This is a genomic window from Bradyrhizobium sp. MI1.4, from assembly GCF_055811315.1.
In genome coordinates, this window is record NZ_JBVVPP010000002.1 from 360,415 (window position 1) to 418,085 (window position 57,671).

The following is a 57,671-nucleotide window of genomic DNA, read 5'->3' on the forward strand; positions in this document are numbered from 1 at the left end:
CGGCAAGCTCAAGGGCCTGATCGATTCCTACGGCGAGGATTTCGTCATCCTCGACGTCGGCGGGGTCGGTTATCAGGTGCATTGCTCGACGCGCACGCTGCAGCATCTGCCCTCGCCGGGCGAGGCCGCCGTGCTGTCGATCGAGACCTATGTTCGCGAGGATCAGATCAAGCTGTTCGGCTTCCGCAGCGATCAGGAGCGCGAATGGTTTCGCCTGCTTCAGACCGTGCAGGGCGTCGGCGCCAAGGTCGCGCTCGCCGTGCTCGGCACGCTTGGGCCGTCCGACCTCGCCAACGCGATCGCGTTGCGCGACAAGGCTGCGGTGGCGCGCACGCCGGGTGTCGGCCCCAAAGTCGCAGAGCGCATCGTCACCGAGTTGAAGGACAAGGCGCCGGCCTTTGCCAATGTCGATCCGGCGGTCGTGCACCTCGCCGGCGCCGTCGACGACCAGCGCGCGCCACGGCCCGTGGCGGACGCGATCTCCGCGCTGGTCAATCTCGGCTACGGCCAGCCGCAAGCTGCCGCGGCCATTGCATCTGCATCGCGCAGCGCGGGTGAGAATGCGGAGACCGCGCAGCTCATTCGCCTTGGCCTGAAGGAGCTCGCGAAGTGAGCGATCCTAAGGCCAACCGCATGGTCACGCCCGAGCGCCGCAGCGACGATGTCGGCGACACTGCGCTGCGTCCGCAATCGCTGTCCGACTTCGTCGGCCAGCAGCAGGCGCGCAAGAATCTGTCCATCTTCATCGAGGCGGCGCGCAAGCGCGGCGAGGCGCTGGATCACGTGCTGTTCGTCGGTCCCCCCGGCCTCGGCAAGACCACGCTGGCGCAGATCGTGGCCAAGGAACTCGGCGTTGGCTTTCGCGCGACATCAGGCCCGGTGATCGCCAAGGCCGGCGATCTCGCCGCGCTGCTCACCAATCTCGAAGAGCGCGATGTGCTGTTCATCGACGAGATCCATCGCCTGAGCCCGGCGGTGGAAGAAGTGCTCTATCCCGCGATGGAGGATTTCCAGCTCGACCTCATCATCGGCGAGGGTCCGGCGGCGCGCTCGGTGAAGATCGAGCTGTCGAAATTCACCCTCGTCGGCGCCACTACCCGCGCCGGCCTGCTCACCAATCCCTTGCGCGACCGCTTCGGCATTCCGGTCCGGTTGAATTTCTACACCATCGAGGAGCTGGAAAGCATTGTCACCCGTGGTGCCCGCGTGCTCAACGTCGGCATGAGCGCGGATGGCGCCAACGAGATCGCGCGACGCGCGCGTGGCACGCCGCGTATCGCCGGCCGGCTGCTGCGCCGCGTGCGCGATTTTGCTTCGGCGGCCGATGCCGACAGGATCGATCGCAAGATTGCCGACCACGCGCTGAGCGCGCTCGAGGTCGATGCCGCCGGCCTCGACGCGATGGACCGCCGTTACCTCACGACCATCGCGCAGAACTATGGCGGCGGCCCGGTCGGCGTCGAGACGATGGCCGCCGCTCTGTCGGAGCCGCGCGATGCGATCGAAGACATCATCGAGCCCTATCTGATCCAGTGCGGCTATCTGCAGCGCACTCCGCGCGGCCGCCTGCTCACCTCGCACGCCTTTCGCCATCTCGGCATCAGCGAGCCATCGCGCGATACGGCGGCACAGTTCGGCCTGTTCGGCACCGACGAGAGCGACGACTGATCTGCGCAAGTACGGACGGTCGGGCCGTCATGAATTTCCGGTGATTTCGTGCAGAGGGTCTGCACAAAAGCACCCCATTTCCGCTTCAATAGGGTCGCATCAACAAGCTGCATCACGATCAGGCTGCCATGATCACGCGCCGTCACCTCATCCGTTCCATCGGCGGACTGTCCGCCCTCGGCGCATCGACCGCGGCCTATGGCGTCGGCGTCGAGCCGGTGCTGCGGCTTCGCGTCACCCGCTATCATCCAACCCCGCGGCAATGGCCGGCGGATTTCCCGCTGAAGATCGCCGTGATCGCCGACATCCATGCCTGCGATCCCTGGATGTCGCTGGAGCGGATCGAAGCCATCGTCGATCGCACCAATGCGCTGAATGCGGATATCATCGTGCTGCTCGGCGACTATGTTGCCGGTCTGCACCAGGTCACGCGCATCATTCCGGCGAGCGAATGGGCCAAGGTGCTGGCCGGCCTGAAAGCGCCGCTCGGCGTCCATGCCGTCATGGGCAACCATGACTATTGGGCGGACAGGATCGTCCAGCAGGCTGGACACGGGCCGACGGTCGCGCATCGCGCGCTGGAGACGGCCGGCATTCCCGTCTACGAGAACGACGTCGTGCGGCTCGCCAAGGATGGCCGTGCATTCTGGCTCGCCGGCCTTGGCGATCAACTCGCCTTTCTGCCGGCGCGACGCTTCCGGAGCACGGGACGCTTCGGCGCCGACGATCTCGACGCGACGCTTGCCAAGGTCACCGACGACGCGCCGATCATCCTGCTCGCGCATGAGCCCAATATCGCGCCGCGCGTGCCCGCCCGCATCGCGCTGCAACTGTCCGGCCACACTCATGGCGGCCAGGTCCGCCTGCTCGGTTGGTCGCCGGCGGTTCCGCCACAGCACGGCCTCCGGCTCGCCTATGGCCATGTCCGGCTCAAATGCGACGTCATCATCTCCGGCGGCCTCGGTTGCAGCATCATGCCGCTCCGCGTCGGCGTGCCGCCGGAGATCGTCGAGGTGACGCTGGGGCGTGGGCCGGCGGTGGTCTAGCCGCGCTTGCGCAGCCGGCCGTTTTTGCGCAAAACGGGCTGGTTACCGAAAAGCGAAGAGGCTCGCGACGTGACAGCTCATCTCGACGGCGAGATCCGCGACGGCCGCCACCATATGCAGGTCCGCGTCTATTACGAGGACACGGATTTCCCTGACTTGCCATTGTCGTAGTATGCAAACGTGCTGATCTCTCGCTCCTTGCTGCGGTTTTCGGGAAAAAGGTTCTTTCCGCAAAGCGCGGAGCTGTTCAGGTAGGGCGTATATTCGTAGGGCATCCGCTTGCGAACCGGATGCACTACTATGCATTCAATCAAGTTGCGGAAGGCAATGCGAGTTTCGATCGCCTTCGGATTGGTTTTGAGCGCGGTGATAAGCCTTCTAACCTCCGAGGAGTATCGGTCACTGAATTTCGGGCGATCGAAGCCAACTATATTTTCGCCGCCACCGCCCAGCAGCCGCAAGCGCTCTTCAACGCTTTCCCGCTCCAGGTCGCACTCATCGATCCGCTTGAGCAATTCGTCCGGCTTGCGGCGGCTATTTGCGATGGCATAAGAGAGGCGTTCGATCTCGGTAGTCAATACGCGGCGTCGACGCTCTAGCTTATTGTGTTCGCTACCATTGTTCCGATCGTTTTTGCGCTCCTCCTTCCAAGTACGCATCGCCTCTTCAATGGCTTTCGGCGAAAGCAATTTCACCTGGATTTTTTCGGAGGCATCCTCGAGCAGAACGTCCATATCAAAGCTACGGGTGTGCTCGCAGGTGCCCCGCTGATGCGCGCTCGCGCATGCCGCGCGCGGCGCACCGTTACGCGAGGATTGAGCGATTCGCATATGGCCATTGCAGACGCCACACCGGAGCACACCGGCAAGCGGGTGCTCATTGTTGCGCGGACTCACGGCGCGACGCCGCGGCTGGCCAGTCGGTCCGAACATAGACACCGCGCGCACCCTACGAACCTTCTGCGCTAGATCCCAGAGCCCTTGCGGAACGATCCGCAGCTCTGGCTTTTTGACGATAATGTGGCGTTCTGCCGGATTGCGGCGCTTCTGTTTCTTCTGCGTCTCTGGGTTAAGAATTGTCGAGCGAACGTTCCAATGTATCTCGCCGATGTATAGTTCGTTGCCGATAATGCCGCGACCATGCCGACCGCCTGTGATGCACTGATGGTTCCAGGTGGTGCGACCCGCCTTGTTCTTGTGACGAGTTGCCCCTGGTGAGGGCACGCCTTCGCGGGTGAGGTCAGCGGCGATAGTTCGGGTCGAGCGGCCCGCTGCATATTCTTTGAAGATGCGGAGCACAATCTTTGCTTCGTTCTCATCGATTACGCGCTCGCCGGGCGCGCCCGGCCTTGGCCGATAACCATAGGCGTATGAGCCCGGAATTCTTCCGTTCGCAACAGCGTTGTCATGGCCGCGCCGAACCTTTTCGGCGAGCTGCGGCTTGTAAATCGTGTTGTACAGGCTTGCGATGCTAATGTCAGTGGCGGTCGCGTAGACTCCTTTCTGATCCATCAGCTCAACGCCGTTGAACTCGAAAACCTGCTTGAGACGCTGGATGGTTGCGGGATCGCGCGACAAGCGGTCGAAATGCTCAACGACGACTACGTCAAACTGCCGGCTTCGCACACCGTTGAGCAAGCGCTGATAGCCGTCCCGCGCACCTTCGGTAAGACCAGATTTTGCGGCATCCACAAACTCGCCGACGACATCGAGGTTGTTGCGCAATGCGACCTTGCGGCAGAGTAACAGCTGACCGTCAATCGAGCTCGCCTTTTGCATGTCGCTCGAATAGCGCGCGTATATTACGGCCGTTTTCTTCGATGACGGTGTCGTCATGCCGGTCCTCTATCGGCTGCCCCGAGCCATGATTTTCATCCCGTGCGATCTGACGTCCGATGGCGCGCGCCAACTCAAACCAGATTTCCTCATTGTCCGGATTATCCCAGCTCTGAGGATGGGAGGGGGCAAGCGGTCGAATGGTCGCTCGTTGTCTTCGGAAAGATCGAATGCGGGTAGGCATTTGCAAACTCGCGAGCGGAAGCTAGCGTAAATTTCCGCGCTGCGCTACGGCCAAGCCGCAGCGATTACTCGCAACGCGTCCTCATGCTGGCTTCGGCAGCGTCGAATGAAAATGAAATTCGTCAAGTGCCGCAGCGTGCGTGAGGGCATTCCTGGCGATGAGGCGCGTAGTCCAGAGCAGAAATGCTAAGCAAAGCGGAGTAAAAATACTGTCGGCGGCGTAAGTTTGTTATCGGGTGCGGGTGCGGGTGCGGGTGCCCGGTGCGTAGGAGCCGTCCTCGGTTCCCCACAGATTGTAGTGGCTGCCGCAGAGCCCCGGCGAACTGTAACGTTCAGCCCAGACGCGGTGGTCCGACCCCAAGGACCCTTCGATGATTGGGTCTTTTCTTATTCCGCTTGTTCGATCGCTCTTGCGTCGAGGCTCCAAGAGCCAGCAATCGCGTCTTCGTGAGCTCCGCAGTAGGGCGCGAAAAGCACTGTCAGAAATACTCGTGTTCCTCAGCATGCTGTAACTGGCGCTCGGGCAACCGGTTCGCCGGCAAGAGGGCCGGGCCGGTCAGCTGGCGGCCGGAAGGCTGACGCTCGAATCATCGCTCAAAGGCGCGATGGTTTCTAGCGTCATGTAACGGGCGCGCTGGACGGCCCATTGTCGTTCTGTTCGAGCAGGACCGCTCCAATGAGGCGAACCATGGCCTCCTCGTTGGGGAACATGCCGACCATATGTCCAAACCGGTTCACAGCCTTGCTGCACCACATCGAGAAAGACGCTCTGCTTCGGGCGTTTCGACGACAAAAGCCCGCAGGCCGGCGCGGAGGTCGATGCGATAAGGGAGGCAAAGTACGAAGAGGGGCTCACGGACCTATCCGCGATCTCTGCGCACGGGTCCACACTGTCCCTACCGGCTACAGCCGGTGCGGCGCGTCTACATCCCCAAGCCGACGGGGGTAGGCGGCCTCTCGGTGTGCCGGCCGCTAGAGGACAAGATCGTCCAAAGCGCGGTGGCCGAGGTGTTGAGCGCCGCCTATGAGCCCGAATTCCTCGGGTTCTCCTACGGCCTCCGGCCGGGGCGGGATCCTCAGATGGAGCTTGATGCCCTGGATCCGGCTATCATGACATATCCAGTGTCTTCGATTCGGTCGACCACGAGTGGCTGCTGCGGATGGTGGCGCACAGGATTGCCGATCCTCGTATCCTGCAGCTCATCGAGATGCGGCTGCGAGCTAGCGTTCGTGAGAGCGGCGAGAAGCAGGACACACGCCGCAAAGGGCAGGATCAGTCCGCTCCTTTCCAACATCTTCCTGCATTACCTCCTCGATCGCTGGGTCGACCACTGGAGCGGTCGCCATGCACGCGGTCGCGTTGTGACCGTGCGCTTTGCGCACGACTTCGTCATCGGCTTCGAGAGCAAGGCAGATGCCCAGGAAATGCTCTTGGCCCTCAAGGCGCGACTGGCCGGCGCTCCATGCGGACAAAACCCGGTTGATCGAGTTGGGCGCGGTTCGCGGCCGTCCCGCGTCAGCCGCGCAGCGAGCGGTGGCCGAGACCTTCGCCTTCCTGGGGTTCACTTACTTTGCGGGCGGACCCAAGATGGCCGGTTCATCGTGAAGCACAAGACCGAAGGGAAACGCCTGTGCTCTCGAGCAACATCACAAGTCTCGCGCGGCTCATGCGGGCGTCGCTCGTCGACAAACGTTGGTATAGGTTATGCAACCCGTTCTATATCCCCGGCTTACCTCTGTAGAGTTGAGCTGCCCGTCGGCTTGTCTGTAGTTTCAGCGTCGAAGCTGGATCGTCCGAAGGGTGGGGCGGCGCGAAATCCTAAGCTGAGTTGATAAGTGTGCTGCAAGGCATTGCTGCCATTGAGGCGTGGGACGAGGTTAAATGGAAATACGTCAGCCCACTTCCGCGTTGGAGGTCCATCAGCACATTGTGTGCTCCCTCCAGAAGCAGGACCCAGTGATCTTGGACATCGGCTGCTACGACGGAGCTGACTCTTTACATTGTCTGCGGCTTTGCCCAGAGGCTCAGCTCTACTGGTTCGAGCCGGATCCCCCGGGGCGGTTGCTAGCTTAAGAGAAACATGGGGCTCTACCCTGAGAAGGTCCCCTAGCCACAGTCGCCGCGTTGATGACTGTTGCTGTAGCCTGGCTTACTGGCGAATTTCCGTCAGTCTCTTGAATGCGAGCATCGCGATGGCATTTACCGAGCTCTTCATCAAACGTCCGATATTGTCTATCGTCGTCAGTCTCCTGATCCTGCTGACCGGCATTGGTGCGGCCACCGTTTTGCCAATCCGGCAGTATCCTAAGCTGACCAACACGGTCGTCAATATCACAACCTCTTATCCTGGCGCCTCCGCCGACATGATCCAGGGGTTCATCACCACGCCCCTTGAGCAAGCGCTCGCTTCGGCCGAAGGCGTTGATTACATTACGTCCTCCTCGGTGCTCGGTGCCTCGACGATCCAGGTCTATATCAAGCTCAATTTCGAGCCCAACGAGGCGCTCACTGAAGTGCTCTCCAAGGTCAACTCGGTCAAATATTTAATCCCTAAGGAATCGAACGATCCGGTCGTCACCAAATCTGCCGGTCAGACCACAGCTGTCATGTATATCGCCTTCTCCAGCGAAGAACTGACGGCCAGCGCGATCTCCGACTATCTCTCGCGCGTGGTGCAACCGATTATGTCAACTGTAGACGGCGTCGCAGCGGCAGACATCCTCGGCGGCCAGAGTTTTGCGATGCGGTTATGGCTCGATCCCGCGAGAATGGCGGGCCACGGCGTGTCGCCAGCTGATGTTTCGGCTGCAATCGCGGCCAACAACTTCCAGGCTGCGGCCGGCCAGACTAAGGGCTATTTCACTCTCGCCGACGTCACGGTCAACACTGATCTGCGGAGTGTTGATGACTTCAAGCGCATGATCGTCAAAGCCAACGACGGCGGCTTTGTGCGCATGGAGGACATCGCGACAGTCGAGCTTGCGGCGCAGAGCACAAACGCCAGCGTCGCGATGAACGGCGAACACGCGATCTTCGTCGCCGTGCAGGCGAGCCCAGAAGGTAATCCACTGAACATAGCGCGAGGCGTTCGGGCACTGCTTCCAGAAATGAAGCGCAGCCTGCCGCCATCGCTGAAGATGGAAGTGGCCTACGACTCCACCAAGTTCATCCAATCATCGATAGACGAGGTGGAGAAGACGCTCCTTGAGGCGGTCGCGATCGTGGTGTTGGTGATCTTCCTGTTCCTGGCCTCCCTGCGGTCTGTCATCATTCCGGTCGTCACCATTCCGCTGTCCATTATTGGCGTCTGCAGTATGATGCTGGCGCTGGGGTTCTCATTCAATCTGCTGACCCTCCTTGCGATGGTGCTTGCGATCGGTCTTGTGGTTGATGACGCAATTATCGTGGTGGAGAACGTTCATCGCCATATGGAAGAAGGTGCGTCGCCCGCGCAGGCCGCTACGAATGGCGCGGGCGAGATCGTCGGCCCCGTCCTCTCCATGACGATTACGTTGGCCGCCGTGTACGCGCCCATCGGCTTTCTCGGCGGCCTCACCGGCGCGCTGTTCCGCGAATTCGCGTTTACACTGGCGGGTTCGGTGATCGTGTCGGGCGTGATCGCGTTGACGCTGTCGCCCATGATGTGCGCGGTCTTCCTGAAGAGCGCTGAAGAGGGGCGGTTTGCAAAGTTTGTGAATCGTGTGTTCAGCGCCATGACGCGCTGGTACGGCCGCAAGCTCGACCGCTCGCTCGACTATCGCCCGATTACCGGGCTGTTTGCGCTGACCATGCTGGGCCTCGTCGCCTTTCTGTATATGCACACTTCCAAGGAACTCGCACCCGAGGAGGATCAGGGCATCGTATTCGCACTGACAAAAGCGCCGAAATACGCCAATATTGATTACCTGGATTATTACGGCGCCAAGCTCGACAAGGCACTCCAGAAGTTTCCCGAGACGGATTTTCGCTTCGTGCTCAACGGCATCAGCGGTCCGCAGGGCGGCATGGCCGGGATGTTGCTTAAGCCCTGGGCCGAGCGCAAGCGCTCATCGATCGCGCTGAAATCGCTGGTCCAGGCCGAGCTGTCCAAACTGGAAGGCATCAACGCATTTGCCTTTAGCTTGCCGCCGCTTCCGGGCGGTTCGGGCGGCTTACCAGTGCAGATGGTGATCAAGTCGACGCTCGGTTTCCAGTACATCTACGAGCAGATGTCGGAGCTGAAGGATGCCGCGCGCAAGAGCGGTCTGTTCATGGTCAGCGACTCTGACCTTGTGTTCAACCAGCCGGGGGTGCGAATCAAGGTCGATCGATCCAAGGCGAGCGACCTTGGCATCACCATGCAGAACGTCGGTAGCGCGCTCGCGACCCTCCTTGGCGGAAACTACGTCAATCGCTTCAACCTGCAGGGCCGCTCCTACGAAGTGATCCCGCAGGTGCCGCGCGAGAAACGCCTGACGCCGGAATCACTTGGGAGCTATTATGTCAAGACAGCGGCGGGCTCGATGCTGCCGCTATCGACCGTGGTCTCCATCGAGACTGCGACCAATCCGAACGCACTCACCCACTACAACCAGCTCAACTCCGCGACCTTCCAAGCCGTACCGATGCCCGGCGTCACGATCGGTCAGGCTGTGGACTTCCTCGACGTCGAGGCAATGAAACTGCCCGCAGAGTTCAGCCACGACTTCCTCGGGGACGCCCGTCAATATGTGCAGGAGGGTAACAAACTAGTCATCACCTTTGCGTTTGCACTCATCGTCATTTTCTTGGTGCTCGCGGCGCAGTTCGAAAGTCTGCGCGATCCCCTCATCATCATGTTCAGCGTTCCCATGGCAATCGCCGGCGCCTTAATCCCGCTATTCTTTGGCTTGGCGACGATGAACATCTACACCCAAATCGGACTGTTGACATTGGCTGGGCTGATATCCAAGCACGGTATTCTGATGGTCCAGTTCGCCAATCAGCTGCAGCTCAAGGAGAGACTCGATTCCCGCTCGGCCATCGAGATGGCGGCGCGCGTCCGCCTCCGCCCAATCTTGATGACCACCGCGGCGATGGTCACGGGCCTCTTACCTTTGTTGACCGCAACGGGTGCTGGCGCCGCGAGCCGCTTCTCGATCGGGCTCGTGGTCGTCGCGGGCATGTCCATCGGCACGCTGTTCACGCTTTTCGTGCTGCCGGCGCTCTATGTCGCGATCGCGTCGGATCACCGCGCCGACGCGAGTTCCGATCACGTCCAGAACGCCGCCGAGCTCGCCTTCATCGGAGCATCCGATGCCCACCTGGCCAAGCGATGATCCTAACGATCAACTCGGGTTGCTCGATCGCGCCGCTAGCGTAGCGGCGCTGCTCGCCGACCGCGGTAACTTGATCGCACTGGGTGCCTGCAGTTCATGGCGGCGGACAGGAAGGATGATCCGCGGCTGCTGCGCTTCGTCTCGATCTACTGCTTGCCCGAGGTGAAGGACTACATCGCGACCAAATACCGCCGCTTCATTGTGCAGATGTGGTGAGCGACGGATGCCTGGGAGGGTTTCACGGTCCCTTGCGCGTCCGGAGCTTCAAGCCGGTGGTGCGAAGCTTGGGGGGGGTCATGTGTTCGGCGAAGAGCGCGTCGCAGATCCGTTTCTGCTCCGACAGGCGGATGCTGTTGTTACCTGACCGAGCAGGCCACCGCCACGTGATTTGCCGGACATCACGGCAGCATAACTCGCAAGATTGACGTCGCCCGGGACAGGGACAGAATCCATGTTCCCCGAATGGGTGGCGTACCCATTTTTCAATTGGTTCTTGGTGGAGAATTATTCACTTCCTGACCGCGCTGCAATTGCTGTCTGAAAAGAGACCGCTGATTTGCTGCAGGCTTAGATAGTTGCCAAGAAATTCAATCCCCGCCAATTTTGGGCGCGAAACGAGCCGGCCAAGACGCGATAGTCCGGCGATTACTCGAGCGCGGCCGCCATTTCGGCTAAGGTTTGGGGATTGGAGGTTCCCGGGATGAACCCGTGGTCGGTGCGGGCCTGACTGCACTCTATCGGATGCGGCGGGGCGAGGCATCGGTTCCTGTGGACAGCTGTTCGCCCGGTTTACGTCCGCAGCTATTGGTTGGGTGGAAATAACCAGTCGGCCAAGGGATGCATCCCTGACCAGTCAGCGCGGACGCTCGAGTCCGGCACCTCGCCAGCTTCAATTGAGGCTTCGCCCGTCGAAGTTCGAACGGGGGATATTGACGGCGATGTCTATGGCACGCTCGCGCACATGCGGGCTTGCGCGATCTTGCATCCACCCGTGCTCCTCGCATTGGCGGCTAGCGCCGACCTGCTGCAGCACCAAGTCGCCGAGCCGCAGCGTCCGGGATGGCGGGTCGTCTCGCCGGTACAATCAGCATCGAATTCGCTCCTGAGGACGAATCCCTCAGATCGTTCCGCGGTTAGCACAACGCGGGATTCCGAATCGTTTGGCCGGAAGCTTTTCGAATGCGGTCACGTGATGGGTGTCCTCATAGCCAAACCGGGCGCTCCGGTCGGATCCAAGGGCTCCTCTGTGAGCGAGAAATCTGGCCGCGGGCGTGGCGGATGAAGAGCCGAATCGCAGATCGAGCAAGTCCGCTTCTGAGCCGAAGAACGACAGGCGCGCCGCATCGACACAGTCCCAAATCAGCGCTGAATTCAGCGATCGGGCCCGTCATATTCCGCCCAACTATCCGTCGTCTCGTACACCCTCACGCTCGAGAGTTGGGCGAGGCGCGGTTTCGCGTGCTCCCAGATCCAGATGGCGATATTTTCCGCCGTCGGATTTTCCAGTCCCGGGACGTCGTTGAGGCAATGGTGATCGAGCTTCTTTATAAGAAGGCCAAACGCTTCCTCCATGTTGAAGAAATCCATTACGAATCCGGTGTGCGGATCGACTGCCCCTTTCAGCACGACCTCGACGCGATAGGAATGACCATGCGCCCGATGACAGCGATGTGTCTGCGGGACGTTTGGAAGTCGGTGCGCTGCCTCGAACTTAAATGCTTGGGATATCTTCATGTGATGCCGAGTGTTTGTGGGACGGCACGCTGAGCCGCCATTTCGGCTGAGCCAGGCAGTACGAGATAGCCCGCCGCTCGACGGCGTCAGGGCGGTCTTTCGATCGAAGCAGAAATTGTCCAAGCCACGTTCATCGAACCGGTCTGGCAGGCTGCCGGTTGCGGCCACACGAATTTTCAGTTCGTGTCCGCGAGTGACGGCCAGCGCGGCGCGATTTACTGACGCAAATCCAGTCACCACGCTGGCCGGGGCCGGCAGCCTGCCGTTCGTCTCGATCGCGCTGAGGAACCCGATATCTTGTAAAGATTGCAGGACATCATCGAACCACCACAGTGGTTCTGAGCACGTTCATTGCTTGTGCCATGCAGATGATGGAGCGTCTACTACAAGATCCGGTAGATGCCAAAACCAACTTGAGGCTCTAGGGTCTGGCCGCGTTTCCCCGCCGATCATCATCCCGAGAAGTGAACGCAACCGGCACGATGCTCAACCAAAGGGCGGAACGGCACAATATGACTAGCAGAACCTGGGGGCTACCCTCAAACACCTCAGTCAGTATTCGCTACAACTGATGGGAGGCGTATGCCCAGGCAAAAATCAGCTTTGAAAACGTCAACCTATCCAGGCGATCACGGCGTGCCAGAGCAGATCCAGAGAGGATTGCGCTGAGTACGCCATCGTCGAACTTGGAAAAGTTCACTCGTCCGTGAATGGACCGAATACAGAATTCGCCCTCGACAGCAAGCGCAATGTGATGCCGAAGAAAAAACAGCACGTCGATCTATCGGACCAGAATCTCTTGAGTCTTATCCTGCGGCTCGCCATTCCGTCTGTTGTTGGATTATCGATCCATGCGCTGCAGCAGGTCGTCAATGCGATCTTTGTTGGCGCCCTAGGCGCGCAGGCGATCGCAGCTGTTAGCATGACCTTGCCGATCGTGGTCCTGCTCGCCGCAGCCGGACAGGGGATCGGTGTTGGAGCAGCGTCGTTCATATCTCGTCATCTGGGCGCTCGTGAGTACCTAGAAGCGAGTCGAGGCGCAAGCACGGCACTCGCGCTCGCCGCTCCGATCGGTATCATAGTCACCCTCACTCTGCTTCCAAATCTGCCAGGGATATTTGCAACGCTCGGAGCAACCCCAACCATCATGCCCGTGGCGCTCGACTACGCGGGAACGGTTTTGTTGGGGTACACCCCGATGCTACTAAATACCGTCAGCGGGTTCATTGTAAGAGCCGAAGGCTATACACGATTTAGCATGTGGGTGATGATGACCGCGTTTATCCTGAACGCTGTGCTTGATCCCGTCTTCATATTTTCACTTGACCTTGGCGTGCGAGGCGCAGCCCTCGCAACGCTGGTGTCTCAGATCTCTGCTGTCGGACTGTATATCGTGTATTTTACGAAGCTTGGCGGGACGGTTCTCGTCAGGATATCTCACATATCATTGCGAGCAGATCGCATCAGACAGCTCGCGTTGGTAGGCGCGCCGGCGACAATGACGAGTATCTTATCTGCTCTTGCCGTTATGCTCTTGTACGGAGCTGCTGCGCCGTTCGGCGACGATTCCATCGCCGCGGTTGGAATAGCTGTGCGTATCTTGATGGTCGGCGCACTGCCTATCACCGGGTTCTGTATTGGCGCTCAAGCTATCCTGGGTTTCGGTTGGGGCGCACGCGACTATGCTCATATATTGAGAGCTGCGAAGTTCATGCTCTTCGTGACGATCGCATTCTCGGTGCTGTATTCTGCGGCCGTTGTGATTTTTGCGAGGCCTTTGGTGAGCCTATTTAGCGATAACGAGTACGTCACCGAAATTGCCGTCTCGACCTGCATCGTGTTCCATCTCTTCTTTGGACTGTTTGGGGTGCAGAGTTTCGTGACGGCAATGCTTCAGTCATTTGGGAGAGCGCGCCTCAGTGCAATTGTGTCCTTGGCCAGGCAGGGGTATCTCTTCATACCGGCCGTACTGTTATTCCCGCTGGTAGCGGGTTTTAACGGACTGTTAGCCAGTCAAGCGCTCGCAGAGCTTGGCGCCGGAATAATCGCTCTCATCGTCATGTTCAACCAGTTCGGCGAGCTCAGACGAGCGCTCCGGCACGGTCCTCAAGAGCGATCGGGATAGCGGGTTGAGCTGAGAACGGATATGATCGAGGCACAGAGCATTGGGCGCTAGCCTCCTGGGAGGCTCGCCCTTAAAGCGTGATGGGACTAGCTTCGATAGCCTGAGTTTTTGAGGTAGTTGGCGCATTCTTCGGGTGTAAATGCATAAAGGAGTTCGCTGATGGCGGCGCAGACCGCATCGACAGTTCGTGCGGCTGCCTTGCGGAGCAGATGCTTGAGTTTGGCAAAGACTTGTTCGATGGGGTTCAGGTCGGGTGAGTATTTTGGCAGGAAGAAGAGCTTTGCTCCGGCGAAGCGGATGAGCTGGCGTACGGCTTTGCTTTTGTGGCTGCCGAGATTGTCCGGGACGACGATGTCGCCGGGCCGAAGGGTCGGCAGGAGAACCTTCTCCACATAGATCCGGAAGCTCACGCCATGATTGGTCCCTCGATGAACCATGGCGCATCGATCCGGTCATGGCGCAGGGCCGCCAGAAAGGTAATGGTTTTCCAACCCATCTGGCCCCGAGCAACGCTGCCGGTCTCATCGACCCGTTTCATCCAGCCGATCGCCGTGCTGATCGCCACTCCAAACTGCTTGGCGGCCCGATTGCGCGCCCTACCGGCCAAATTAAGGGCGTCAGCTCTTACGGCATTGATATCGGCCAAAGGCTGGAAGTCGAAACGGCCCAAGGCAGCGGCAATGTGGTCGGCCGTGAAGCGGGGGTGATCTCAATCGAGAACTGACTGTCACACCAGTAACATGCGGCGTTTCCGAATTGGTGAATGGAAATGCGAACCCCTTTGCGCTTTGCCACTCTATGGCAAGCAGCTAAATGCAATGACGCCAATACAAAAGGTGATGCTAACTTTTGCTACAAACCAGGTAAACACTGGCACGGTCATCGACAAGGCCTATAGCCAGAGCATCTTGATTGACCTTACCTTATACTCAAACCGAATGTCGCATACGACATAAACAACGGCTGGGAGTGGGGAAACTTCAGCTGGGCCCCAGTCGAGACGACGGATGAGATTCTGACGCGCGCAGCTGCCTCTCGGCATCGGATGGATTTCGCGTGCCTCAGTGCCGTCTTGAATACGGCAGCGAACGAACGAAAAAATGTTGGGCCCGTGTTCGAACCTGCGGGACTCGATCACGCCTCGTGAATGTATCATCAGGTGAATCAGGCCGTAACCAGCTATCGGAGAACTTGCACATCTTGATCGGGCTACCGGCCGAACAGGATGTGAAGATTGGCGGAGGCCAGGACGGCCCCACGCGAATGGTTAGAATACGTTATCGACAATTTCTTACGTGTTTGCTGATTTTGCCGATCACTGCCCCTGGCACTTCGGCCAGGCGCGTCCGTATAAGCACGACTTGAAGAGAGGCCGGAGCACTGACCCATGAACAAGCGGCCTCTCGATCGCGGCGCATCGTCTCATCCGCCGCATCGGGTTGAGACAGGGCGATGGCGAGTTGGCTGTGGTATGACCTTCGTAGGTTGATCCTCCGGTGTTGTGCATCGACTCGCGGCATGCTCGTGAGCCCTTCCCGTACAAGGGCAGGTGCAGAATCGCGCTCATGCGCCATTCTCGCGATAACGGGTGCTCTCGTGCAGCATCTGCAAAACCGCGCTACGGTTCAGAAGTCCGCGGTCGATCGCGATTTCGACGAAGGGCCGCATTTGCTCAGCGGCTGCAAGGACAAGTGTCGATACCTGTTCATAACCCAGGCGCGGTACGAACACGGTCGCAAGAGCCGAAGATTGCATCAAGTTGCTGAGCGACCGTTCCCGATTTGCCCGGATCCCCGAGATGCAGTGGTCGGCAAATATTCTGGCCGATCGCGTCAAAAGCTCGATCGAATCGAACAGGCGCGAGGCGATGACTGGCTCGAAGTGATTGATTTCGAGTTGGCCGCTCAACGCAGAGAGAGATACTGCGGCGTCGTTGCCGACGATAGCGAACGCAACTTGCTGGATCATCATCGGCAGAACTGGATTGAGTTTACCTGGCATGATCGAAGAACCGGGCTGGAGAGCGGGCAACCGCAACTCGCCAAGCCCCGTATTTGGCCCAGAGGAAAGGATGATCAGGTCAGAGGCAATTTTCGCCAATACCTCTGCTGCGATGCGGATTTCCGACGACACGCGTGCGAAGGCGTCGGCGTTCTGCATGGCATCGAACATGTCGTCGCCTGGGCGTACCGCGGCGCCCAAGATCGCCGCAAGATGTCCATAGACGGCACGGCGATAGCCCGGCACTGCTCCGAGCCCGGTGCCAATCGCAGTGCCTCCGAGGGGAAGCACCATCAATTCCTGGCGCGCCACGGACAGCTTCAAGGAGAGCCGCTTGATCGCTGATGCGTAACCGCCGAACGCCTGACCGAGCGTCATCGGCTGGGCGGCCTGCATGCATGTGCGGCCGACGCGCAATACGTCAGCGAATACAATGGCCCGCTCCGAAAGAGCGGCCGCCACCTGTTCCAGCGCACCCACCAGATCGCCGGACTTTTCGTGCGCCGCCAACTTGAGCGCCGAGGGCAGCACATCGTTCGTCGACTGGCAAAGGTTCACGTGATCATTTGGGTGGATCACGTCGTACCGGCCGGGCTTTTCACCGACAATTTGCAGGGCCCGGTTCGCCAGAACCTCATTCATGTTCATGTTGATCGATGTGCCGCCGGAGCCTTCGAGCAAATCGATGATAAACTGCCGATCGTGTTTACCAGCAATGACCTCGTCCGCAGCCGCGATTAGTGCTCCTGCTACTTTGGCGTCGAGGGCTCCGAGCTCACGGTTCGCCGCCGCGGCAGCGCGCTTGATGCGCGCTAGTGCCCGAAGAAGTGCCGGCTGATCACCGAGCTTCTGGAGTGAGATGTCGAAATTCTCGCTCCCACGCAGGGAGGCCAAGCCGTACAGGGCGCGCAGCGGCAGCTCGCGCGTTCCTAGACTGTCTATTTCGGTGCGAGTCGCTGACATCTCTGATCCCGGGTTCGGACGCTACGCAAACAACTCTCTCCGAAGACGGGCGAGAGTTAAAGCTGAGATCGGAGATGTTATGGAGGCTAATAAGTATGATTAATTAGGGATATACTGTTCGTCGAGCGTCCGGGTGGAGCCGCCCGCAACGCACCGGCAGGCGGCGTCCTCGTGAGCGAGCGGATCCAACACGATGCTGCCGACGGAACGAGCCATCCAGGGAATTTGAGCAGCGATCTGGGGCAAGGTCCAGTTCCGCAGGAGCACACGAATATCATCCGCTATTCGCGCAGCCAACGTGTCTAATCCGCCTTGCTTAGTCACCAACGCGATCGTGCGCGAGAGGCCGGTCGCCGGCAATGGCATGACTTCGAGCGCCGGTCGATGGACGGCAGCCTGCAATATGCACAGGGGTGTTGTAATCGCCACGCCCATGCCATTGGCGACCATCGAGAGCAGCGAGTCCGACGTGTCGAACGACATCGTCTGCGGATGCTCTATCCTTAGACGCCGGAGATGACGTTCAATTTGCGTTCCCATGTGCGAACGCGCAGTGTAGCGGATAAGTCGGTGCTCGAGGAGTAGGTCGTCCAGTGGACGATCGCGAAGAGTATCCGCCCAGGCAATCGGTGCTACCAGGAGGAATGGCTCGCGCAATAGGGGTAATGGGGTAACTTCGTCAACGCCCTCCATTGGATCCGATGTGACAGCTGCATCGATCTCGTTGCGCATCAATGCCTCGGCGTGCGCGGGTACCAGCCCCGAATACGCGCTCACGCGAAGCGCGATTGAACCCGCCATGAGGCTGCGGACCAACAGTGGTCCAACTGTGGACGCGAACGTGTCGATCATCCCGAGCCGAAGGTCCTCGCGTTCGGGACGCGCTGCGGCGGCCCGCATTTCCTCGACAGCTCGTCCGACGCGCAGGGTTATCTCGCGCATGTGGGTGAGCAGAGCTTGCCCCGCCTCCGTGGGCCCAAGAGGACGACGATCGCGACGGACGAGGGACGCGCCAATATGCGCCTCCGCGCGCTTCATCGCTTGTGAAACGGCCGATTGAGTGATGCCAAGTCTGAGGCCGGCCGCGCTCATGCTGCCCTCTTCGATGACGACAGCCGCGACTTCCAGTACACGCAAATCAGGCAAGCTAAACATAGGAAGCTTACGCTAATGGATTTTTATCGGGTGTGCCACTAGTCCGATTTTGCAGTTGCGGCGAGTCAATCTGCTCGACAGGTTGGCGCACCGGAAACTCACGCTGACCGCGGAAACAGCCGCTCCAAAGCCGCAGCGGTGGAACTGTTCGATGAGACTTCATTTACCCACATTTCCAACCGCTCCAATTTCGGCGCAGAGTTCGATCCGGTGTGTCTGGAGAGTCCGCGCCAGATGACAACATTTCCGAGCGCATTGTGGCAGGTCGCTTCACTCGTTTCGGGATGGCCGTCGCATTGGATCATCGGCCGTTGGTCGGACGTGTCTAGCGCGTAAACTTGATCTAGAGGCCGCGCCGATCTTGCGTCTCGTCTTAAGGCACCATCATGCGCGTTCATTGACAGTAAGCCCAGTTCTAGACCATGGCTTTGAGATCCCAGTGGGTCTAAGGACGCAATTGATCAAAGTCGCTGCTTGGAATGCCATTGTGATGCTGGTGAGCGCTCAATCAGGAAGGCACGCAAATAGGTCATCAGCTTGCTCATTTCGCGCAGGAAGGCGATGATGGCTCAGCTGCTCGGCAGCGCCTCAGAAGAGCCAGCAAAGAGCGCCTTCGGTTGAGCGCGATAGGACCGATCATCGAGAAGCGCGTCACACGCCAGCGTGAGGACGCTCACGGGATGAAGAAGGCGAGCTTGCCCGTCTGTCGGGTAGCGCCAATTATGATGCTAGAATGCCGGGTAATCTCAGGACAGAGACATTGTTGTGTGGAAAGAATGCAAAAGTGTTCCGCAGTGCGGTAGACCGCTCGACCGAATGCTCCTCGCAATGCCGCAACGGCGCAATCGCCCCGAAATGTTCGCGTACATCGCCAGAAACCTCGATGCCGAGTTCCTCAACGAGTTCTCGGGCAAGGCCTGGCGTGGTGTTTCACCCCCTTCGACCGGTCCGCTTGGCTGCACGAACATTTTGGTCCAACGCTCGCGTACCAGCGGAAGGTTTCGTGCGACATTCGTGGTAGGGCACGCGGCGATCCGCGCGTTGCGCACGGCTGCGGCGTTATCCATCAAGCAACGCCCCCTTTTTTAGATCACCCTCTGGGGCTGCTTGCGGGAGAACTATCAGCAGAGGGATGATGACGACCATACCAGCTGCCAGCATCACTCCTGATGGGCCGGCTACAGTCAACATCTGGGCGCCAAGGACGGCTCCGAAGCCGATGGCCGAATTGATGACCGCCGAGTGCATCGCGGCAGCAGTCATCACTGTCGAACCGGCGGCGCGCAGGATCCAGGTCTGGAGTCCCGCGAACAGCGCCGCGACGGCAGCGCCCCAGATGACCAGCAAGACAAGGACCCGGCCTGTCCCCAAGTGGGGACCAAACCATCCAAGGCCAACGAGCGCCAGACACAGAGCAAGCAGCCCCGCAGTGATGATGGGCTTCATGAAGCGGTCGATGAGGACGCCCGCCAGGATGTTCCCCAGGAATCCTGCTCCGCCAAAGCCGAACAACAGCGCGCCGATCATGACTTGGGCAACGTTTGGAATCTCGCTGAGGAATGGTTCTATAAATGTGTACGCCCCGAAATGCGCCGCCGCCATGAATGTCGTTACGGCATAGATCCCCAACAGGTCATGCCTGCGGCAGACCGATCCAAGCTCTCTCCATCCCGCTGGCGTCCCGGCCTGCATTTTCGGAAGAACTGCCACCATCAGGGCTGAGGTGATCAGTCCGATGGCGCCAATTAATCTGAACGCTGCACGCCATCCGCTCACCTGACCGACGAAGTTCGCGAGCGGCACGCCAACAACGGTCGCCATCGAGATCCCGCCGAATACGATTGCCATCGCAACACCCATACTGCGGGACGGCGCAATCTTAGACGCAACCGCAGCCGCCATGGCCCAATAGAAACCGTGAACGACAGCGCCCACCGTGCGTGCCAGCAACAACCCTTCGAAAGTGTGAGACATCGTCGCCGCAAACGTTGTTGCGGAAAGGATAAGAGTCAAGGCGATGAGTAGCGGCTTGCGAGGAAACTTCTGAAGCAGAACGGGTGACAACAGACCGCTGGCAGCACCGATCCAGGCATAGAGGGCCACCGTGAGCCCGACCGCTGCCTGATCTCGTCCGAGGTCGCGAGCAATCTGAGACAACAGCCCGATAGGTGCTATCTCTGCCAAGACGATGTGAAACGAGGCGATGCCTAGCACGATGACGGCGAGCCAGATGCGGAGCGAAGATTCTGTGCCGTCACTCGTCATTATTAAACATCACTGTACGAAGGATCCGCCCGTTTGATTTGTCGATGATCAGCCGCTGCTTGTACGCATTTTTCATCCATGGACGTGGCGCCGCATGGCACGGGCGTCTCTCCGGATGTTAATCGACCTGCATCGGTGGTATCCGATCGTTACGGTTGCATGGGTCGTTCTCTCCATCAACTGCGAGAGTTGATAGTTGACACACGACAAACGGCACTCGGTGTCCTCGACTGGCGTCCTGAGTGGGACTGTCGTTCCGGCCGGCGTCGTGAAAGAGGGCCTGACCTTACTCGAAGAGCTGCGTCGCTCGCCACCAGGCGCTGCGCTTCGCCAACCCCGCCAAACGAACGGTGCAATAGCATCGTGATGCCTTTCGTGCGTTCGGACGGCCTGCAGATTGCCGAGCTGCCAACACCGAGGAGGAGGTCTCACTCACGATGTCCCGGCACTGCTTCGGCAGCTTTAGCAGGGCGCTCGCGGATCATGATCTCCGGGGAGCCGCGATTGCCTCGCCTGCGTACGCGCGCGCTGGGTGTCAATCGGCCCTTTAATTGCGGTTTGTTGTCAAAACTTACATTTCTGAACTCGCCCACGGCACGGTGGTAGTGCTCGCGCCGTCGGAGCTGGTCCGGATTGCGGAGACGGCGCGGGCCGGCTGATACGTGCATTAGATCGCCGGGGCTGGTTGAGGTCTTCGCTGGGATCATGGTCCTTTCCAAGTCGCGCAGCGCCTCATGATGATGTCGGGGTCGGGCGCCTCAACGTTTGCAGCGGAGTGCGGACGAGCCGCCACCGCCTGATTGACCGAGGCCGCCACAACACCGTCCCAGCGAGACATCGCCAGTCCGGCAGACCGGACCAGGAACTCTACAAGATCGGATCAGGCTTCCTTCCTCTGGCCCCAGTCGAACGATGTGCCGTAGACCCAGATACAGTGAAGAAGGATGGCGAGTTTGCGCGCGATGGCGACCTTTGCCTTTCGCATGCCAATCCGCTTAGCGAGCTTCATGCCCCAAGCCCTAAGAGAGGACCATTTCTTCGTTCGATGAAGCAGGACGATCGCCGCCTCGTACAGGTAGGTTGGGAGAAGACGGTCGCCCCATCGTGATATCTTGCCCAGTTTCGCCAGAGTGGTTGCGTCGAGGCGTAAGACCCAGATAGGCGCCGACGCTTGATGCCGATCGGAAGCGCGATGTTTCAAGGTGCCGTCGCATGCGCTGGTTCATTAGGAGGACGGATCGAGCTTTAGCATTGATGCTAGCAGCCGCTCCGGCTTTGAATCCTCAAGTGGGCTTCAACGCGCGATGCCAACGGGCCGTATGTTGGTCCGTGCGAAGCCCTAATGATGGACGGAAGCGTTCCGCGGTTACATAAATTAGACTACGAGGGGCGCGGATCGGTGGTGGACGCCCGAAATGTCCCGGCTCAGCAAAATCCCCTTGGAATTCCGATAGGTGAGTTCGGCATTGCCTTCGTGCATCTCAAAATTCGATTTTCAGTTCTAGCCGGTTCGCTGCGCCAGGAGGATTGCCAACCTCCACGACGAGAGGCTCTAGGGCGGAGAGCGATCCCATAATGGCGTGGCGACCGGACGAGCACTCAACCAAAGATGGCCCCGCCCAATTAAGGTAAATTCAATCCAGCCCTGCCCCGACACTTATTGATGTGAAGGTAAACGATCATCGCCGCTGCGTATCATTTCTCGGCGAGATCATCCAGCACTTGAAGGGCGACTACGCGGTTGCAGCTTCAGCGTACGAGCCAGGCGTGTGGCTGAGCAAAGAACGCGGCGACCGCATGCACAACCGCGGCCGCAGGTGCGGCGTCGTGCTCCCCGAGATCCCCGAAGGCTCCTGATGGAGGGCGTTGAGGAGCCTGCCCACAATCTACGAATTGCCTGCTTGTGAGCCCTCGAGGCTGGCGACCTTGACCGGATCCAACGTCCGGCGAAGGGAGCTCGCGCATCAATAGCCTGATATCGTAGCCCTCTCGAACGCGCGAGAGTCCTTGCTTAGGTTTCCCATCCCTTCGTTGGTCCACACTGTTGAACTCGCGCCGCAGCACGGTATCGGGTTTGATCAGCGCCGGCGCCACCACCTCCGGTCCAGGATGATCGGGGAGGATGACCTTCCGACCAATAAGCCGCTCGCGAGCGCCTTCAAATCGCGCTATGACGAGCGGGCGGACTGACTGTTACCCGTCTACCAAACGGGACAAAGAGGCGATGCGCTAGCGAGCATCGCTAGCTACGTTCTTTTGTATTCGGACCCGCGAAACGTCGAAAATTGGCGAGAAATGAAACGACCCCAGTGCTTAAAGAGGCTGGGGTCGTTCCGAGGTAAGCGCCAGACTTGGGCGGGGGGCTGAGGCCAGACGCCTACGACATGAAATCAGACACGCAGATTTTCCGCACTGCTTTTACCGCGCCTCGGGTCGACTTTAAGCTCGTAAGAGACTGCCTGCCCTTCCCGCAGGTCAGAGAGGCCAGCGCGCTCCAGGGCGCTTATGTGTACAAAAACATCTTGGCCGCCCCCATCCGGCTGAATGAAGCCGAAACCCTTCGTCGCGTTAAACCATTTCACAACACCCCTCGCCACTCCCATCTCCCATTTGAGCAATACTGTAGAGTAGTTCTGGTCGGACCATTCGGGCGGCGCCGATTCGCCCATTGACGCACAATCTCCGCTGCTTCGGCGTCAGCGTAGTCGCTTGAGGAGTTCGAGCATGGCGAGCCTGGGCGATCATGCTTTCATGCCAGAGACCAGGCACAGCCGACGGGTTTGACCCAGGTCGCATCGTTCTGATCTTCCATCCTGTTGCGTCACTTGGGTGACGAAGGTTACGTTGGTGGGTTCTCCTAGCAGGGAAGCCGCGAATTTCATCGGCCCAAATGGCTCATCGGCCACTATTTTGCGGACAAGCAGCGGCCTCGCAACTACCAAAAGGGGTAGCTGGACGAGCGTACCGCACCAAATTAGCATGCTCCCATGACTGGTCGGAGAACATGGAAGATGAACTGGAAGAAGGAACTGGAGGCGCTGGTTCAACAATCCGCGGCACTCGTAGAACGCGCACGGAGCGTAGCGCCTATTCCAAAGCTGATAGCACCCATCGCGCCAATCGCAAAAGCTTCCCCACCCGATTCTCCCCCGCGGTTGAGCTGGGACACCTCCGAGCGAGAGCACATCAGCAAACGAGTTGCGAATTTCAGAGCGCATCAAGAGCGCGTGCGCCGCGAGCGCGACGAATATTTTTCCCACACGATGCAACGGACACGGGATCTCGCGAGAGGCCACGGCTCCGACGAACAGATGTAGGCGGTCGGAGAGTCGCGCAACTTTGCTAACAATCCGCCAAATCGCGCCAGAAGAGACGACTGTGGCCGACCACCGGCTGGGAACGGCGAGTAGCCGTGAGAGTCGTACGAGTCTCCAAGAGACGCCCGTCACAGCCCATCTGAGGATTGCCGCGCGCTGAGGATTGCCGCGTGGTGTCCTCACGCCATAGGTTGCCCTCGTACTGGATGCGCTGGGGGGCAACCACGCGATCGTTGTAGTGGCGCCGCCGACGCCCACACGAATCTGGTGCATGGATTTTGCACCGCCGAGGAAGGCGTGGGTGTTGACCCTGCCCCTCGGGCTTAATCCAGTTTGAAGTTCGTTCTGGCCGAAGACGAGGACCAGAGCATGCAGCACATTCGAGATCGGAAGGCCCGATCTGCTGGCTCGGCGCGTGAGGCAGAGACACGAGATGTGCGCATCGGGGAAGAGTTGAGATCAGACGCGCTTCACTGGAGATCGCGATAGGCATTTTGCTGCATCGGACGGTTGTTGTCGCGCAGTGTGAAAGCACGGAGTCGACATCGTCCGCGATGATCGAGACGCTGGGAGCGAAATGACGAATGATGATCGTCGTGCACGGCATGACTTGGCTCACGATGTGTCGCATCGGAACGGTGATGTTCGAGGGATGGAGCGTCTGAAGCTGTGTCGAAAGCGCTCAATGATGCGCATGACGCCACCACAATCCGGACAGGCAGGAACTTCGGCCCAGGTTTGAGCTTCCGAATCCACAGGCGGCGGCTGGCTGTCGTTTGGGCTGTCTCATGATCGAGAAGTTCGCGGCAAAGGGCGAGCTTGGCAGCGCGATGGCGGTTGGCCATGAAGCCGAAGTGGCGGATGCGATGGAAACCATCGGGCAGCGTATGAAGCAGGAAGCGGCGAATGAACTCGTCGGGCTTGAGCTTCATGATCTTTGTCGCGCCGTCCTGGCGGTAATCCTTCCATGTGAAGGCAACATGATCGTTGTCGGGTGCGACGAGCCGGCTGTTGGCGATCGCGACGCGATGGGTGTAGCGGCCGAGATAGGCCAGCACCTGTGCGGGTCCGCCGAAGGGCCGCTTGGCGTAAGCAACCCAGTTGACGCGCTGCATGGCTTTGATGCGACCAGCGAAAGAGTCGAGTTCGGCAAGAGAAGCAAGATCGCCGAAGAAGCGCAAGGCGCCGGCGTGGAAGGCCCCGATCAGGCGTTTGAGAAAAAGACAGCGAAAGAGCCGGGACAGCGGTTTGACGGCCAGGAAGAAGTTCGGTCGGCTGGCGATCCAGCGTGTTCCATCAGGTGACGGGCCGCCGCCCGGCACGACACAGTGAATGTGGGGATGATGCGTTAGCGATTGTCCCCAGGTGTGCAGGACCGCGACGCCGCCGATCTCCGCGCCGAGCCGGCGCGGATTGGCAGCAAGCGGCGGTCATCGCCTCGGCGGCGGCCCTAAACAGGATGGCCTAGACGACCGCCTTGTTTTGGAAAGCAATCGCGGCGATCGGTGCAGGAAGCGTAAAGACGACGTGGAAGTAGGGAACCGGCAGCAGGTCGGCTTCTCGCGCGGCAAGGCACGCGGCTCGGGCTGGCCCCTGACACTTCGGACAATGCCGGCTCCGGCAGGAATTATAGGCGATCCGCGTCATGCCGCAGTCATTGCGGGCCTCGACGTGGCCGCCGAGCGCCTCGGTTCGGCACCCAACAATGGCGCTCATCGCCCGCCGCTCGACGCGACCGTGATGACCGGCATGGTCACGACGATAGGCGTCGCCATGCCGGCGCAAGATATCGGCAATGTCAATGGCGGTCGGTGCGGGCGGACGTCGGGGGGTCATAAGCCGGATCCCGGAGCCGTTGTCATGCCGGTGGCGTCACCTCCAGCGACAGGCGGTCGAGCGGGCTCTGGGTCGCCCGGATCGTATGGGTGGCGACCTGCGTGTAGCGCGCGGTCGACGACGGATTATTGTGCCCGAGCAGAACCTGGCCGATCCGGATGTCGATTCCGTTCTCCAGAAGATGCGTCGCGAAGCTGTGGCACAGCGTGTGCAGCGTGACGCGCTTGGTCAGGCCCGCAGCCTTGACCGCCGAGCGGCAGGCGGCATGCAACTCGGTCGGATCAATCGGGTGACCTTCGTCACGCCCAGGGAACAGATAAAGCCGCGGCCGGGCGAGCCGCCAGTAGGTGCGCAGGATGCCGAGCAGTTGGGACGACAGCATCACGTTGCGATCCTTCGCGCCTTTGCCGTGGCGCACCTGGATGACACCGCGGGTGCTGTCGATGTCTTCGATCCGCTGTCCCGCGACCTCGGAGGCCCTGGGGCCGGCCGCATAGGCGGTGGTGAGCGCGGCGCGGCTCTTCAGGCTTCACACCGCCTCGAGGAACTGCACCACTTCGTCGGCGCTGAGAACGACCGGCAGCTTGCGGGGCTCTCGCGCATAGGGAATGCGCTCCGGGATGAGCGCCTCGCCGAGCGTGACGCCGTAGAAAAACCGTAGCGCACAGACGATGATCTGGCTCAGCGCCGGCCATGAGATGTCGGTCGAGACCAGATGCACCTGGAAGGCCCGGACGTCTTCCAGCTCCAACCGCTCCGGCGATCGGCCGAAATAGCGGCTGAACTTCGAAACCGCGCTGATGTAGGATCGCTGCGTCGCCGGCGACAGATTGCGGACTGTCATGTCCTCGATCATGCGGCGGCGAAGAGGCTCAAATCGGCCATCTCAATACCCTGTCTGAGGGGGGCTCCAACACCCACATCCTCTCAGCAGGAGGCGATCTACGCCACCTCGCCACGCACGCCGCGACAGCGGCTTCTGTAGGGATGGGTGGCGTCGAGATCGAGGATGATCTGCAGGCCTCAACAATGCGAGAAATGCGCGCTACGCTCAGGAGAGGCCATTGCGGCACCCGCCGAGCTGTGCGTTATAAACAGAACGCTGCCATGTAGCTCAGCGCTCAGTTGCAGGCAGCAAACCAATCAGCGCTTTAGCCTCGGACTTCAGCACTTCAACGGCAGATTTCCGAGCATCTGCATCAAAGCGAGTGCGAATGGCGGAGACTGAGAGCGCGCCCCGCAATTTGCCATAGACATCGATTACGGGCACCGCTGCGGCCGCAACCTCAGGATCACGCTCGCCGATCGAGACGTAGAAGCCACGATCTCTGATCTTCTTTCCATCAGCGAATGCAAAATCGCGGTAAGCGGTAAGAACGCGGCCCGCAGCGCCGCGATCAATCGGCAATCGTTGTCCTTCTTCGAGGTGATGCCGGACGGAACGCGGAGAATTAACGCGATAAAGGCAAATGCGCTCGTCGCCCTCCGCGATGTAGAAGGATGCGGTCTCTCCGGTTGCTTCGACCAGACGATGGAGCGAGGGTCTGATCAGGTCACCGAGGTCCAGCCCACGCTGATAGAGCGCCCCAAGGCGCCATAGCTCCGGTCCGGGTCGAAATAGCCGGTCGGTCCCCCGCACCAGGAATCCGTCCGCTTCCAGGGATGCGGCAAGGCGAAGGACCGTGCTCTTGTAGAAGTCGGTCGCCTCGGCAATCTCGGTCAGCGTCATGGCTGCTCGCTCAGCGCCGAAGGCCTTGAGGATCGCCAGGGCGCGCCCGACCGCATCAACCCCAGTCTTTGCCATTGATACAGTCCTCGTGTTCTGTCGTGCAGAACAGATATCCAGAATGGATAGAAAGTCCAGTATTCAATGCTCATCTGGGTTCTATGTTGCAGAATGCAATTGACTCCGGATGTAGCGCCATTTACCTGTTTTGAGGCTTAGAACAGGTTCTGCGGAGCGAAACAATGGAAGGGCAGCCGGCACTTGCCGTCGACCTGCGCGACGTGATGATTCGCTTCGGCGACTTCACCGCCGTGAAAAGCATGAACCTCCAGGTCGGCGAAACCGAATTCGTTGCAGTGGTCGGGCCGACCGGCTGCGGAAAATCGACCATTCTCAATACTGTCACCGGACTGCTGAAGCCGGCCGCCGGCGAGGTTCGCATTTTCGGCAAATCGCTTAGGGGCCTGAACGGTCAGTCCGGCTACATGCTGCAACAGGAAGGGCTGCTGCCCTGGAAAACAGCCCAGGACAATGTCGGCCTCGGGCTGGTGTTTCAGGGAAGCTCGATCGCAAAGGCGCGCGAGCAGGCGCGGCCCTGGCTCGCCAAGGTCGGCTTGAAGGGGTTCGAGGAGCGCTATCCGCATCAATTATCCGGAGGCCAGCGCAAGCGCGTTGCCATGGCCCAGACCCTGATCATGGAGCCGAAGATCGTCCTGATGGATGAGCCTTTCTCCGCGCTGGACGTTCACACGCGCCGCCTCATGCATCGCATCCTGCTCGAGCTATGGCAGGCGGACCGGCGCTCCCTCGTCTTTATCACCCATGATCTCGATGAGGCGATCACGCTGGCGGACCGCGTCGTTGTGATGTCTGCCGGTCCTGCCAGCTGCATGGTTGGCGATGTCAGGATCACGCTGTCCCGTCCACGCGACGTCTTGGCACTCCAGACCACGGATGAATTCGTCGCGCTCTATCGTGAAATCTGGTCGCTGCTCGGCGCCGAAGTGGAGAAAAGCTATGCGCAGGGGTAAGGTTGCTCTCACGCAGTTCGCCATCGTCCTCGGTGTGATCCTGATCTGGGAACTGGGTGTGAGGGTCGGGCTGATCGATCCTTTCTTCTTTCCGGCACCATCGACGCTTGTCGCAAGAATAGGCGAGTGGATGTCAACATCGGACTTCTGGACCGATGTTGGGACAACACTGCTGGAGACGGTGCTGTCTTTCCTGGTTGGGATCGGGATCGGCACCGCGCTTGGTATCTGGCTCGGCTTAAGCCCGTTTGCGGCCGAGGTGGTCCAGCCCTTTATCAAGATGTTCAACGCGATCCCCCGCATCTTGCTAGGACCCATCTTCGTCATCTGGTTCGGATTGGGGCTCACCTCCAAGGTCGCGCTCGGGGTAACGCTGGTCCTCTTTGTCGCATTCTTCAACACGTTTCAGGGGGTCCGCGAGGTCAATCCGGTCGTGCTCGCGAATGCCCGCTTGCTGCGTGCATCGAAGTCCTCGCTGCTGCGCCACGTCTACCTGCCGTCCGCCACCACGTGGATCCTGTCGAGTCTGCGGGTATCTGTCGGCATGGCCGTGATGGGAGCGGTGGTCGCCGAATATCTCGGTTCGTCCGCAGGATTGGGGCACCTGATTGCGCAGGCCGAGGGCGTCCTTGATGCCACCGGTGTCTTCGCAGGGATCATCGTCCTCTCCGCCTTCGTCATCGCGCTCGATGCCATCGTCGACCGGGTGGAAAAGCGGCTGCTGGTCTGGCGGCCGGCACCTGCCCACGAAGTTTGATCGTAGCGCTCCCATTCTCACGGAGGTTCCCATGCACGCTTTTCCGAGACTGATGGTGGTTATCGCGGCAGCTGTATTGCCGCTCATTTCAGCGCATGCCGCCGAGCCCGAGAAGACAAAATTGAAGATCGCAGTGGGATCACAGATCCTCAACTATATGCCTCTCGAGCTTGGTGTGAAGCTCGGTTCGTTTAAGGACCAGGGCCTTGAGGTGACCGTCGAAAACTTCCAGGCCGGTGGTTCGAAGGCTTTGCAGGCGCTGGTCGGCGGTTCGGTGGACGGGACAGTCGGCTTTTACGATCACACCATTCAGATGCAGGCGCAGGGCAAACAGATTTCCTGCGTGTTCCTGCTCAATGACATTCCCGGCGTGTTGCTCGGTATCCGCAGCGGCCTCGCTGACAAGGTCAAGTCCGGTGCCGACCTGAAGGGCCTCAAGCTCGGGATCACGGCGCCGGGGTCATCGACCGACACCATGGCGCGCTACTACATCAAGAAATCTGGGTTGGGTCCGCGCGACGTGAACATTATCGCGGTCGGCAGCGGGGCACCCGGTATGGTGGCACTCGAGGCCAGGAATATCGACGCGCTCGTCTATTTCGACCCGATTGCGACCCTTCTCGCGCGCAAAAAGAGTGCGACGCCGCTGTTCGACGCGCGCACACTCGAAGGCTCAAAACAGGCCTTTGGCGGAATCTATCCGACCGCCTGTCTCTACCTGCAGCAGACTTTCATCGACAAAAATCCAGAAACGGTCCAGCGCCTCGTCAACGCCTTGCTCAAAACCCACCGCTGGATCAACACGGCGTCGACGGAACAACTCGTCGACGCGATGCCTCCTGCATACAAGACCGACAATCGCGAGGTGAACATCGAGATCATGAACGCGTCGAAAGCGCTGTTCTCGCCAACAGGTCAGATGGACATCGAGGCGGCCAAGATCCCGCTGGCTGTCCTAGGCGACTTTGATCCGAAGATCGCAGCCGCAAAGATCGACCTGATCAAGACCTTCACGAATCGATTCGCGGAACGTGCTGCGCAGCAACTGAAATAAGTTGCGTACTAAGCGCTCGCTATCGGATCACCTACAAGAAGGCTCTTCAGATGTCTCTGCCGCTAACCGGTATCCGCGTTCTCGACCTGTCAAACGTGTTGGCGGGTCCGTTCTGCGGTTACCATCTTGCGCGCCTTGGCGCGGAGGTCATTAAGGTGGAAAATCCGAACGGCGGCGACCTGGCGCGGCGCCTCGGCGCGGATCCGCAAAGAGCGGAGCGCCTGCAGGGACTCTCGTTTGTCGCTGTGAACGCCGGCAAGCAATCGATTGCACTGGACCTGAAATCGGAAGCGGGCCGCGAGGTGTTCTTGCGACTGGTCAAGGAAGCCGACGTGGTGCTCGAAAACTTCCGGCCGAAGGTGATGGAACGCCTTGGCCTCGGCTTTGATGTGCTTGTCAGGCTGAACCCGCGTCTGGTCTACTGCGCGATCTCCGGCTTTGGGCAGAGCGGACCGTGGTCCGCCCGTCCGGCCTATGACCAGATCGTCCAGGGTCTCTCCGGAGCCATGAGCGTCACCGGCGATATAGCCTCGGCTCCCCTGCGCACGGGCTTTCCGATCTCGGACACGATTGCGGGACTGACTGCTGCGTTTGCTATCGCCGCGGCTCTGGTCGACCAGCGGCATAGGCAACGGGGTCGGTTCATCGACGTGTCCCTGCTCGAGGCCACCATTGCGGCGATGGGATGGGTCGTCTCCAACCACCTGAACGCCGGGATCGAGCCGCAGCCCATCGGCAACGAGAACTTTACCGCGGCTCCCTCCGGCACGTTCCGCACCGCAACGGGCCCGCTGAACATTTCCGCCAACGAGCAGAAGCAGTATCAAGCCCTATGCGACCTGATCGACCGACCGGACCTGAAGACGGATCCACGCTTTGCTGGACGCGAGATGCGCAAGGTGAACCGCGCTACGCTGAGCGCGGAGTTGAACAAGGCATTGAGTTGCAAGCCCGCTGAGGAATGGGAGGCCCAAATGAACTTGGCTGGTGTCCCTGCCGGCCGTGTGCTGACGGTCTCGCAAGTGTTGCAGCAGCCACAGGTCGTTGAGCGCGGATTCATCGAGACTTTGGCGCCAGAACAAGACGATGCGCAGCCGTTACGAATCACGCGGCCGGGGTTCCGGCTGGATGAGGAGTTTTCGGTGCCTTCACCACCTGCGACGCTCGGAGCAGACACTGAGCGATGGCTGCAGCGGCTCGGCTATTCGTATGCGGAGGTTGAGCAACTAGTCTCAAGCCGAGCCGTCGGGAGGCCAAAGCAAGGAGAGGCTGATTTCCTGCCCGTCCGCGCAGCCACGGACGGACCGATATCATGACATCCGACGGCTTGCGTCGGTTGGCAATCGGCAGGTTGAAAGGACGGAAGCGGAAATGAGCGAAGAAGAACTGAGACAGCAAGCGGCCAGTTGGTGGCGAACCTCCATTTGCGATATCGCGCCAGGTCGCATCGCCTATCGGGGTTATCCAATTGAAGATTTGATAGGCCGCGTTTCTTTTCCCGCCATGATTTGGCTGATGTTACGTGGCAATCTGCCGACGCCAGCACAGGAGCAGCTGCTGCAAGCTGCGCTGGTTGGATCCGTTGACCACGGTCCGCACGCGCCCTCCATTGCAATTGCCCAAATGGCGGTGAGCTGCGGCCTGCCCCTGAATGGCGCAATGGCCTCGGCAATCAACACGCTCGATGACGTGCATGGCGGAGCAGGGGAGCAGGCTATCGAACTCTACGAGGATGTGCTGCGACGGCGCCAAGGGCGAGAGATCGAGCAGGCCGCTGGCGCTGCAATCGACCATTTCACCGCAACCCGCAGCAAATATCTGCCGGGCTTTGGCCATCGGTTTCATCCAGTCGACCCGCGCGCGGCCCCGCTATTGGCGCTGGTGGATGCCGCAGCTGACGAGGGCAGTGTCGGCGGCGATTATGCCAAGGCCGCTCGCGCGATCGAGCGGGTGATGCAACAGCGCAAGAGCAAGCTCATTCCGATGAACATCGATGGCGCGACCGCGGTCATTTACGGCGAACTGGGCTTCGCCTCTCCGCTCGCGCGGGGGGTCTTCTGCTTGTCGCGCGCGGTCGGAATCCTGGCTCACGCCTGGGAGCAAACTGGGCGCAACGATCGCAACAAGGGCCCGATGCCCAAGCAGTTCGGCTACAAATACGAGGGCCAGCCGCGTCGCAGGCTCGAAGGCGCATCATGAGCATCTCGAAAACCCGCCCAAGCTGATGGAGGTTAGCGTGTTCTCGTCGATGCCGGCGGAGTTTCGTCGCCCGGCTGTTTCTTCGGAATGGGCAGACGCGAACCGCGGGGCATATCCAGTAGATTGTTTCATCGAGGGACCGTCGTTCGACCAGTCCGGGAATCTCTATGTCGTCGACATCCCCTTCGGCTGCATTTCCGGATTTCACCGGAGGGCGTCTGGTCTTTGATCATCGAATACGACGGCTGGCCGAACGTCTGAAGGTTGCTCCGGACGGCCGGGTGCTCGTGTCCGACTATATCAACGGTCTCCTGGAGCTCGATCCACAGAGAGGGACCATCCGACCGTTGCTGGGCCACCGCAATTCCGAGTCCTTCAGAGGCTGCAACGACCTGCATATCGCGACCAAAGGCGACATCTATTTCACCGATCAGGGCCAGACTGGATTGCACGATCGGACCGGCCGGGTATTTCGACTTTGCCCTGACGGCCGGATCATTGCTTGATTTCTAATGGCCCGGGCCCGAATGGCCTGCTCAGTTCGGACGAGACCGTATTGTTCGTTGCAATGACGCGCGACAATAGCATCTGGCATGTACCGCTGATGCGTGATGGCGTGGGGAAAGTCGGACGATTCAGCTGGTTCTTCGCGACGAGCGGTCCTGACGGACTGACGGTCGATCAAAAAAGGGCGGCTCTTTGTCGCGCATGATTCCCTCGGCCCACGTTTTCGTATTGGCGCCAAACGGCGAAGCGGTCCGCTTGCATCCAGTCCTGCGCATGGGGGAGCTGCACGAATGTCGTATTGGACGCGGCACTCGGCACATTGCTCATTACGGAATCCTCTACCGGATCAGTGTGATGGCTGATCTCGCGCACCTTCCTCGAAATTCGCCAGCAGGAGTGGCAAGGTGGTGCGGAATCCTTTCACGCGCCGGTCCGCCGCACCAAGATGCAGGAAATGAGACTGGTAGACGACTGGCTGGCCAGTTGCCGAGAGAATGTAATTGGTGACGAATGGATGGCGTTTGTGTGGGTGATCTCAAGCCAGAGCCAGTAAATCGCACTGCATGGGAAGCGCAAACGAACGATTCGTAAGGCTGGGTCGGGCTTCGCCCGCGACGGGCCGCAGCCGACCTGTCGCCTTTTGGTCGGGCGGGTCGCGGTATCGCTTCCCACAATGCAGAATGATTGATCGCTGATATTTTTGAACGTTCTCGCCAAGAAGGCCGAAGAGGTAACCGCTCGCGGTGGGAGTCAGCACCGCATCAGCGTCAAAGGTTCTCGATCATGCTGGGCCGCGACGCACGCGTGAAGCGTTCGTTTTGAGAAGCAACAAGCCCAGGATTGACTGCGTGAAGGACTTTACCGATAGCACGCTAGCCCAGGAGCGCTTTAAGTGTGTGGCGCAGAGGTCGTACCACTGTCAGAGCCTCTTGCGCGCGCGCAATCCTCCAACCCGATATCCCCTCTCCTCGTAGAAGTGGCGTACCCGTTCTAGGGCCGGATAGCCATCCGGAGGCAACGCAACCTCAATCATCTGCCAGCCGCGTCGCTTCGCCTCCGAATCTACCGCCTCGAGCAGATGCCGACCGCAGTCAGAGCTGCGGAAGTCACGAGAAATCCATAGCTCCTGAAGCACGCCGTACGCTCCGGCTGCTCTCACGGCCTGTACGGCCGAGATGCTAGCTACCCCTACAATCTGCCCGGTGCCTTGTTCCTCGACGACAAAAATGAAGCCCTGCCCGGGATCCTGAATCAGGCGCAACGGCGCCTGCTTCGCGCCTCGAAGGCTGAACTCCGGTCCGAGGCCACCTAATTCGGAAAGTAGCTCTTCGACCGCTTTTGCGACCGCGTTCTCATCTCCTGGCACGCTCTTGCGCAAAGCCGTGCCCGCGCTGGACGTGCCTCGCCCTTCAGCGCCAACACGAACACCTGACCGAGCCCTCTAGAGGAAATTCATGCTCAGGAGGATACAGAAAACGCAATTGAGAGCAACTATCTGGCTCGGTAGGAAGCAGCACGTCCACACTCGCTATAGGCAACAGAGCTGAGGTAATTGCAAGCCATTGCCGTTCTCAGAATCGACTGCGGCTTGAGCAGCTGCGAACTCATGATGGGCTGCCTTCGATTGGAAAACAATCACCAAACGGCACACGCCGGTCATGTCGATCAAACGTTCGTAAGAGTGATTGCCGATCGTCGCTCACGAACTACTCTATTCAATAAATCGTGCGCCACGATGATCGCAGCGCCATAGAGCGTCAGCTCGGTCCGTCCGAAGGAGAGATTCCCACCTCGCGTACGACATCGTACAAAGTTGCGCGAAGCGCGACAGGTATCATACGCGTGCGCCCGATAAAATCGTCTGAGCAAGATCGCGAAAGATTTTGCACACTAATGCACTATCTTAAGCTTATCTCGAACAATCGAAAGATATCGGGAAGCACAGCTTGTTTGGACCTTCGCTCCTCGTTTAAGGCACCGTCACGGAACGGGAGTGGTTGCGATGGAACATGGGCAGGCCGAACTGGTCAGACGGAAACCTGTAATCTTCGGGCAACGTAAGGTGCGGCCGCGGGCATGCCTGGCCGTCGGCAAGCGGCATCTGCGCGCCTTTCTACGGGATGTGCTGGAGGATATGGGATTTGTTATCAGCGAATGCAGGACTGCTGATGAGTTGCCGCATGTACTCCGCACGGAGTTCCCTGATCTGATCCTGCTCGGCATTGGCTCGGACCGCATCGAGCCTGGACGATTGCTCGAGATACTGGTGCGCGAAGAATTTGCAGGCCGAGTGCTGGCGTTCGGAGCGCGCGAGTCGATCATCATGGCGGCAGTGCAGCAGGTCGGCAGTGAATATGGACTTGCTATGCTGCCGCCGCTCAGGGCGCCGTTTGCAGCCGAGACGTTGCGCGATCGGATCGGCATGCTCTTGCCAAGAGAGCCGGCGCCCCGTCCCGCGGTCCATGTCGGAGAAGCCTTACACGCTGGCTGGCTTGAGCTCTGGTATGAGCCGAAGTTTGACGCGTGTACCCTTAGCCGCCGCGGCGCCGAGGCGCATGTGCGAATGCGGCACCCGACCTGGGGCGTTGTTCCACCGGCCTATTTCATCCCGGAACCTCACGATCCGCATTTTAGGAACTTGTCGCAGTTCGTGATCGACCGCGCGATCAAGGATTGGCAGTATCTTCTGGAGCAGCAAACTTCGATCGATCTCTCCATCAATCTCCCGGCAGCATTCCTGATTGACCCGCAGGCAGTACGCGATCTCTGTCGGCGCATGCCGTCGCACGCCGCTTTCGGCGGTTTGACGATTGAAATCGAGAGCGTGGAAGCGATCCAGAACCTAGATCTCCTGGTCGAGGTTGCGCGTGAGGTTCGCTTTCACAACATTGGCCTTGCAATCGACAATGTCGGTGCCAATTGGCCGCAGCTGATGGGGAGGACAAAATTCCCGTTCATGAAATTGAAAGTGGATCGTCAGTTCGTCGGCGGCTGCGCGAATGGGCCCCTCAAGCGAACGGTGTGCCGCCATATCGTCGATCTAGCCAAAGAGTACAATGTGCGCACCGTCGCCGAAGGTGTGGAGAGCCAGGCTGACCTAATTGCCGTGGCCGAACTCGGCTTCGACCTTGCGCAGGGCCATCTGTTCGGAAAAGCCATGCCACTGAAGCAATTTGCACAGTCATCTTTCAACCCTGCTCCAGCTGGTCTAAAATAGTTGCGAGTGGCTGAGTGCGGCCAAGCGACGCTCACGAGCACCGCCATGCCTACTCGGCACCAGGCATGAGGCTGAGTGCAATTCGGTCTGCAAGGCCAGTGTCGCTCGTCCCGCCGCCACTTCATTTCCCTCCGAAGCTTGTTATACCACAAGCCCGTTTTGGCAAGCCTCCAGCGAGTCCTCCGCGCAGCTAGCGTTGCAGCCATGAGCGAGGCTTGCACAAACCTCCAGTCGGGGTGTGTGACCGGAGGTTTGCCGAGATCCAACGTAGACCTGCGTCCGTTGGCGGTTTTTGCCGTCGCCGGTTGAGGAAGCGTCAGCCTCGCTTGCCCCCGCGCTGACGTGCCAAACAAACCGACGGACGCTTCCAGCGTCAAGTCGCGACTGACTCTCGCAAGAGGGCCCGAGGGCTCGTAGCCTGAAATTGAAGCGACCTGTTGCTGTCGCAGATGCAACACGGTCTCAGACCCGGGACAGCCGAATTGGGCAAATTGCCCAACATTGAGCGCGTCTGCGTTTGGCACGGCATTTGAAAGGGATCGCCCATGGCATCGCTCGCCTAAGGAGTCGGAAGGCATGGCTTACAAGATCGTCGCTTCGCAATGCACCGTTTGTGGCGCATGTGAGTTCGAGTGTCCCAACGCGGCGATCAGTCTGAAGCGCGACATTTACGTTATCGATGCCAAAAAATGTACGGAGTGCGAGGGCCATTGCGACACGCCGCAATGCGCGGTGGTCTGTCCGGTCCCTGACACCTGTGTCCCGTCCAAGACAGGATAGGCAGCCCGCGACCAAAAGGCCTCATCGCTCGATTTCGCGAACGAAGTTGTAGATGTGGGACCTTGAGGAGACCACGACCGCATGGGGCGCATCGAGGTCGATTAACATCGTTATGAGCTTAAGGCGCTGAGCGACTCCGAGGAACCCCTCAAAGGGCTCTGTCGGAGGACACCGTCGAATTTGTCACGAACAAGGACAAGGCCCTCGATGCTCAGTGGCCGCGTTAAGGCCTATCGTCGCTCGCCGCGAGTCGAGGCGAGGCAGACCGGCGTCGAGCGGCCACCGACGCATCGAAGCCGACGCAAAAGTCGCTCAGCACGTGAACACCTAGTGCACCGAGAAGATCATCTTGGCCAACCTCACGGAGCGGTCGACCTCGTGCCTGGTCGCGGGCCCGCCGAACACCAAGGAGCCGACCTGATCATCCGTGCGGTCCTGGAGCAATCCGGCTTTCGAAATTTTTAGGGAGCCTCGTGGGCTGTGACCAAACGGATGCCGGCCGAGGATGATCGCACCTTCCTGACGCGCAGGTTCGAAAAGCTGCTGACGGAAGGTCGCCTCCTCGCGATCACACAGATACCGAAAGCGGCCCGGGTTCGTTCCGGTGGTGGAGCTCAACCGTTACGCGAGCAGGGAGCGAATGCATTTCACAAGCGGAGCCTCCACGGATCAGGGCGTGTTCACCAGGCCGCGAGCAAGACCGTCGTACCCGCCTAGTGCGCTCGTAATCGCTTGGGCAATGTCGCAGCGAGAATCGGTAGGTTGACGCATCGATCCTCGTGCGCATAATTTCAAGCCGTCGCGGTCTCCGGATTTCGTTTGATCCGGAGCTAAGAGGGAAGCCGGTGCAATGCCGGCGCTGCCCCCGCAACTGTAAGCGGCGAGCCGCTGTCCAACGAAGTCACTGAAGCCATGCGGCTTCGGGAAGGCCGGACAGCAGCGACGACCCGTGAGCCAGGAGACCTGCCTCGACAAGATATCGTCCACGGGCGGGGCGTCCCGGTGTGCGCCAAGCAGTTGTCGCTCACGCGATGTTCGCTGTCTGCGTCCGCCATGGCCTTTGCCCCAACATGGGGTCTAAGCTATGTCAATCCTTTCGCTTCCCGTTGCCACACTGGGGACGTCACGCATCGGCCCACGACGCGAACTCAAATTCGCACTCGAGAGCTACTGGGCGGGAAAATCCAGCGAAGCCGAGCTCCTCGAGGCGGGGAGTGGACTTCGTGCCGCTAATTGGGCACGGCAGAAATCCCGCGGTGCGACCGTCATTCCTTCGAATGACTTCTCGCTCTACGACCATGTGCTCGATACCAGCCTAATGGTTGGCGCCATTCCCGACGTTTACGGCTGGAACGAAGGTCCTGTGTCGCTTAAAACCTACTTCACCATGGCGCGTGGCGCTCAAGACGGTGGTCACGCTCAGCATGGGCCCGGCGTAGCCGCACAGGAGATGACGAAGTGGTTCGATACGAACTACCACTACATGGTGCCGGAATTTCACCAGGATCAGATCTTTAAGTATGCCTCTCGGAAGCCGATCGAGGAATATGAGGAGGCAAGAAGCCTCGGTTATCAGACGCGGCCCGTCCTAGTGGGCCCAGTCACTTTCCTGAAGCTCGGCAAAAGCGTAAATCCCGCATTCAATCCGCTGTCGCTGCTTGATCGACTCCTCCCCGTCTATGTCGATGTTCTCCGCGAACTAGCCTCGCGCGGCGCTGAATGGGTTCAGCTCGACGAGCCATGCCTAGTGATGGACGTCGACGAAGCATCTCGGGCCGCTGTCCGCCGGGCCTATGCTCATTTCGCTAAGGCCGTGCCGGCCCTTAAAATCATGGTGGCCACATACTTCGGGGGTGTCGGCGACAATCTTGAAACAGTCTTGGCCTTGCCCGTTGCCGGGGTTCATGTCGACCTGGTTCGTGCACCTGACCAGTTGGACGCGATTGTCGCCAGAGCAGGTAGAGATCTCGTGGTCTCGCTCGGTGTCGTTGATGGTCGCAACGTGTGGCGCTCTAATCTGCCGGCGCTACTCGACCAACTTGCTCCTATGGTCAAAAAACTGGGCAGGGACCGTGTTCAGATTGCCCCCTCCTGCTCGCTGCTTCATGTTCCGACCGACATTGAACTAGAGATCGATCTCGATCCCAATCTGAAGACGTGGTTGGCGTTCTCAGTGCAGAAGATCAAGGAACTTTCGATATTGGGCAAAGCGCTGGCTGGCCATGCTGCCGACGTGACCGATGAACTCACGCTCTCAGAGGATGCATCCGTCACCCGCGAAACATCGCCGAAGATCCACAGTGCGAACGTCGCCGGACGAATGGCCGCGATCGACGATAGCATGCGTCGCCGTCGCAGTGCGTTCACCCAGCGCGCCGACGTCCAGCGCGTCGCCTTCGCATTGCCGATGTTTCCAACCACAACCATCGGATCCTTTCCGCAAACGGCGGACGTCCGCAATGCGCGTGCAGCTCATGCGCGGGGAGCGCTGAATGACACGCAGTACGAGCAGCTTCTGAAAGCGGAGACAGCCCATACCGTGCATTGGCAGGAAGATATCGGCCTGGACGTGCTCGTACACGGTGAGTTCGAGCGCAATGACATGGTTCAATACTTTGGCGAGCAGCTGTTGGGTTTCGCATTCACCAAGCACGGCTGGGTTCAGTCTTATGGCTCGCGGTGCGTTCGTCCTCCTATCCTGTTTGGAGATGTCTCCCGCCCGAAGCCCATGACCGTTAAATGGTGGCGACATGCGCAGTCTCTGACCAAAAAACCCGTCAAGGCTATGCTGACCGGACCGGTGACGATCCTGAACTGGTCGTTTGTCCGTGACGACATCCCGCGGAGCGAGACATGCCGACAGATCGCTCTCGCGATCCGAGACGAGGTCATCGACCTTGAGGCGGCTGGAGCGACCATGATCCAGATCGACGAGGCTGCGTTGCGGGAGGGATTGCCACTGCGCAAATCGCAGTGGAAGGACTATCTAGATTGGGCAGTGGACAGTTTCCGTGTTTGCTCCTCCGCTGTCGCTGACGGAACTCAGATCCATACGCACATGTGCTATTCCGAGTTCAACGAAATCATCGATGCGATCGCAGCAATGGATGCCGACGTCATTTCAATCGAGGCGTCGCGCTCCAAAATGGAATTGCTCGACGCTTTCAAGAGCTACAAATATCCTAATGAAATCGGGCCGGGCGTCTATGACATTCATTCACCGCGCATTCCCGCAGCAGCCGAGATCAAGCAGCTGATTGTGTTGGCGCGGCAGCGGGTTTCCGATCGGCAGCTCTGGATCAATCCCGACTGCGGACTGAAAACTCGAAGATGGGAGGAGGTGCGTCCCGCGCTCGTCAATATGGTGGCCGCCGCACGCGAGTTGCGGGCCGAGGCATGATCGTACGGAGCGTGTCGCCAACCTATCTGTGAATAAGATGAACGCGCTTTGGGAGCTCGCGATAACCTTGCGAGCTTCCAAAGTTTCCAGCGCCTACGAATGCCGGTTTGCCCCGGCGGAGGCGATCGCATACAGCGGCGACAAGCTCGAATCCGGCGGACGACCGCATGCCGGCCATACCGATTAGGTGACATATTCCCAGTCACTTGCGCTCGACGCGAACCACGATCCTATCGCTTCATTTATCCATCCCATGGATGCGTCCCATCACAACAATCTATTTTACCGCCCTTGCGGAATTTCATACCTAATTTGCGCCTTCGCGCGGTCTTCGGGAAGATTTGCTGGTATTCGGCGGTGCCAAAATACTGGCGCGTGACGGCAAACTGACGGTTGAGTTTCAGGGCTCGGCAGTCAAACCGCCTGCGCGATGGATCCCAGCTCCGTCAAGGCGCTGCCCGTGCCAACCGGACAGCTGGCAAGTGGTGAGCAAGTCCTGAAGTTTACGACAGGAGCGGAAGGCAAGCGGCTCGCTAACTTGTGCAGAGCGATATCCGCTTCTTGTTGTTTGACGGCGAGTGCCCTCGTCGTAAGTCGATCGCCGGTAGTCCTCCCTACCGACGAAAGCTGGAACGATGCGGAAAGCAGCGTCGCTCCCGCGTGACTTTCGCCCGGCCTCGCATTGCGGCCGGGCGGCTTTTTATGTGCCTGCTTATCAGTGACAGCAGGGGATCATTCATTTTGGCGTCATTGCGGGACCCCGGGTTCTTGGAGCGCATCTGTTGCTGTTCGGCAGGGCATGAGGCCGGTGCTGCTAAGGCTATCTGTCTATTGAAGGCTTTGGTGTCGTGTTGGTGCGCGTCGGCAGTATCGGATATTCGATCTTAGGCAGCCGACCGGTCAGCGAATTCAGAAATGAGATAATGTCGTTTTCCTCTCTATCGCTAAGCTTGGTGCCGAGCTGGATTTCACTCATCAGGGCAACAGCTTGCTTCAGGCTCCAAACCTGTCCCGAATGAAAGTAAGGGGCTCGCAACGCGACGTTTCGCAATGGCGCCGCGCGGAAGACATATTCGTCGCCGACCGCCCTGGTGACCGCAAACCGGCCCTTATCGGCGTCCGGAAGCACGCTTGCGTCCGGCTTTTTCATCACGCCGAACGGGAAGTAGGCCTGTCCACCGAGATTGATACCATTGTGGCAAGAGGAACATCCCTTCGCCATAAACAGTGCCAACCCTGACTTCTGCTGATCATCGAGGGCATGTGTATTGCCCTCCAGATACTGATCGAATGGAGCCGCAGGTGTAATGAGAGTCGCTTCAAAAGCCTCGATCGCCTTCGCAAAATTTTCAAAGGTGACCGGCCTCGCTTCGTTCGGAAAAGCGTTCTTGAACAAGAAGACATAGCCGGGCATTGAGTTCAAGATACCGAGCACATGATCTGGAGTCGCATTCATTTCGGCACTCGCCTGCACCGGGCCGGTGGCCTGCGCCTTGAGGTCCGCGGCGCGTCCGTCCCAAAATTGCGCCGCATTGAACACTGCGTTGTAGACAGTTGGGGCCCGGCGCAGGCCGACCTTCCAGCCGTGACCAACGGAGGTCGGACCGGCATCGACTCCGCCGGTGCCGAGATTGTGGCACGTATTGCAGCTAATGACCCCGCTCGCCGATAGCCGCGGATCGAAGAACAGCATCTTGCCAAGCTCCACCTTTCCATGCGTCACCGGATTGTTTTTTACCGCAGGAATGACCGAGGGGATTGGATGGAAGATCTGCTTGGCGTTTCTCATCAGATCATCGTCGGCGTTAGCTCCTGACGACATCAGCAGCCCAATAGCTAAAATAGATGCTTCAGCGACAACCCGAAGCTCCGGGATCGACATGTTCATACACCGCCTCATTAGTTCTGATTGTTAGAAAAGGAAACAGTCGAAAGCGATGCCACGCGCTCCTCGAGGGTCCGGCGCAGCATGCAGCGGATCCTCTGAAGCGAGGCTGCATCAAAAATGTACGACTCTGAGGAGCTCGCCGCCGGCGTTCACGCACGGGCTTGAGGGGCTTATGTGATTCGCGAGTTCGCTTTGAGCTTAGATCGCGGCCTTTCTGTTGGTCGATCAGACTAGCGCCTCAACGTTCGGCGTGAAGGTCGATCTGACAACAACAAGTGTGCCGCAAGCAGTAAGCTGTCCGGTGGCCGCATCGGTGCTCCATCGAGCGATTGGGTGGCCAATACGCTCCCGCAAAGTTGATGTATCCGTCTTGCACCGCTGGCCGCGCTCAGCGCTCACGGTGTGGTTGGACAATTAGCAACTGCGATGCCAGTTGCGTCCGAGATGCAAGTTGCTGATTTAGTTGTAGAACGGGTCCGGAGGAACAAACAAAGGCGGATGTCTTGGTTTGATCACTACATTCAGTGTCACAGATGCTACAAGGCGCCAGGCCCGGCTAGAGGTGATCGCAGATGCTTGTGGTGAAGTTCGCTTGCCAGCTTGCCGGCCGCACGCGGGAACGGCGGTAACAAGACCTACGCAGCTGGCCGAGACACTGAGCCGAGGCGCCCGGCGGTGCGCATCGTTCACGATTTCGCCGAGCCCTGCCGACTGAAGCCTCTCCGACTCATATCCGGGCCGCTCTGGCGCGCCGCCGCCGCGAAGCCCGGCTCGTTCGTAAAGGACGAGCCTCCGAACCGAACATGGCTTGTTTCAATTCCACCTGAGGTTCGCTGGCATGGCAATTGCCGTGCTCAAGTCTGAAAGGCGCGGCTGCCCAGAGTGTGACCCCGTGATCCGGCGGGTGTTGGTTGGATTACCTAGTCGGCCCACTCACGGGCTGCTGCTAGCTTTTGAAATCCTGCGCGGTGAGGGCAGAATAAGCTGAACTTCTGCAGGAGCAACCGCTACTTCGTGCTCTTGCGTTGAAAGACGCCGATACAAGAGGACACGCTGGGAGGAGGTCGTGACATCATGTCCGCAGATGGCCCAAGTCCTGAGATCTATCGGCGGCTTAGCGAGGAAGGACGTGATTGAGCACTTGTCCATGGCTGGTTCAAGTTGGATACGGTATCCGTGATGGCTTCGATTGACGATCGCTTGAATGAGATCAGATCCGTACGGAATGACATTTGGCGTTGTCGCAGAAGGCTTCAAAGCGAGCTAGATGATCTCCAGCGTAAGATGCTCGAAGAGCGTCTGCTTGAGCGGCAGTCTGCCTTTGAACGGCTCGTCTCGGCCACGTTTCCTTTTACATTGAGATTGTGAAGCAAAATTTTGGGACCTGTGCCGCGGGAGCATTCCGCGTTAAATAGCGTCCGCTCACAGAGCGCCTGCGCCTGGGTCAGGAATGTAGCGCCCCGGCGCCGCGGGCCGTCGCGCCTCTCATGGCCGCCGCCGACCTGAAAAGCTCGGCCCATAGCCTTGGTTCACCGACGTGCTGCCCGCTGCGCACCGACATTGAAATCGTTCCGGCCCCATCCAAGGGCACTGCCGGGGGATACCGCTCGCCTCGCTTCTGCGACACCGCAGTCACCTGAGTAACGTTGATCCGGCAGAGCGATCGAAGGAGCTTGAATCGCCCGTAGCGTCAGATTGTACAGAGCAGGGAACGATTTTTCAGATCAGGTGCAGTCGAATGATAAGACCCGCTCTCGCTTTTGTACTATGTTCCGCTCTCGAGTGGATCGGGCTAGGCATGGGGGCGGTTGCGGAAACAAGGCGGTACGCGTGCACGATCACTGCCGCCGATCGAGAGCCGGCCGGAGTTCGGAATGAGCGGATTATTCTCACCGTTCAATATGGCTGCCGGATCGAAGGTGGTCTCTTGACCGACGCGGGGATCACAGCAGTGTCGGTCAGCGAGTGGGCTGCTGACAAAGGGACATACTTGGCCTCCATGGAATTTCACCACGCGCTGGAGGGAGTTGCACTTGGGCAACTCTCCGAGGCGACCGACTTCTCTAGCATGGAAGGCGAGCAAGGCATTGGGGTCGCAACTTCCGGCACGACAGTTTTCACATTCGCATCTGGTTCATTGGCCGACCTTTCAGGGAAGACTCTTAAATTCACGACAAAACCCACCGGCCTACGTAGCTTCGAGTTGGAGTTCACAGACTGGCCAGAATCTCTTCTATGGAAGTGACGCGTGTCTTACGCTGAATTCCGCAGGCGCGTGCACACGAATACTGTCCATACTCTTAAGCACACACATATGTGGTCCCCGGCCGATATATGCCGTCCCCCAAGACGAGCACACCCGCAACAGGTTAAGCCAAGACTCCGAAGGCACTCGAGCGCGTAGAGCGTTCAAATTGACCTTCACGCGGTCCGATCAGCAGCTCTTTTGGCCGCCGATCCGCATATGGGACGATCTGGCCTCGCATGGCAGCGCCTGCGCGACGCGGAAGCTATCAACACGGAACAAACGCAGCCCGATCATGAGCACGAGGAAGAAGTTGCCCGCCAACCGCCTCCCGAACGCGGACGAGTACCAACTCAAGGCAGCCCTCATTGTACACTGAAGCGGTTGATGGCGGAGCGGGAGATCACTCAGACCGAAGCCGCGAAGCTCGTCGGCGTGAAGCAGCCCAACATCTCCAAGCTGCTTCAAGGGCAGTTCAAGTTGGTTTCCGTGGAGAAGCTGCTGCGCATGCTGGCGGCGTTCGATCAGGACGTCGAAATAAAGATAAAGCCACATCGGAAGCGTGGCGAAGGGGGCCGGATCACGTTTATTCGGGCCTAAGAGCTGCCGAAATGGAGGGTTCATGACACCTAACCCGACGGCGGCAAAAGGGCCCATGAACTCACCCTGCAGTGCCCAATCTGCAATCGAGATTCGGTTGACTGAATCCTTCGCCCCCGCTGTTCTCGCCGAGGCCCGCCAGCGTTTCCAGGAACAACTGGGCGAAGGACGCGAGGTCGCCCGAGAGACCGAAGCGCTTCAGCAGGAGCGCGAGAAGCTCAAAAGGGAAGATTAACGGGTCTAACGCTAGGTCGTGAACCGACGCGGCGGCTTAGTGCAGCAGCCAACTCGTCCCTACAGAAGCGAAAGGCGCGCGAGGCAGAGCGATCGATTCGGAGGAGATGATCTCCGCTTGCATGACGGGCATCTTCCATCCAGAGGGCAGACATCGTTAGAGCGGGATCCCGGCTGGAGTCTTCGCCAGCCCAAGTACCGAATCCCGTGACATGGCGTCCAATGCGGATTTCGAGGACAATCGGCACTGACACGGAGAATCAATTTAGCTGAGCGCGGTCAAGCCAAAGACGAGGTTCAGGATGGCCCCAGGCGTAGTGATGCCGAACCTAGAAGGCGATGATGGTTGGCAGAAGGTACCAAGTGGAATCATTCCAACCAGTCCAACGGACATGCGGATCAAAGCGGAAAGCGCGACGATGGCAGCGATGAGTCCGATCCCGAACTGCCGGTGCTCGGTGATGTTCAAGATGAGCGATTGGGCGATACTTTCTTCGTCCCTCCCTCGAGCTTCAATGCGGCAAGTAACCGATCTGTGGCGGCGTCGATTTTCGAAGTGGAGCCGTTCATATTCCTCGCGAAGCGCGGCATCGACGAACAGGGTCCGTCACGGAAGCCGAAGCTGATCATCTTGAAGAACGCCGGCGCCGACCCCTGGGCTTTCGGGATCCCTCACGCCCGATGGCCGGTTCTAACGTGAACTTCTCCTCCATCTCATTCAGGACGCAAAATGACTGAAACAACCGCGAGAAAGGCGACAGCAGCAATTGATCCGGTCCGGACACGTCCTCCCTGTGGGTCGTCCGCATAGATTCCACCCTGGATTTTCGTGTCGATGCTGGTCCCGTAAGCCCAGCACGAAATATAAACGCTCAGAATGGCAACCTGGATAATCTCAGGATTTGCATTCGACAGCGCCGTGATGGGTATGTCCTTGAGCGCAAGTCCCATGAACCCAAGCGCTGTTACCGCCGGAACAGTGGTGATGCACCAATTTACGAACGTTGCAATGCGTGAAATCCGCACCTGAGCACTTCGGTCCGAGGTCTTGGCCCTTTTTACCATAAATTACCTGGGCAAGAAAAATACCGTTCAAGTGGACCATCGGCGCGCTGTTCTGCAAAAAGGCTGGCGGAGCGCGTTAGCAAAACTGGTTTCAATGGCGATTGATACACCACGCAACGGAGGTAAGCGTAAGGAATTTCGATCCTGTCCTGGAACGAGAAAGGATAAATCGACCAGTGGTCCGCATTCGACCTGCCTTATCTCGACTGCCGACACTTGCGAAGCTGCCGGCCTTTCCGTGAATTCGCTCAAACTGTCTGACGCGTCAGAATCCGATGTTCCCCTTTGTCGAACTACGCCGAACGCAAAAGCTGCAGATTGTTTGATGCGGAAGCGCCCTGTGTCGTAGCCGGCAAGTTCAAATCCGGGCAAGCCCAGGGTGACCGCTTGCGGAGTTTAAGCTACCGCGCTGCTTGGGAATTGATCAGCTTACGTGCTCTCCACGGCGTCAGCTGTTCGCCCCTCCGAGCGCGCCTCTCCGCAGTATCAAATAAAAGAACGTCGGAGCGAGAGACCATGCGGAAATGGGAGAGGACTGCTGCTGGGCAACTGAGTTCTTGTGGAGACATCTGCAGCAGGTGGTGGAGCGCTCGATGCGATTCTTGCTGGGGGTGGGATCGCGAGCACGATGGGCACATCTAACCGCGCTGAAATCCGCTTCGAACGGATGGTGTTTGCGATCGTTGGATCGGCGCGTACGAAGCAAGGCTGCGCATTGGAGTGACGTCGGCGCGGCCAGACTCCAGCCACGCCGCTGGTGCAGAGCGTATCCGATTGTTTTGTTTCAGACAGGGCGTTGCGGCTACGCTTGTTGGTGGCAGACAGGGTCAGGTTTATAACAATCCGCATCCGGCAGCTATCTAGCTCTATAAACGTTGCTTTTTTTATTCAACCGGCGCTGGCACACTCGTTGCAGACCCCTGCGCAGGAGGCGGCTGTTAGTCCTTTGCATCCCATGCACAGGGACATGCCCCGTGATCGCACGCGAGTGAATAAAGAAGCCGATATGACCAACCGCTGGAGAGCAGGCATGACTTCACCGAGAAGCGTCTTGGTCATCGATAGACAGCGTCACACATGACGCTCCTAACCGCTCAGCCGAGATGAGCTACATGATCGTGAACGACCGCTGCGGCATGAACGTCGCGAAGTTGCGATCGGTAGGACCGCCCACGCAGATTGCACGCTTACCTGAACGCCGGATCGGAAATCCGTCGGTCGACCGCAAAAGCGTCGCTTCTTGTTGAGACCACAATCGAAAAGGAAACCTGTATGAGCCGAGCACCTACCCAAAGCGTTGCAGAGATCAAGGCGCGCAACAAGCAGCTAATCGATGAGGTGTTGACGGTCTACCCCGAGAAGACCGCCAAAAGGCGCGCCAAGCATCTCAGTGTTCACGAGGCGGGGAAGTCGGATTGTGGCGTCAAGTCGAATATCAAGTCCATTCCCGGCGTGATGACCATCCGCGGCTGCGCCTATGCGGGCTCCAAGGGCGTGGTCTGGGGACCCATCAAGGACATGATCCACATCAGCCACGGTCCGGTCGGCTGCGGTCAGTACTCGTGGGGCTCGCGGCGCAACTACTACGTCGGGACGACCGGCATCGACACGTTCGTGACACTGCAGTTCACCTCCGATTTTCAGGAGAAGGACATCGTGTTCGGCGGCGATAAAAAGGTCACGAAACTCATCGATGAGCTCCAGGAGCTATTTCCTCTCAACAGGGGCATCACCATTCAGTCCGAATGTCCGATTGGCTTGATCGGTGACGATATCGAGGCGGTCTCCCGAGAAAAGTCGAAGGAATATGGCGGCAAAACCATTGTGCCTGTGCGGTGCGAGGGCTTCCGTGGCGTGTCGCAATCGCTCGGCCATCACATCGCGAACGACGCCGTTCGGGATTGGATCTTTGACAAGAGCGCCCCAGAGACCAGCCCTAAATTTGAACCGACGCCATATGATGTTGCGATCATCGGCGACTACAACATCGGCGGCGACGCATGGTCGTCACGAATCCTGCTGGAAGAAATGGGCCTACGCGTAATCGCCCAGTGGTCCGGGGATGGATCTCTCGCTGAATTGGAGGCGACGCCGAAGGCAAAGCTCAACATACTGCATTGCTATCGCTCGATGAACTACATCTCACGGCACATGGAGGAAAAATTCGGGATTCCCTGGTGCGAGTACAACTTCTTCGGTCCTTCCAAAATCGCGGAGTCGCTGCGAAAAATTGCAAGCTTCTTCGATGACAAGATCAAGCAAGGCGCCGAACGCGTCATCGCGAAATATCAACCGCTTGTCGATGCTGTGACCGCGAAATACCGGCCGCGGCTTGAAGGAAAGACGGTAATGCTGTTCGTCGGCGGCTTACGTCCTCGCCACGTCATCGGCGCCTATGAGGACCTCGGCATGGATGTTGTCGGCACGGGCTATGAGTTCGGGCATAACGATGACTACCAACGCACCGCCCAGCACTACGTCAAAGATGGCACGCTGATCTACGACGATGTCACCGGCTACGAATTCGAGCGCTTCGTCGAAAAGATCCGGCCAGACCTGGTCGGCTCCGGTATCAAGGAAAAATACGTCTTCCAAAAAATGGGCGTGCCGTTCCGCCAAATGCATTCCTGGGACTACTCGGGTCCTTACCACGGCTATGACGGCTTCGCGATCTTCGCCCGCGACATGGACATGGCGATTAACTCCCCGATCTGGGGGAAGACCACCGCGCCTTGGAAGGACGCTCCGCAGCCGAGCCTCATGGCAGCGGAATAGGAAGGCCGACCCCGGGCCGTTTCTTTCCGCAGAGGAGGGGAAGGGCAGGAGAACGAACGCAAGAACCCAAAGAGTGCCATGATGACACAGAACGCCGAACACATACTCGACCACTCTGAGCTTTTCCGGGGAGACGAATACCAGCAGATGCTGGCCAAGAAGAAGGCGCTATTTGAGAATCCGCATGATCCCGCCGACGTCGATCGCATCAAAGAATGGTCCAAGACATCCGAGTACCGCGAGAAGAACTTCGCCCGCGAGGCGCTAACCGTTAATCCGGCGAAGGCTTGCCAGCCGCTGGGTGCGGTGTTCGCCGCCCTCGGGTTCGAGCGCACACTGCCGTTCGTCCACGGCTCACAGGGCTGCGTCGCGTATTATCGCAGCCATCTGTCACGGCACTTCAAGGAGCCGACCTCGTGCGTCTCCTCGTCCATGACGGAAGACGCGGCCGTGTTCGGCGGGCTTAACAATCTTACCGATGGGCTTGCCAACAGCTATAACATGTACAAGCCGAAGATGATCGCGGTCGCCACGACCTGCATGGCGGAAGTCATCGGCGACGATCTCAATGCCTTCATCAAAACATCAAAGGAAAAAGGTTCAGTCCCAGCGGACTACGACGTACCATTCGCTCACACTCCTGCGTTCGTCGGCAGCCACGTTACTGGCTACGACAACACGCTCAAGGGCATCCTCGAGCATTTCTGGGATGGCAAAGCCGGCACGGCCCCAAAACTCGAGCGCAAAGCGAACAACACGATCAACTTCATCGGTGGCTTCGACGGCTACACTGTCGGGAATGTCCGTGAGATAAAGCGTATCTTCGAGCTGATGGGCATCGGCTACACCATCCTCGCGGATAACAGTGACGTGTTCGATACCCCCACGGACGGCGAGTTCCGCATGTATGATGGGGGCACTACATTAAAGGATGCCGCGAACGCCGTCCACGCCAAGGCAACCATTTCCATGCAGCAATATTGCACGGAGAAGACGTTGTCCTTCATCAAAGGGCACGATCAGGAGGTCGTCGCTTTCAATCACCCGCTGGGCATCAGCGCCACGGACGATTTCCTGATGACACTGTCGCGTATCACCAACAAGGCAATTCCAAATGCGCTGGAGCAGGAGCGCGGGCGTCTGGTAGACGCAATGGCTGATTCCAGCGCGCATGTTCACGGCAAGAAGTTCGCGATCTACGGCGATCCAGACCTCTGCTATGGTTTGGCCGCATTCCTGCTGGAGCTCGGCGCTGAGCCGACCCACGTGCTGTCGACGAACGCGAGTAAGGCGTGGGAGCTGAAGATGCAGGCGCTGTTCGCGAGCTCGCCCTTCGGTAAAAACTGCCGCGCCTTCCCAGGCAAGGATCTCTGGCACATGCGATCGCTCCTGTTCACAGAGCCGGTCGATTTCCTGATCGGTAACACCTACGGCAAGTATCTCGAGCGTGACACCGGAACGCCGCTAATCCGCATCGGCTTTCCCATCTTCGATCGCCATCATCACCATCGTTATCCAGTGTGGGGCTATCAGGGGAGCATGAATGTGCTGGTCAAGATTCTCGACAAGATCTTTGATGAGATCGATCGAAAGACCAGCTCGGTTGGCAAGACAGACTACAGCTTCGACATCATACGCTAAGGCGAGCTCCCCGCCTCATCGTCCGCAGAAACAGCGGCGCTGCGGCGGGGATCACAGGTTCTCCGCCGGTCATCCTTGTGGTCTGCGGTGTGTTAACATCCCCGAGAGAGACACCATGACTTCGCTTCTCACGACCATACAGGACGTCTTTAACGAACCGGGCTGCGCCAGGAACGCGAGCAAGTCGAAGGTCGAGCGTAAGAATGGTTGCACCAAGCAGCTCAAGCCGGGCGGCGCCGCCGGCGGATGTGCCTTCGATGGCGCCAAAGTCGCGCTGCAGCCCTTCACCGATGTCGCCCATCTTGTGCATGGTCCAATCGCCTGTGAGGGCAATTCCTGGGACAATCGTGGTTCGGTCTCGTCCGGCTCCGATCTGTGGCGCAGAAGCTTCACCACAGATATGAGCGAGACCGATATCGTCTTCGGCGGCGAGAAGCGGCTGTACAGGGCAGTGAAGGAGATCACAGAGAAATACAACCCGCAGGCCATCTTCGTCTACCAGACATGCGTGCCCGCAATGATCGGTGACGACATCGATATGGTCTGCAAGGCGGCCTCCGCCAAATTCGGCAAGCCGGTCATTCCCATCAATTCACCGGGATTTGTCGGGTCGAAGAACCTTGGTAACAAGCTTGCTGGCGAAGCACTGCTGGAGCACGTCATCGGTACCGGAGAGCCGGATTACACGACATCGTATGATATCAACATCATCGGTGAATACAATCTGTCCGGCGAGCTTTGGCAGATCAAGCCCCTGCTCGATGAGCTCGGAATCCGGATCCTGTCCTGCATCTCGGGGGACGGCAAGTATCGCGAGGTCGCTTATTCGCACCGGGCCAAAGCCGCGATGATGGTTTGCTCAAGGGCAATGATCAACGTCGCACGCAAGATGAGGCAGCGCTACGGCATCCCGTTTTTTGAAGGCTCCTTCTACGGTATTGAGGATACCAGCGATTCACTCCGCCAGATCGCGCGCATGCTGATCGAAAGTGGCGCGCCGGCTGAGCTGATGGAACGCACGCAAGCCCTGATCGCACGCGAAGAGACCAAGGCCTGGGCTGCGATTGAACGTTTCAAGCCGCGCTTTGCCGGCAAGAGGGTTGTTCTCATCACCGGCGGTGTGAAATCCTGGTCGATGGTGGCCGCTTTGCAGGAGGCCGGGCTCGAGATGGTCGGCACGTCCGTGAAGAAATCCACCAAGAAGGACAAGGAACGTATCAAGGAATTAATGGGCCAGCACGCCCATATGATCGAGGACATGTCCCCTCGCGAGATCTATAAGATGCTCAAGGACGCAAAAGCCGACATCATGCTCTCCGGCGGCAAGTCGCAATTCGTCGCACTAAAGGCGGCGATGCCATGGCTCGATATCAACCAGGAGCGCTGCCACGCCTATATGGGCTATGTCGGCATTATCAAGCTCATGGAGGAGATCGAGAAAGCGCTCTACAATCCGATATGGGATCAGCTCCGCCAAGCCGCGCCATGGGATGAGTTCGACCGGAAGCGTCAGGCAAGGACGGTTGCGCAGATGCATGCGCAAACCGCTGATCCAATTCGGGACGTGAGCAAGAACGGCGTCAATGCGATAAGTTTCTCCAATCAAAGTGAGGCCAGCAATTGTGAAAGCGCGATTGCGGCGCATGGCCCGAACCTCGACGAGCCCGCCAAGCCGTGCACCAATTCCAGCGGACTGTGCGTTGCTTGTAAGGACATTCGTTCCGATCTCCAGCCCCCGGCACTGCAGGCGGCGGAGTAGGGGAACGACATGGCGATCGTCACTACCTCGAAGAAAGCCTGTTCGGTCAATCCGCTCAAGATGAGCCAGCCGATCGGCGGCTCATTTGCCTTCATGGGCCTGCGCGGCGCCATGCCGCTTTTGCACGGCCCGCAAGGTTGCACCTCCTTCGGGCTGACACTCTTCGTGCGCCATTTCAACGAACCTGTGCCGATGCAGACCACTGCCATGAGCGAAGTTGCCACCGTGCTCGGCGGCCACGAGAACCTCGAACAGGCGATCCTCAACATCTACAATCGCGTCGAGCCCGAGATCATCGGCATCAATTCGACTGGCGTCACCGAGACCAACGGCGATGACGTCGAAGCCTTCATCCGGTTGATCCGACAGAAGCATCCGCAGCTCGAAAAGCTCCCCCTTGTCTACGTCTCGACCCCGGATTTCAAGGATGCCTTTCAGGATGGCTGGGGCAAGACAGTGGCGCGGATGATCGAGGTGCTTGTGGCTCCCGTCGACGCAGCGAGACCGCGCGATGCCTCCCGCGTTAACGTGCTACCTGGTTGCCACCTCACGCCCGGCGACCTCGACGAGCTTCGCACGATCATTGAGGATTTTGGGCTCAAGCCCTCCTTCCTGCCGGATCTTGCCGGTTCGCTGGACGGCCACATCCCCGACGAATTCACGCCGACCACGATCGGCGGCATTGCGGTGGACGAGATCGCGACCATGGGGCAGGCGGCCTGGACGATCGCGATCGGCGCGCAAATGCGCCGTGCGGCCGAGACCATGCAGGCGCAGACAGGCACGCCTTTCCGTCTGTTCGAGCGGCTCTGCGGTCTTATTCCAAACGACGAATTCATCGCGTTCCTGAGCCAGATCAGCGGCCGGTCGGTGCCCTCGAAATATCGCCGGCAGCGTGGACAGCTGGCAGACGCCATGCTGGATGCCCATTTCCATATCGGCGCCCGCAAGCTCGCGATCGGCGCCGAGCCGGACTTGTTATTCGATCTCTCCAGCTTCCTCCACGAGATGGGGGCGCAGGTAACGGCTGCGGTGACGACGACGAACTCACCGGTGCTCCAGCGGGTCAGGAGCGAGGACGTCCTGATCGGCGATCTGGAGGATCTTGAAGAGCTTGCCAGGTCGCGTGACTGCGACCTCTTGATGTCGCATTCACATGGTCGCCAGGCCGCTTCGCGACTCAATGTTCCGTTCTTCCGGGTGGGCTTTCCGCTGTTCGATCGGCTTGGCGCTGCGCACCTCACGACGGTTGGCTATCGCGGCACGCGAGATCTGATCTTTGACATCGCCAATCTGATCATCACCGACCGCGAAACCAACCATGGGCCGACGCCCGACACCTGGCGATCCACCAGCGGTGACCTGCAGGTCGATCCGCCACAGTTGCATTGAGCAAGGAGAGAAAACAACACGGATGAAAGTTGCATTCGCCACTCAGGACTTGAAGCATGTCGATGCGCACTTCGGCTGGGCCAAGAACATCGCGATCTACGAGGTCGGCCCGGACGGGCATCAGTTTATTGAGGCGATCCAGTTCGACGGTGACCTCACGGAAGACGGTAATGAGGATAAGCTCGCGCCGAAGATCGAGGCGATCAGGAACTGCGCAATCCTCTATGTTGCGGCGATCGGCGGCTCGGGTGCTGCGCGAGTCGTCGCGAGCAAGGTCCATCCGATGAAGGTGCTGCAACCAGAGCCCATCGACGACCTTTGCGTCAAACTCGAAACCGTGCTGAAGGGCTCGCCGCCGCCCTGGCTGCGGAAGCTGCTCAGCAAAAACCCGGAACGTACGGTGGATTTCGAAGCCTGAAGGAACAAAGATGGCCGACCCGTCTGAAGTCAGTCCAGCCGCCGCCGCGGAGAGTTCATTTCTAAAAGAGCTCATCAAGATCTGGCGCGCCCAGGACACCCACGGCGCCTGGGAGGGCAAGAAGGATCTCGAGCTGCTCGAACCCTACGTTCTCGACAAGCGCAAGCGCCGTGCGCTGCCGATCGTCGGCAATCCCGACTCCGACACGACATGGCGGCTGGAGCTGTTCTTTGACGCCGTTGCGCTCTCGATCGAGAAGGCGACCGGTGTAATGATCTCGCCAATGCTGAAGATGCATCACGAAGGGTTCGGTCGGATCGTGCTGATCGGCGGCCGGCTGGTTGTCGTGAGCAAGCAGCTGCGCGATGTGCATCGCTTTGGTTTCGACCATCTCTATGATCTCGCCGATCAAGGCGACAAATTCGTCAACAGTGGCGTCGAGATGATCCGTAAGTTCCCGGAAGTGGCGAATTATTGAGGCGAGCATGAGCGATGTTGAAAGCCTCAAAGCGGAAATAAAGAAGCTGTCGGCCAAGGCGACCCAAGCCAAGATGGATCTCCACGACCTCTCCGAGGAGCTGCCGGTCAACTGGTCCTCGATCCTGAACGTAGCCCAGAAAGCCCACGCTGCCTTCAGCGAGCTCGAAAGCAAGCGCCAATATCTCCAGGCGCTGGACAAAACATAACGGATCTTAAGCCATGTCATGCAGAACCCGCGATGGTCGCAATTGGAGGCCGGACTACCTGGTTTCTATCGATCCCAAGAAGTGCATCGGCTGCGGCCGCTGCTATAAGGTTTGCGGCCGTGAGGTCATGACGCTGAAGGGCCTGAGCGAGGACGGCGAGATGATCGATCTCGATGAGGATGACGATGAGATCGAAAAGAAGGTCATGGTGATGAAGGACGAGGGGGCCTGCATCGGCTGCAGCGCCTGCGCCCGGGTCTGCCCGACAAACTGTCAGACCCACGTGCCAGCTGCTTAAACCGACTTTCTTCGCTACGAACAGGGTTGGTTTGTCAGAGACAAAGGTAGCTCGGGAGATCTGGCATCGAGCCGAACGACCTGTACGGCGCGATCTTCAATATCGAAGCCCAGCCGGCGGGTTTTCACCGGCTCCATTTTAGCCAGGCTGTCCTCGTATGAGATCCGCGGATTGTGCTCGGACGCATTTTCGTCATATGGTTCGGATTGGGGCTCACCTCCAAAGTCGCGCTCGGCGCGACGCTGGTTCTTTTCGTAGCATTCTTCAACACGTTTCAGGGCGTGCGCGAGGTTAGTCCGGTCGTGCTAGCGAATGAACGCCTGCTGCGCGCATCGAAGTCCTCCCTGCTGCGCCACGTGCACCTGCCGTCCGCAACCACATGGATTCTGTCGGGCCTGCGGGTGTCCGTCGGCATGGCCGTCATGGAGCGGTGGTTGCCGAGTATCTCCGGCTCGTCCGCAGAATTGGGGCATCTGACTGCGCAGGCCGAGGGTATCCTCGATGCGACCGGAGTGTTCGCAGGAATCATCGTCCTTTCCGCCTTTGTTGTTGTCCTCGACGCCATCGTGGACCGCGCGGAAAGCGGCTCCTGGTCTGGCGGCCCGCGCCTGCCCATGAAGCCTGTTCGTAACGCTCTCTGAACAGTCACGGAAGCTCGGATGCACGTTTTGACACGACTGATGCTGGTCATAGCGCTACCGCTTGCCGGTCATTTCGGAGCATGCCGCCGAGCCCGAGGTGGCCCAATTAGCGATCGAGGTGGAGTCCCGGATGCTCAGTATATGCCTGTCGAGCTTGGCGTGAAGCTTGGGTCCTTTAGGGACGATGGTCTCAACGTTATCGTTGAGAACTTCCAAGCCGGTGGCTCAAAGACTCTGCGGGGGCTGGTCGGCGGCTCTATCGACGGGACGGTCGGCTTCTACGATCAGACCATTCAGATGCAGGCGCGGGGCTGGCGCTCGGAAAACTTCTGGAGCTCGCTACCTGCGACAAAATTTGGACCCAAGTCGTTGCTGCGCGTGCCTGACCTAAGTGGGCAGGACTATGGTTGATAATATTGACGAGGCTCTTGACTGGGAAGGCAACCGGCTTGACTGCGCATCGTGCGAGCATCTCCCACTGAGCGAAACCGGCGGGTGTCGACTCAAGCACGCCTGCGTCAACGACCGTTGTCCCCCCAGCATCGAGAGGTTCTTCGAATGGAATCCGGATCTCGCCGACGGCTATCTCAGCCATCCGCATTCTGAGGTAAGGGCAATCGCGGCGAAGTCTGCCAATGTCTTTCTGCTGCTGCGGCTGATCGATGATCCCAATGAAAAAGTGCAATGGAATGCGATGGTTCGCCTGCCTAGACGCTACGCGTTGCAATTGCGGAAGCATCCGCATCCCGAGCTGAGGAAGCGGGTCGCGACCCTGTTCGACGGTGAAGAATTGCTACCCATGGCCTCAGACGAATATTACTATGTTCGCCTTGTCGTCGCGAGCCGGATCGAGCCTATGCTGCTCCGCCGAATGGTGGACGACGAGGAAGCCGAGGTCCGCCGTGTTGTGGCACAGCGCATTCCAAATGAATGGTTGCTCCGCATGATCGACGATCGTGAGGCGTCGGTAAGACTGGAGATCGCCCGACGACTATCTGTGCAGCTTGTGCCGCTGCTGCGGCACGATCCTGACTGGCGCATCCGCTACGAGGTCGCAAGCCGTGCGCCAGTGACTGAGATCCTTAGCCTCGTCGATGACCCGCATAGTCTCGTGCGCGAAGTCGCGAGCTCGCGGATTACAGGAGACCGCCGCTGAGATCGATACCGCGCCGGCCGACGCGGAGGGCCAGATGAACTTGCCGCGATATGCCTATTGCGTCATGCTAGAGGATCTTGACCAGATCGCCGCGGCGTTCCCGGAAGATGTTGAGATCGCCAGCGTGCGGATCGCGCTTAGATTCTCCTGAACTGTAAGAGTCAGACTTCGCATGCTGGGACGCATGTCGGTGTGGCTAGTGGCGATCCAAACCCTGACGCGGCTCGGAATCTGGATCATCGTCGCCGCAGCAGCTCAAGAACTCACTACAGCGCCTCAACGTCCCCGTCACGGGCAACGCGACGCGACAGCCGCCGCCAAGCTCGATCTCGATGATTCCAGCTCTTGCACGCTGCGCAGGCAGGGAAGAGGCCGATTGTGGCGCGTCGATCGAGATCGGAGCCGCCACCGGCGTGATCTCGAAGGGAACGAGAGCTGGCACGGAATCGCCGTCCAGCCGACCCTGGCGCGCTTGTCGGCTTCAAGTGAACAACAGGCTGTGAGCCACCCGTGCCAGCGCGCGATGCCGCAGACCGTCTGGCCAGCCTGCAAGGTCTCTTCGACAAGGCGAGCCTTCTCATCGTAACTTCATCGCCGTCGACGCTCGGCGCCCAGCACATTGACCTGTTAAAATGTCGCGCTCCATGCGCAACCGCTCGGTCTCTCGCTGCAAACAAGCAATCTCCGCTGCGTGGTCTGTCGACGGCAGCGTCGCCTGCGTTGTGGGGCACCGCGCCGCCGCGGTCAGCTCCAGCCCGGCCCACGTCGTTCCACCC

Annotated in this window: 40 protein-coding genes, 7 pseudogenes and 1 riboswitch (1 of these 48 running past the window's edge); of the genes and pseudogenes, 32 read left to right on the forward strand and 15 right to left on the reverse strand. The window is 59.2% G+C overall.

Annotated features, from left to right (window positions below; genetic code table 11):
* The 4 genes and pseudogenes from ruvA to AC0L23_RS04035 form a co-directional block, all read left to right on the forward strand.
* A protein-coding gene (gene ruvA / locus AC0L23_RS04020) for a Holliday junction branch migration protein RuvA (RefSeq protein WP_018454590.1) crosses the window boundary here: on the forward strand, positions 1 to 613 show its 3' portion. The gene continues 5 nt to the left of window position 1, outside the view; 613 of the gene's 618 nt are visible here — the last part of the coding sequence; its start codon lies off the left edge, out of view; it ends in the stop codon at positions 611 to 613.
* 20 nt (positions 614 to 633) lie between these two features.
* Entirely contained in the window at positions 634 to 1,668 is a 1,035-nt protein-coding gene (ruvB, locus tag AC0L23_RS04025; protein ID WP_198957650.1) for a Holliday junction branch migration DNA helicase RuvB, read from the forward strand.
* A gap of 128 nt (positions 1,669 to 1,796) precedes the next feature.
* Positions 1,797 to 2,714, forward strand: a complete 918-nt coding sequence (locus AC0L23_RS04030) for a metallophosphoesterase (RefSeq protein ID WP_085351778.1) — start codon at positions 1,797 to 1,799, stop codon at positions 2,712 to 2,714.
* 69 nt (positions 2,715 to 2,783) lie between these two features.
* Positions 2,784 to 2,864: pseudogene (locus AC0L23_RS04035) on the forward strand (acyl-CoA thioester hydrolase); the annotation flags it as partial.
* Here the strand turns inward: AC0L23_RS04035 and AC0L23_RS04040 are convergent.
* Positions 2,846 to 4,549, reverse strand: a complete 1,704-nt coding sequence (locus AC0L23_RS04040; protein ID WP_259217620.1) for a recombinase family protein — start codon at positions 4,547 to 4,549, stop codon at positions 2,846 to 2,848. The pseudogene AC0L23_RS04035 and the gene AC0L23_RS04040 overlap by 19 nt on opposite strands.
* A gap of 739 nt (positions 4,550 to 5,288) precedes the next feature.
* A pseudogene (locus tag AC0L23_RS04045) lies at positions 5,289 to 5,449 on the reverse strand (IS256 family transposase); the annotation flags it as partial.
* 1,476 nt (positions 5,450 to 6,925) lie between these two features.
* On the opposite strand from AC0L23_RS04045, the gene AC0L23_RS04050 reads away from it, so the two are divergent.
* Entirely contained in the window at positions 6,926 to 10,030 is a 3,105-nt protein-coding gene (locus tag AC0L23_RS04050) for an efflux RND transporter permease subunit (RefSeq protein WP_473356769.1), read from the forward strand.
* Between the two features lie 1,371 nt (positions 10,031 to 11,401).
* On the opposite strand, the gene queD is transcribed toward AC0L23_RS04050, so the two are convergent.
* A complete protein-coding gene (gene queD / locus AC0L23_RS04055; protein ID WP_473356773.1) occupies positions 11,402 to 11,764 on the reverse strand; it encodes a 6-carboxytetrahydropterin synthase QueD in 363 nt (120 codons plus the stop codon).
* A gap of 706 nt (positions 11,765 to 12,470) precedes the next feature.
* On the opposite strand from queD, the gene AC0L23_RS04060 reads away from it, so the two are divergent.
* Positions 12,471 to 13,889: an MATE family efflux transporter gene (locus AC0L23_RS04060; RefSeq protein ID WP_157234121.1), complete on the forward strand. Its 1,419-nt coding sequence runs from the start codon at positions 12,471 to 12,473 to the stop codon at positions 13,887 to 13,889.
* 86 nt (positions 13,890 to 13,975) lie between these two features.
* Here the strand turns inward: AC0L23_RS04060 and AC0L23_RS04065 are convergent.
* A pseudogene (locus AC0L23_RS04065) lies at positions 13,976 to 14,379 on the reverse strand (IS630 family transposase); the annotation flags it as partial.
* Between AC0L23_RS04065 and AC0L23_RS04070 the strand changes: the two are divergent.
* On the forward strand, positions 14,344 to 14,613 hold the full coding sequence (locus AC0L23_RS04070; RefSeq protein WP_473356774.1) for a hypothetical protein: 270 nt from the start codon (positions 14,344 to 14,346) through the stop codon (positions 14,611 to 14,613). The pseudogene AC0L23_RS04065 and the gene AC0L23_RS04070 overlap by 36 nt on opposite strands.
* A gap of 839 nt (positions 14,614 to 15,452) precedes the next feature.
* On the opposite strand, the gene AC0L23_RS04075 is transcribed toward AC0L23_RS04070, so the two are convergent.
* The 5 genes and pseudogenes from AC0L23_RS04075 to AC0L23_RS04095 all read right to left on the reverse strand — a co-directional run bounded on the left by AC0L23_RS04075 (position 15,453) and on the right by AC0L23_RS04095 (position 22,870).
* Positions 15,453 to 16,853 carry an aspartate ammonia-lyase gene (locus AC0L23_RS04075; protein WP_473347443.1) on the reverse strand — a complete coding sequence of 467 codons (1,401 nt, stop codon included), beginning with the start codon at positions 16,851 to 16,853 and terminating at the stop codon, positions 15,453 to 15,455.
* A 99-nt stretch (positions 16,854 to 16,952) separates the two neighbouring features.
* Positions 16,953 to 18,008, reverse strand: a complete 1,056-nt coding sequence (locus AC0L23_RS04080; protein WP_259217616.1) for a LysR family transcriptional regulator — start codon at positions 18,006 to 18,008, stop codon at positions 16,953 to 16,955.
* Between the two features lie 1,059 nt (positions 18,009 to 19,067).
* On the reverse strand, positions 19,068 to 20,273 hold the full coding sequence (locus tag AC0L23_RS04085) for an MFS transporter (protein WP_259217615.1): 1,206 nt from the start codon (positions 20,271 to 20,273) through the stop codon (positions 19,068 to 19,070).
* A gap of 880 nt (positions 20,274 to 21,153) precedes the next feature.
* Positions 21,154 to 21,463: pseudogene (locus AC0L23_RS04090) on the reverse strand (transposase); the annotation flags it as partial.
* A gap of 1,200 nt (positions 21,464 to 22,663) precedes the next feature.
* Complete coding sequence (locus tag AC0L23_RS04095) at positions 22,664 to 22,870, reverse strand: cold-shock protein (RefSeq protein ID WP_219682983.1); 207 nt, start codon at positions 22,868 to 22,870, stop codon at positions 22,664 to 22,666.
* A 414-nt stretch (positions 22,871 to 23,284) separates the two neighbouring features.
* Between AC0L23_RS04095 and AC0L23_RS04100 the strand changes: the two genes are divergently transcribed.
* Positions 23,285 to 23,590 (forward strand): hypothetical protein, encoded by a 306-nt coding sequence (locus AC0L23_RS04100; protein ID WP_259217614.1) that lies wholly within the window; start codon positions 23,285 to 23,287, stop codon positions 23,588 to 23,590.
* A gap of 615 nt (positions 23,591 to 24,205) precedes the next feature.
* Here AC0L23_RS04100 and AC0L23_RS04105 read toward each other — a convergent pair.
* The 3 genes and pseudogenes from AC0L23_RS04105 to AC0L23_RS04115 all read right to left on the reverse strand — a co-directional run bounded on the left by AC0L23_RS04105 (position 24,206) and on the right by AC0L23_RS04115 (position 27,230).
* Positions 24,206 to 25,426 (reverse strand): annotated as a pseudogene (locus tag AC0L23_RS04105) (IS91 family transposase).
* Between the two features lie 22 nt (positions 25,427 to 25,448).
* Positions 25,449 to 26,282 (reverse strand): annotated as a pseudogene (locus AC0L23_RS04110) (tyrosine-type recombinase/integrase).
* Between the two features lie 258 nt (positions 26,283 to 26,540).
* Positions 26,541 to 27,230, reverse strand: coding sequence for an IclR family transcriptional regulator (locus tag AC0L23_RS04115; protein WP_259217612.1), 690 nt, complete (start codon positions 27,228 to 27,230; stop codon positions 26,541 to 26,543).
* Between the two features lie 164 nt (positions 27,231 to 27,394).
* On the opposite strand from AC0L23_RS04115, the gene AC0L23_RS04120 reads away from it, so the two are divergent.
* From AC0L23_RS04120 to AC0L23_RS04145, 6 genes are all read left to right on the forward strand, one after another.
* On the forward strand, positions 27,395 to 28,183 hold the full coding sequence (locus AC0L23_RS04120; RefSeq protein ID WP_259217610.1) for an ABC transporter ATP-binding protein: 789 nt from the start codon (positions 27,395 to 27,397) through the stop codon (positions 28,181 to 28,183).
* A complete protein-coding gene (locus AC0L23_RS04125; protein ID WP_259217608.1) occupies positions 28,170 to 28,940 on the forward strand; it encodes an ABC transporter permease in 771 nt (256 codons plus the stop codon). The genes AC0L23_RS04120 and AC0L23_RS04125 overlap by 14 nt, the downstream gene beginning before the upstream one ends.
* A gap of 52 nt (positions 28,941 to 28,992) precedes the next feature.
* Positions 28,993 to 29,994 carry an ABC transporter substrate-binding protein gene (locus tag AC0L23_RS04130; protein WP_473356768.1) on the forward strand — a complete coding sequence of 334 codons (1,002 nt, stop codon included), beginning with the start codon at positions 28,993 to 28,995 and terminating at the stop codon, positions 29,992 to 29,994.
* Positions 29,995 to 30,044: 50 nt separating this feature from the next.
* Positions 30,045 to 31,310 (forward strand): CaiB/BaiF CoA transferase family protein, encoded by a 1,266-nt coding sequence (locus AC0L23_RS04135; protein ID WP_259217605.1) that lies wholly within the window; start codon positions 30,045 to 30,047, stop codon positions 31,308 to 31,310.
* Positions 31,311 to 31,365: 55 nt separating this feature from the next.
* Positions 31,366 to 32,193, forward strand: coding sequence for a citryl-CoA lyase (locus AC0L23_RS04140; RefSeq protein WP_259217604.1), 828 nt, complete (start codon positions 31,366 to 31,368; stop codon positions 32,191 to 32,193).
* Positions 32,194 to 32,360: 167 nt separating this feature from the next.
* Complete coding sequence (locus AC0L23_RS04145; protein ID WP_310473285.1) at positions 32,361 to 32,699, forward strand: SMP-30/gluconolactonase/LRE family protein; 339 nt, start codon at positions 32,361 to 32,363, stop codon at positions 32,697 to 32,699.
* A gap of 920 nt (positions 32,700 to 33,619) precedes the next feature.
* Here the strand turns inward: AC0L23_RS04145 and AC0L23_RS04150 are convergent.
* Positions 33,620 to 34,078, reverse strand: coding sequence for a GNAT family N-acetyltransferase (locus AC0L23_RS04150; RefSeq protein ID WP_473356767.1), 459 nt, complete (start codon positions 34,076 to 34,078; stop codon positions 33,620 to 33,622).
* Positions 34,079 to 34,702: 624 nt separating this feature from the next.
* On the opposite strand from AC0L23_RS04150, the gene AC0L23_RS04155 reads away from it, so the two are divergent.
* The 3 genes from AC0L23_RS04155 to metE all read left to right on the forward strand — a co-directional run bounded on the left by AC0L23_RS04155 (position 34,703) and on the right by metE (position 40,097).
* The gene (locus AC0L23_RS04155; RefSeq protein WP_259217602.1) at positions 34,703 to 35,917 is read left to right on the forward strand and encodes an EAL domain-containing response regulator; all 1,215 of its coding nucleotides are present in this window, start codon (positions 34,703 to 34,705) and stop codon (positions 35,915 to 35,917) included.
* Positions 35,918 to 36,493: 576 nt separating this feature from the next.
* Positions 36,494 to 36,697, forward strand: a complete 204-nt coding sequence (locus AC0L23_RS04160; protein ID WP_007600001.1) for a 4Fe-4S binding protein — start codon at positions 36,494 to 36,496, stop codon at positions 36,695 to 36,697.
* 785 nt (positions 36,698 to 37,482) lie between these two features.
* Positions 37,483 to 37,682, forward strand: a riboswitch (cobalamin riboswitch).
* A gap of 99 nt (positions 37,683 to 37,781) precedes the next feature.
* Positions 37,782 to 40,097 (forward strand): 5-methyltetrahydropteroyltriglutamate--homocysteine S-methyltransferase, encoded by a 2,316-nt coding sequence (gene metE / locus AC0L23_RS04165; RefSeq protein ID WP_259217598.1) that lies wholly within the window; start codon positions 37,782 to 37,784, stop codon positions 40,095 to 40,097.
* An 820-nt stretch (positions 40,098 to 40,917) separates the two neighbouring features.
* Here the strand turns inward: metE and AC0L23_RS04170 are convergent.
* The gene (locus tag AC0L23_RS04170; RefSeq protein ID WP_473356766.1) at positions 40,918 to 41,985 is read right to left on the reverse strand and encodes a cytochrome-c peroxidase; all 1,068 of its coding nucleotides are present in this window, start codon (positions 41,983 to 41,985) and stop codon (positions 40,918 to 40,920) included.
* A 1,798-nt stretch (positions 41,986 to 43,783) separates the two neighbouring features.
* Between AC0L23_RS04170 and AC0L23_RS04175 the strand changes: the two genes are divergently transcribed.
* The 4 genes from AC0L23_RS04175 (at position 43,784) to AC0L23_RS04190 (ending at position 45,764) form a co-directional block, all read left to right on the forward strand.
* Complete coding sequence (locus tag AC0L23_RS04175) at positions 43,784 to 44,230, forward strand: hypothetical protein (protein WP_157158625.1); 447 nt, start codon at positions 43,784 to 43,786, stop codon at positions 44,228 to 44,230.
* A 201-nt stretch (positions 44,231 to 44,431) separates the two neighbouring features.
* Positions 44,432 to 44,830 (forward strand): helix-turn-helix domain-containing protein, encoded by a 399-nt coding sequence (locus AC0L23_RS04180; RefSeq protein WP_246648982.1) that lies wholly within the window; start codon positions 44,432 to 44,434, stop codon positions 44,828 to 44,830.
* A gap of 97 nt (positions 44,831 to 44,927) precedes the next feature.
* A complete protein-coding gene (locus tag AC0L23_RS04185) occupies positions 44,928 to 45,065 on the forward strand; it encodes a hypothetical protein (protein WP_219682847.1) in 138 nt (45 codons plus the stop codon).
* 345 nt (positions 45,066 to 45,410) lie between these two features.
* A complete protein-coding gene (locus AC0L23_RS04190) occupies positions 45,411 to 45,764 on the forward strand; it encodes a hypothetical protein (protein ID WP_219682846.1) in 354 nt (117 codons plus the stop codon).
* Positions 45,765 to 45,778: 14 nt separating this feature from the next.
* Here the strand turns inward: AC0L23_RS04190 and AC0L23_RS04195 are convergent, their stop codons facing one another.
* Positions 45,779 to 46,090 (reverse strand): hypothetical protein, encoded by a 312-nt coding sequence (locus AC0L23_RS04195; RefSeq protein ID WP_219682845.1) that lies wholly within the window; start codon positions 46,088 to 46,090, stop codon positions 45,779 to 45,781.
* Positions 46,091 to 47,401: 1,311 nt separating this feature from the next.
* Here AC0L23_RS04195 and nifD point away from each other — a divergent pair.
* From nifD to AC0L23_RS04250, 11 genes and pseudogenes are all read left to right on the forward strand, one after another.
* Positions 47,402 to 48,904 (forward strand): nitrogenase molybdenum-iron protein alpha chain, encoded by a 1,503-nt coding sequence (nifD, locus tag AC0L23_RS04200; RefSeq protein WP_007600010.1) that lies wholly within the window; start codon positions 47,402 to 47,404, stop codon positions 48,902 to 48,904.
* An 81-nt stretch (positions 48,905 to 48,985) separates the two neighbouring features.
* Positions 48,986 to 50,545: a nitrogenase molybdenum-iron protein subunit beta gene (gene nifK / locus AC0L23_RS04205; protein WP_219682981.1), complete on the forward strand. Its 1,560-nt coding sequence runs from the start codon at positions 48,986 to 48,988 to the stop codon at positions 50,543 to 50,545.
* A gap of 115 nt (positions 50,546 to 50,660) precedes the next feature.
* A complete protein-coding gene (gene nifE, locus AC0L23_RS04210) occupies positions 50,661 to 52,304 on the forward strand; it encodes a nitrogenase iron-molybdenum cofactor biosynthesis protein NifE (protein WP_259217587.1) in 1,644 nt (547 codons plus the stop codon).
* 9 nt (positions 52,305 to 52,313) lie between these two features.
* Positions 52,314 to 53,696, forward strand: a complete 1,383-nt coding sequence (gene nifN, locus AC0L23_RS04215) for a nitrogenase iron-molybdenum cofactor biosynthesis protein NifN (protein ID WP_259217586.1) — start codon at positions 52,314 to 52,316, stop codon at positions 53,694 to 53,696.
* Between the two features lie 22 nt (positions 53,697 to 53,718).
* On the forward strand, positions 53,719 to 54,114 hold the full coding sequence (gene nifX, locus AC0L23_RS04220; RefSeq protein WP_219682979.1) for a nitrogen fixation protein NifX: 396 nt from the start codon (positions 53,719 to 53,721) through the stop codon (positions 54,112 to 54,114).
* Positions 54,115 to 54,124: 10 nt separating this feature from the next.
* A complete protein-coding gene (locus tag AC0L23_RS04225; protein ID WP_219682843.1) occupies positions 54,125 to 54,592 on the forward strand; it encodes a NifX-associated nitrogen fixation protein in 468 nt (155 codons plus the stop codon).
* A 7-nt stretch (positions 54,593 to 54,599) separates the two neighbouring features.
* Entirely contained in the window at positions 54,600 to 54,800 is a 201-nt protein-coding gene (locus AC0L23_RS04230) for a CCE_0567 family metalloprotein (protein ID WP_219682842.1), read from the forward strand.
* Between the two features lie 13 nt (positions 54,801 to 54,813).
* On the forward strand, positions 54,814 to 55,098 hold the full coding sequence (gene fdxB, locus AC0L23_RS04235; RefSeq protein ID WP_219682841.1) for a ferredoxin III, nif-specific: 285 nt from the start codon (positions 54,814 to 54,816) through the stop codon (positions 55,096 to 55,098).
* Positions 55,099 to 55,262: 164 nt separating this feature from the next.
* Positions 55,263 to 55,729, forward strand: a pseudogene (locus AC0L23_RS04240) (ABC transporter permease); the annotation flags it as partial.
* 151 nt (positions 55,730 to 55,880) lie between these two features.
* On the forward strand, positions 55,881 to 56,150 hold the full coding sequence (locus tag AC0L23_RS04245; RefSeq protein WP_374762365.1) for a type 2 periplasmic-binding domain-containing protein: 270 nt from the start codon (positions 55,881 to 55,883) through the stop codon (positions 56,148 to 56,150).
* Positions 56,143 to 56,895 (forward strand): 4Fe4S-binding leucine-rich repeat protein, encoded by a 753-nt coding sequence (locus tag AC0L23_RS04250; protein WP_259217580.1) that lies wholly within the window; start codon positions 56,143 to 56,145, stop codon positions 56,893 to 56,895. The genes AC0L23_RS04245 and AC0L23_RS04250 overlap by 8 nt, the downstream gene beginning before the upstream one ends.
* Positions 56,896 to 57,671 lie beyond the last annotated feature (776 nt).

Coding starts and splice junctions, on each gene's coding strand:
- AC0L23_RS04130 (WP_473356768.1), top strand. CDS start 28,993: ATGGTGGTTATCGCGGCAGCTGTATTGCCGCTCATTTCAGCGCATGCC.
- AC0L23_RS04085 (WP_259217615.1), bottom strand. CDS start 20,273: ATGACGAGTGACGGCACAGAATCTTCGCTCCGCATCTGGCTCGCCGTC.
- ruvB (WP_198957650.1), top strand. CDS start 634: ATGGTCACGCCCGAGCGCCGCAGCGACGATGTCGGCGACACTGCGCTG.
- AC0L23_RS04050 (WP_473356769.1), top strand. CDS start 6,926: ATGGCATTTACCGAGCTCTTCATCAAACGTCCGATATTGTCTATCGTC.
- AC0L23_RS04115 (WP_259217612.1), bottom strand. CDS start 27,230: ATGGCAAAGACTGGGGTTGATGCGGTCGGGCGCGCCCTGGCGATCCTC.
- AC0L23_RS04160 (WP_007600001.1), top strand. CDS start 36,494: ATGGCTTACAAGATCGTCGCTTCGCAATGCACCGTTTGTGGCGCATGT.
- queD (WP_473356773.1), bottom strand. CDS start 11,764: ATGAAGATATCCCAAGCATTTAAGTTCGAGGCAGCGCACCGACTTCCA.
- AC0L23_RS04230 (WP_219682842.1), top strand. CDS start 54,600: ATGAGCGATGTTGAAAGCCTCAAAGCGGAAATAAAGAAGCTGTCGGCC.
- nifK (WP_219682981.1), top strand. CDS start 48,986: ATGACACAGAACGCCGAACACATACTCGACCACTCTGAGCTTTTCCGG.
- AC0L23_RS04040 (WP_259217620.1), bottom strand. CDS start 4,549: ATGACGACACCGTCATCGAAGAAAACGGCCGTAATATACGCGCGCTAT.
- AC0L23_RS04145 (WP_310473285.1), top strand. CDS start 32,361: ATGTCGTCGACATCCCCTTCGGCTGCATTTCCGGATTTCACCGGAGGG.
- AC0L23_RS04030 (WP_085351778.1), top strand. CDS start 1,797: ATGATCACGCGCCGTCACCTCATCCGTTCCATCGGCGGACTGTCCGCC.
- AC0L23_RS04120 (WP_259217610.1), top strand. CDS start 27,395: ATGGAAGGGCAGCCGGCACTTGCCGTCGACCTGCGCGACGTGATGATT.
- nifN (WP_259217586.1), top strand. CDS start 52,314: ATGGCGATCGTCACTACCTCGAAGAAAGCCTGTTCGGTCAATCCGCTC.
- AC0L23_RS04080 (WP_259217616.1), bottom strand. CDS start 18,008: ATGTTTAGCTTGCCTGATTTGCGTGTACTGGAAGTCGCGGCTGTCGTC.
- metE (WP_259217598.1), top strand. CDS start 37,782: ATGTCAATCCTTTCGCTTCCCGTTGCCACACTGGGGACGTCACGCATC.
- fdxB (WP_219682841.1), top strand. CDS start 54,814: ATGTCATGCAGAACCCGCGATGGTCGCAATTGGAGGCCGGACTACCTG.
- AC0L23_RS04225 (WP_219682843.1), top strand. CDS start 54,125: ATGGCCGACCCGTCTGAAGTCAGTCCAGCCGCCGCCGCGGAGAGTTCA.
- nifE (WP_259217587.1), top strand. CDS start 50,661: ATGACTTCGCTTCTCACGACCATACAGGACGTCTTTAACGAACCGGGC.
- AC0L23_RS04075 (WP_473347443.1), bottom strand. CDS start 16,853: ATGTCAGCGACTCGCACCGAAATAGACAGTCTAGGAACGCGCGAGCTG.
- AC0L23_RS04245 (WP_374762365.1), top strand. CDS start 55,881: ATGCCTGTCGAGCTTGGCGTGAAGCTTGGGTCCTTTAGGGACGATGGT.
- AC0L23_RS04125 (WP_259217608.1), top strand. CDS start 28,170: ATGCGCAGGGGTAAGGTTGCTCTCACGCAGTTCGCCATCGTCCTCGGT.
- AC0L23_RS04170 (WP_473356766.1), bottom strand. CDS start 41,985: ATGAACATGTCGATCCCGGAGCTTCGGGTTGTCGCTGAAGCATCTATT.
- AC0L23_RS04155 (WP_259217602.1), top strand. CDS start 34,703: ATGGAACATGGGCAGGCCGAACTGGTCAGACGGAAACCTGTAATCTTC.
- AC0L23_RS04140 (WP_259217604.1), top strand. CDS start 31,366: ATGAGCGAAGAAGAACTGAGACAGCAAGCGGCCAGTTGGTGGCGAACC.
- AC0L23_RS04250 (WP_259217580.1), top strand. CDS start 56,143: ATGGTTGATAATATTGACGAGGCTCTTGACTGGGAAGGCAACCGGCTT.
- nifD (WP_007600010.1), top strand. CDS start 47,402: ATGAGCCGAGCACCTACCCAAAGCGTTGCAGAGATCAAGGCGCGCAAC.
- AC0L23_RS04175 (WP_157158625.1), top strand. CDS start 43,784: ATGGGGGCGGTTGCGGAAACAAGGCGGTACGCGTGCACGATCACTGCC.
- nifX (WP_219682979.1), top strand. CDS start 53,719: ATGAAAGTTGCATTCGCCACTCAGGACTTGAAGCATGTCGATGCGCAC.
- AC0L23_RS04135 (WP_259217605.1), top strand. CDS start 30,045: ATGTCTCTGCCGCTAACCGGTATCCGCGTTCTCGACCTGTCAAACGTG.
- AC0L23_RS04070 (WP_473356774.1), top strand. CDS start 14,344: ATGGCGCAGGGCCGCCAGAAAGGTAATGGTTTTCCAACCCATCTGGCC.
- AC0L23_RS04100 (WP_259217614.1), top strand. CDS start 23,285: ATGAACTGGAAGAAGGAACTGGAGGCGCTGGTTCAACAATCCGCGGCA.